Origin of the sequence: Geobacillus sp. BMUD, from assembly GCF_013096845.1 — a bacterium.
Taxonomy (GTDB): Bacteria; Bacillota; Bacilli; order Bacillales; family Anoxybacillaceae; genus Geobacillus; species Geobacillus vulcani.
Genome location: NZ_SDLA01000009.1, coordinates 57672 through 108141 on the forward strand (window position 1 = coordinate 57672; position 50470 = coordinate 108141).

General features: G+C 53.5%; 55 protein-coding genes, 2 pseudogenes and 1 riboswitch (1 of these 58 running past the window's edge). Of the genes and pseudogenes, 12 read left to right on the forward strand and 45 right to left on the reverse strand.

The features are described from left to right. From spoIIIAE to ETC05_RS11475, 9 genes are all read right to left on the reverse strand, one after another. Positions 1 to 1025: the 5' portion of a stage III sporulation protein AE gene (gene spoIIIAE, locus ETC05_RS11435; RefSeq protein WP_031408351.1), read on the reverse strand. It extends 139 nt beyond the left edge of the window; the window shows 1025 of its 1164 coding nt (coding positions 1-1025); the start codon lies at positions 1023 to 1025; its stop codon lies off the left edge, out of view. Positions 1026 to 1038: 13 nt separating this feature from the next. Beyond that, the gene (gene spoIIIAD, locus ETC05_RS11440; protein ID WP_031408349.1) at positions 1039 to 1425 is read right to left on the reverse strand and encodes a stage III sporulation protein AD; all 387 of its coding nucleotides are present in this window, start codon (positions 1423 to 1425) and stop codon (positions 1039 to 1041) included. A 21-nt stretch (positions 1426 to 1446) separates the two neighbouring features. After that, positions 1447 to 1653, reverse strand: coding sequence for a stage III sporulation protein AC (spoIIIAC, locus tag ETC05_RS11445; protein WP_011231888.1), 207 nt, complete (start codon positions 1651 to 1653; stop codon positions 1447 to 1449). Positions 1654 to 1668: 15 nt separating this feature from the next. After that, on the reverse strand, positions 1669 to 2181 hold the full coding sequence (gene spoIIIAB, locus ETC05_RS11450) for a stage III sporulation protein SpoIIIAB (RefSeq protein ID WP_171661037.1): 513 nt from the start codon (positions 2179 to 2181) through the stop codon (positions 1669 to 1671). Next, positions 2178 to 3098, reverse strand: a complete 921-nt coding sequence (spoIIIAA, locus tag ETC05_RS11455; RefSeq protein ID WP_031408345.1) for a stage III sporulation protein AA — start codon at positions 3096 to 3098, stop codon at positions 2178 to 2180. Before spoIIIAA ends, spoIIIAB begins: the two co-directional genes overlap by 4 nt. 61 nt (positions 3099 to 3159) lie before the next feature. Next, entirely contained in the window at positions 3160 to 3441 is a 282-nt protein-coding gene (locus tag ETC05_RS11460; protein ID WP_171661038.1) for a YqhV family protein, read from the reverse strand. Positions 3442 to 3614: 173 nt separating this feature from the next. Then, positions 3615 to 4172, reverse strand: a complete 558-nt coding sequence (efp, locus tag ETC05_RS11465) for an elongation factor P (protein WP_031408341.1) — start codon at positions 4170 to 4172, stop codon at positions 3615 to 3617. Positions 4173 to 4199: 27 nt separating this feature from the next. Next, positions 4200 to 5261, reverse strand: a complete 1062-nt coding sequence (locus ETC05_RS11470; protein WP_171661039.1) for a M24 family metallopeptidase — start codon at positions 5259 to 5261, stop codon at positions 4200 to 4202. Between the two features lie 227 nt (positions 5262 to 5488). After that, positions 5489 to 6019 carry a YqhR family membrane protein gene (locus tag ETC05_RS11475; RefSeq protein WP_031408338.1) on the reverse strand — a complete coding sequence of 177 codons (531 nt, stop codon included), beginning with the start codon at positions 6017 to 6019 and terminating at the stop codon, positions 5489 to 5491. A 195-nt stretch (positions 6020 to 6214) separates the two neighbouring features. Here ETC05_RS11475 and ETC05_RS11480 point away from each other — a divergent pair, with 195 nt between their 5' ends. Both ETC05_RS11480 and ETC05_RS11485 read left to right on the forward strand, forming a co-directional pair. Then, on the forward strand, positions 6215 to 7138 hold the full coding sequence (locus ETC05_RS11480; protein WP_171661046.1) for a DUF1385 domain-containing protein: 924 nt from the start codon (positions 6215 to 6217) through the stop codon (positions 7136 to 7138). Positions 7139 to 7160: 22 nt separating this feature from the next. Continuing rightward, the gene (locus ETC05_RS11485) at positions 7161 to 7517 is read left to right on the forward strand and encodes an SA1362 family protein (protein ID WP_031408334.1); all 357 of its coding nucleotides are present in this window, start codon (positions 7161 to 7163) and stop codon (positions 7515 to 7517) included. Positions 7518 to 7595: 78 nt separating this feature from the next. Here ETC05_RS11485 and ETC05_RS11490 read toward each other — a convergent pair whose 3' ends face one another. From ETC05_RS11490 to ETC05_RS11505, 4 genes are all read right to left on the reverse strand, one after another. Continuing rightward, positions 7596 to 8477, reverse strand: a complete 882-nt coding sequence (locus tag ETC05_RS11490) for a patatin-like phospholipase family protein (protein ID WP_031408332.1) — start codon at positions 8475 to 8477, stop codon at positions 7596 to 7598. 87 nt (positions 8478 to 8564) lie between these two features. Next, positions 8565 to 8990, reverse strand: coding sequence for a transcriptional regulator MntR (gene mntR / locus ETC05_RS11495; RefSeq protein WP_031408330.1), 426 nt, complete (start codon positions 8988 to 8990; stop codon positions 8565 to 8567). A 168-nt stretch (positions 8991 to 9158) separates the two neighbouring features. Then, positions 9159 to 10184, reverse strand: a complete 1026-nt coding sequence (splB, locus tag ETC05_RS11500) for a spore photoproduct lyase (RefSeq protein ID WP_031408328.1) — start codon at positions 10182 to 10184, stop codon at positions 9159 to 9161. Positions 10185 to 10291: 107 nt separating this feature from the next. After that, on the reverse strand, positions 10292 to 11326 hold the full coding sequence (locus ETC05_RS11505) for a DUF2332 domain-containing protein (protein ID WP_031408326.1): 1035 nt from the start codon (positions 11324 to 11326) through the stop codon (positions 10292 to 10294). Between the two features lie 197 nt (positions 11327 to 11523). Between ETC05_RS11505 and ETC05_RS11510 the strand changes: the two genes are divergently transcribed. Then, complete coding sequence (locus ETC05_RS11510) at positions 11524 to 11859, forward strand: hypothetical protein (RefSeq protein ID WP_031408324.1); 336 nt, start codon at positions 11524 to 11526, stop codon at positions 11857 to 11859. A 44-nt stretch (positions 11860 to 11903) separates the two neighbouring features. Here ETC05_RS11510 and ETC05_RS11515 read toward each other — a convergent pair whose 3' ends face one another. From ETC05_RS11515 to ETC05_RS11530, 4 genes and pseudogenes are all read right to left on the reverse strand, one after another. Then, on the reverse strand, positions 11904 to 13316 hold the full coding sequence (locus tag ETC05_RS11515; protein WP_031408322.1) for a LysM peptidoglycan-binding domain-containing protein: 1413 nt from the start codon (positions 13314 to 13316) through the stop codon (positions 11904 to 11906). Between the two features lie 114 nt (positions 13317 to 13430). After that, positions 13431 to 15296: pseudogene (locus ETC05_RS11520) on the reverse strand (vitamin B12-dependent ribonucleotide reductase); the annotation flags it as partial. 430 nt (positions 15297 to 15726) lie between these two features. After that, positions 15727 to 16512: pseudogene (locus ETC05_RS11525) on the reverse strand (ribonucleotide reductase N-terminal alpha domain-containing protein); the annotation flags it as partial. Between the two features lie 254 nt (positions 16513 to 16766). After that, positions 16767 to 17603, reverse strand: coding sequence for a lipoate--protein ligase family protein (locus tag ETC05_RS11530; RefSeq protein ID WP_031408314.1), 837 nt, complete (start codon positions 17601 to 17603; stop codon positions 16767 to 16769). A gap of 192 nt (positions 17604 to 17795) precedes the next feature. Here ETC05_RS11530 and ETC05_RS11535 point away from each other — a divergent pair, with 192 nt between their 5' ends. Further along, complete coding sequence (locus tag ETC05_RS11535; protein ID WP_011231903.1) at positions 17796 to 18170, forward strand: rhodanese-like domain-containing protein; 375 nt, start codon at positions 17796 to 17798, stop codon at positions 18168 to 18170. 54 nt (positions 18171 to 18224) lie between these two features. Here ETC05_RS11535 and ETC05_RS11540 read toward each other — a convergent pair whose 3' ends face one another. The 4 genes from ETC05_RS11540 to gcvT all read right to left on the reverse strand — a co-directional run bounded on the left by ETC05_RS11540 (position 18225) and on the right by gcvT (position 23663). After that, positions 18225 to 19412 (reverse strand): ROK family transcriptional regulator, encoded by a 1188-nt coding sequence (locus ETC05_RS11540; RefSeq protein WP_171661040.1) that lies wholly within the window; start codon positions 19410 to 19412, stop codon positions 18225 to 18227. 309 nt (positions 19413 to 19721) lie between these two features. After that, entirely contained in the window at positions 19722 to 21194 is a 1473-nt protein-coding gene (gcvPB, locus tag ETC05_RS11545) for an aminomethyl-transferring glycine dehydrogenase subunit GcvPB (RefSeq protein WP_031408310.1), read from the reverse strand. Then, positions 21187 to 22533, reverse strand: coding sequence for an aminomethyl-transferring glycine dehydrogenase subunit GcvPA (gcvPA, locus tag ETC05_RS11550; RefSeq protein ID WP_031408308.1), 1347 nt, complete (start codon positions 22531 to 22533; stop codon positions 21187 to 21189). The genes gcvPB and gcvPA overlap by 8 nt, the downstream gene beginning before the upstream one ends. A 35-nt stretch (positions 22534 to 22568) precedes the next feature. Then, entirely contained in the window at positions 22569 to 23663 is a 1095-nt protein-coding gene (gene gcvT / locus ETC05_RS11555; RefSeq protein ID WP_031408305.1) for a glycine cleavage system aminomethyltransferase GcvT, read from the reverse strand. 183 nt (positions 23664 to 23846) lie between these two features. Beyond that, a riboswitch (glycine riboswitch) is annotated at positions 23847 to 23935 on the reverse strand. Positions 23936 to 24153: 218 nt separating this feature from the next. Here gcvT and ETC05_RS11560 point away from each other — a divergent pair. Together ETC05_RS11560 and ETC05_RS11565 are read left to right on the forward strand one after the other, a co-directional pair. After that, entirely contained in the window at positions 24154 to 25818 is a 1665-nt protein-coding gene (locus ETC05_RS11560; RefSeq protein WP_031408303.1) for a DEAD/DEAH box helicase, read from the forward strand. Then, positions 25805 to 26599 (forward strand): YqhG family protein, encoded by a 795-nt coding sequence (locus tag ETC05_RS11565; RefSeq protein ID WP_031408301.1) that lies wholly within the window; start codon positions 25805 to 25807, stop codon positions 26597 to 26599. The genes ETC05_RS11560 and ETC05_RS11565 overlap by 14 nt, the downstream gene beginning before the upstream one ends. Before the next feature lie 95 nt (positions 26600 to 26694). Here the strand turns inward: ETC05_RS11565 and ETC05_RS11570 are convergent, their stop codons facing one another. From ETC05_RS11570 to comGA, 8 genes are all read right to left on the reverse strand, one after another. Further along, positions 26695 to 26874: a YqzE family protein gene (locus ETC05_RS11570; RefSeq protein ID WP_031408299.1), complete on the reverse strand. Its 180-nt coding sequence runs from the start codon at positions 26872 to 26874 to the stop codon at positions 26695 to 26697. Positions 26875 to 26919: 45 nt separating this feature from the next. After that, on the reverse strand, positions 26920 to 27309 hold the full coding sequence (gene comGG, locus ETC05_RS11575) for a competence type IV pilus minor pilin ComGG (protein WP_031408297.1): 390 nt from the start codon (positions 27307 to 27309) through the stop codon (positions 26920 to 26922). Positions 27310 to 27381: 72 nt separating this feature from the next. Next, the gene (gene comGF / locus ETC05_RS11580; RefSeq protein ID WP_171661041.1) at positions 27382 to 27828 is read right to left on the reverse strand and encodes a competence type IV pilus minor pilin ComGF; all 447 of its coding nucleotides are present in this window, start codon (positions 27826 to 27828) and stop codon (positions 27382 to 27384) included. Further along, on the reverse strand, positions 27807 to 28133 hold the full coding sequence (locus tag ETC05_RS11585; RefSeq protein WP_171661042.1) for a competence protein ComG: 327 nt from the start codon (positions 28131 to 28133) through the stop codon (positions 27807 to 27809). The genes comGF and ETC05_RS11585 overlap by 22 nt, the downstream gene beginning before the upstream one ends. Then, positions 28117 to 28554 (reverse strand): competence type IV pilus minor pilin ComGD, encoded by a 438-nt coding sequence (gene comGD, locus ETC05_RS11590; protein ID WP_171661047.1) that lies wholly within the window; start codon positions 28552 to 28554, stop codon positions 28117 to 28119. The genes ETC05_RS11585 and comGD overlap by 17 nt, the downstream gene beginning before the upstream one ends. After that, on the reverse strand, positions 28544 to 28840 hold the full coding sequence (comGC, locus tag ETC05_RS11595; RefSeq protein ID WP_031408288.1) for a competence type IV pilus major pilin ComGC: 297 nt from the start codon (positions 28838 to 28840) through the stop codon (positions 28544 to 28546). The genes comGD and comGC overlap by 11 nt, the downstream gene beginning before the upstream one ends. Before the next feature lie 205 nt (positions 28841 to 29045). Beyond that, the gene (gene comGB / locus ETC05_RS11600) at positions 29046 to 30074 is read right to left on the reverse strand and encodes a competence type IV pilus assembly protein ComGB (protein WP_031408287.1); all 1029 of its coding nucleotides are present in this window, start codon (positions 30072 to 30074) and stop codon (positions 29046 to 29048) included. Continuing rightward, positions 30071 to 31144, reverse strand: a complete 1074-nt coding sequence (gene comGA / locus ETC05_RS11605) for a competence type IV pilus ATPase ComGA (protein WP_368668039.1) — start codon at positions 31142 to 31144, stop codon at positions 30071 to 30073. Before comGA ends, comGB begins: the two co-directional genes overlap by 4 nt. A 193-nt stretch (positions 31145 to 31337) precedes the next feature. On the opposite strand from comGA, the gene ETC05_RS11610 reads away from it, so the two are divergent. Together ETC05_RS11610 and ETC05_RS11615 are read left to right on the forward strand one after the other, a co-directional pair. Beyond that, positions 31338 to 32036, forward strand: coding sequence for a helix-turn-helix transcriptional regulator (locus ETC05_RS11610; protein ID WP_031408282.1), 699 nt, complete (start codon positions 31338 to 31340; stop codon positions 32034 to 32036). A 158-nt stretch (positions 32037 to 32194) separates the two neighbouring features. After that, a complete protein-coding gene (locus ETC05_RS11615) occupies positions 32195 to 32437 on the forward strand; it encodes a DUF2626 family protein (protein WP_008879854.1) in 243 nt (80 codons plus the stop codon). A gap of 83 nt (positions 32438 to 32520) precedes the next feature. Here ETC05_RS11615 and ETC05_RS11620 read toward each other — a convergent pair whose 3' ends face one another. After that, positions 32521 to 33654 (reverse strand): class I SAM-dependent methyltransferase, encoded by a 1134-nt coding sequence (locus ETC05_RS11620; RefSeq protein ID WP_031408280.1) that lies wholly within the window; start codon positions 33652 to 33654, stop codon positions 32521 to 32523. A gap of 406 nt (positions 33655 to 34060) precedes the next feature. After that, complete coding sequence (locus ETC05_RS11625) at positions 34061 to 34693, reverse strand: MBL fold metallo-hydrolase (protein WP_031408278.1); 633 nt, start codon at positions 34691 to 34693, stop codon at positions 34061 to 34063. Between the two features lie 168 nt (positions 34694 to 34861). Between ETC05_RS11625 and ETC05_RS11630 the strand changes: the two genes are divergently transcribed. Beyond that, complete coding sequence (locus ETC05_RS11630; protein ID WP_031408276.1) at positions 34862 to 35038, forward strand: DUF2759 domain-containing protein; 177 nt, start codon at positions 34862 to 34864, stop codon at positions 35036 to 35038. A 33-nt stretch (positions 35039 to 35071) separates the two neighbouring features. On the opposite strand, the gene ETC05_RS11635 is transcribed toward ETC05_RS11630, so the two are convergent. The 4 genes from ETC05_RS11635 to ETC05_RS11650 form a co-directional block, all read right to left on the reverse strand. After that, the gene (locus tag ETC05_RS11635; RefSeq protein ID WP_031408274.1) at positions 35072 to 36235 is read right to left on the reverse strand and encodes a M14 family metallopeptidase; all 1164 of its coding nucleotides are present in this window, start codon (positions 36233 to 36235) and stop codon (positions 35072 to 35074) included. A gap of 199 nt (positions 36236 to 36434) precedes the next feature. After that, complete coding sequence (locus tag ETC05_RS11640; protein WP_031408272.1) at positions 36435 to 37388, reverse strand: ROK family glucokinase; 954 nt, start codon at positions 37386 to 37388, stop codon at positions 36435 to 36437. 9 nt (positions 37389 to 37397) lie between these two features. After that, positions 37398 to 37610, reverse strand: a complete 213-nt coding sequence (locus tag ETC05_RS11645; protein ID WP_031408270.1) for a YqgQ family protein — start codon at positions 37608 to 37610, stop codon at positions 37398 to 37400. Positions 37611 to 37706: 96 nt separating this feature from the next. Then, positions 37707 to 39170 carry a spore germination protein gene (locus tag ETC05_RS11650; protein WP_031408268.1) on the reverse strand — a complete coding sequence of 488 codons (1464 nt, stop codon included), beginning with the start codon at positions 39168 to 39170 and terminating at the stop codon, positions 37707 to 37709. Between the two features lie 125 nt (positions 39171 to 39295). Here ETC05_RS11650 and ETC05_RS11655 point away from each other — a divergent pair, with 125 nt between their 5' ends. After that, entirely contained in the window at positions 39296 to 40159 is an 864-nt protein-coding gene (locus ETC05_RS11655) for a hypothetical protein (RefSeq protein ID WP_031408266.1), read from the forward strand. Between the two features lie 51 nt (positions 40160 to 40210). Here ETC05_RS11655 and ETC05_RS11660 read toward each other — a convergent pair whose 3' ends face one another. From ETC05_RS11660 to rpmG, 5 genes are all read right to left on the reverse strand, one after another. Then, on the reverse strand, positions 40211 to 41371 hold the full coding sequence (locus ETC05_RS11660) for a rhomboid family intramembrane serine protease (RefSeq protein WP_031408264.1): 1161 nt from the start codon (positions 41369 to 41371) through the stop codon (positions 40211 to 40213). 177 nt (positions 41372 to 41548) lie between these two features. After that, positions 41549 to 41728: a hypothetical protein gene (locus tag ETC05_RS11665; RefSeq protein ID WP_031408262.1), complete on the reverse strand. Its 180-nt coding sequence runs from the start codon at positions 41726 to 41728 to the stop codon at positions 41549 to 41551. A 72-nt stretch (positions 41729 to 41800) separates the two neighbouring features. Continuing rightward, positions 41801 to 42574: a DUF92 domain-containing protein gene (locus ETC05_RS11670; protein WP_031408260.1), complete on the reverse strand. Its 774-nt coding sequence runs from the start codon at positions 42572 to 42574 to the stop codon at positions 41801 to 41803. After that, positions 42564 to 43136 (reverse strand): 5-formyltetrahydrofolate cyclo-ligase, encoded by a 573-nt coding sequence (locus tag ETC05_RS11675; RefSeq protein ID WP_033842331.1) that lies wholly within the window; start codon positions 43134 to 43136, stop codon positions 42564 to 42566. Before ETC05_RS11675 ends, ETC05_RS11670 begins: the two co-directional genes overlap by 11 nt. Positions 43137 to 43189: 53 nt before the next feature. Then, positions 43190 to 43339, reverse strand: coding sequence for a 50S ribosomal protein L33 (rpmG, locus tag ETC05_RS11680; protein WP_011231931.1), 150 nt, complete (start codon positions 43337 to 43339; stop codon positions 43190 to 43192). 157 nt (positions 43340 to 43496) lie between these two features. Between rpmG and ETC05_RS11685 the strand changes: the two genes are divergently transcribed. Then, on the forward strand, positions 43497 to 43847 hold the full coding sequence (locus tag ETC05_RS11685) for a sigma factor-like helix-turn-helix DNA-binding protein (RefSeq protein ID WP_171661049.1): 351 nt from the start codon (positions 43497 to 43499) through the stop codon (positions 43845 to 43847). Next, positions 43844 to 44293 carry an aminodeoxychorismate lyase gene (locus tag ETC05_RS11690; RefSeq protein ID WP_171661043.1) on the forward strand — a complete coding sequence of 150 codons (450 nt, stop codon included), beginning with the start codon at positions 43844 to 43846 and terminating at the stop codon, positions 44291 to 44293. Before ETC05_RS11685 ends, ETC05_RS11690 begins: the two co-directional genes overlap by 4 nt. A 154-nt stretch (positions 44294 to 44447) precedes the next feature. On the opposite strand, the gene pstB is transcribed toward ETC05_RS11690, so the two are convergent. The 5 genes from pstB to ETC05_RS17705 all read right to left on the reverse strand — a co-directional run. Continuing rightward, positions 44448 to 45257, reverse strand: a complete 810-nt coding sequence (pstB, locus tag ETC05_RS11695) for a phosphate ABC transporter ATP-binding protein PstB (RefSeq protein WP_171661050.1) — start codon at positions 45255 to 45257, stop codon at positions 44448 to 44450. Between the two features lie 187 nt (positions 45258 to 45444). Further along, positions 45445 to 47559 carry a peptidoglycan D,D-transpeptidase FtsI family protein gene (locus ETC05_RS11700; RefSeq protein WP_171661044.1) on the reverse strand — a complete coding sequence of 705 codons (2115 nt, stop codon included), beginning with the start codon at positions 47557 to 47559 and terminating at the stop codon, positions 45445 to 45447. Positions 47560 to 47631: 72 nt separating this feature from the next. Next, a complete protein-coding gene (locus tag ETC05_RS11705) occupies positions 47632 to 48924 on the reverse strand; it encodes an MFS transporter (RefSeq protein WP_171661045.1) in 1293 nt (430 codons plus the stop codon). A 141-nt stretch (positions 48925 to 49065) separates the two neighbouring features. Further along, the gene (locus ETC05_RS11710; RefSeq protein WP_031408245.1) at positions 49066 to 49680 is read right to left on the reverse strand and encodes a superoxide dismutase; all 615 of its coding nucleotides are present in this window, start codon (positions 49678 to 49680) and stop codon (positions 49066 to 49068) included. A 506-nt stretch (positions 49681 to 50186) separates the two neighbouring features. Continuing rightward, a partial coding sequence (locus tag ETC05_RS17705) for a zinc ribbon domain-containing protein (protein ID WP_216366448.1) occupies positions 50187 to 50470 on the reverse strand: 284 nt, incomplete at its 5' end.

Sequence of the window (50470 nt, forward strand, 5' to 3'; positions counted from 1 at the left end):
CCGCCGCCAAGCGGCTGCAGAACAGCAGCCGATAACTTGTAGACGATGACAATGGTGAAAATTTTCACCGCTGGAAAGATGGCGATCATTAACAAAATCGCCGCCCCGACCAATCCGACGGTATTTTTCAGCAGCATCGAGGCCGCAACGACCGTATCGGCGGCATCGGTGAACAGCTTGCCGACGACCGGGATGAAATTGCCAGTGACAAATTTCGCCGCCCGGAGCGCCACGCCGTCCGCCACAGCCGCTGTTGCCCCGCGCACGGACATGACGCCAAGAAACACAGTCAAAATGAGGCCGAGCAAACCGAGGGCCGCTTTGTTGAGCAAATCGGCGAGCTGAGTCGCCTTGTACCGGTCGCTGAGCGTGCTGACGACAGAAAGCAACGCAGCCAGAAGCAAAAGCGGCAAGGTGACGTATTCGACGACCGTGCCGGTGATGTTCATCACAAACAAAATGATCGGGTGGAAAAACGCCGCCGACGCGACCCCGCCGGAAGTGGCGAGCAGGGCGAGCAACAGTGGAACGAGAGCAATGATGAAATGGCTCATCGTCCGCACCGCCTCAAGCGCATAATCCGCCGCGAGACGAAAGCTGTTTAAGGCAATCAACAAGAGCACCATATAGACGACCGCTTGGGCGATTTTGCTTACCTCCTGCTGGGCGAATGCATTTTGCAGCGATTGCAGCACCGTGCTGAAGACAGCAAGCAAAATGAGTGTGCCGAGCAATTTGCCGTTCACCTGCAGTTCATAAAACAAATAGCGGGCGAGCGCCTTCAGCCATTCGGCCGGCGACCATTGCTTGCTGCCGCTTAAAAAATCGGTGAGCGGTCCTTTCTCGCTTTCCGGCAAAAATCCGCCGTACTCGCTGACGATCGTTTCCCAATAGCGTCGGATATCGCTCACATCGAGCTGAGCGAGCTGCTCGCTGACCGATGGTTCATCGCTTGCGGCTTGTACGACCAACGGACAAAAAAAGAGAGAAAGCAGCCCGACAATAAGGAACGCTGTTCGCTTCAATCCGTTCCCCCCTTCAGCGTGCCGATGGGATAAGACTGATGACCGCTTCGATGATCGCGGTTAAAATCGGAACAGCCAGCGCCAAAATGACGATTTTGCCGCCGAGCTCAATTTTGGCGGCGATCGCCCCTTGGCCGGCGTCTTTGGAAATTTGCGCGGCGAACTCGGCAATGTAGGCAATGCCGATGATTTTCAACATCGTCTCTAAATACACCATCTGAATATGGGCGCCTTCGGCCATTTTTCGCAACATCGCCAAAATGCTGCTGATTTGATCAACCAACAATAGAAAAATGGTGCAGCCGACAAACACGATCAACAAAAAGGCAAGATTCGACTTTTGCTCTTGCAGCAGCACGACCAAAAACGTCGCGATCAACCCGAGGCCGACGATTTGCAAAATGTCAATGGTCGATCCCCCCTACCCGCGGAACAAAAAGACATCTTTGATTTTTTGGAACAAGTCGCTGACGATGGAAGCGACCATAAACAAAATATAAATAAAGCCGAGCAGCGTCACCCATTGGGCATACTCTTTCCGCCCCATCTGATCAAGCACCGTATGCAAAAACGCGATGACGATGCCGACGCCAGCGATTTTCAAAATGAGATCGACATCGATGCCCATTCTCCTGCCTCCTGTCTACATGAGTAAAATAACGAGCAGCAGGCCGGCCAACACGCCTAAACTTTTCGCCATCTTCGCATAGCGCGCCTGGTTGTCGAGCGCTTCGGCTTCCTCCCGCTCCAGATGGGCGAGCGCCAGCGCAATCTGCTTTTGTTGCGTGAACCGGTCATATTGGCCGAGCGTGGCGCCAAATTGTCTCATCACTTCAAATTCCCCTTGCTTTAGGGCAGTTTTTCCCCATACAGCCCGCAAACTTTTTTCCCACGCCTCGGCGGCGCTCGTTTCTTCCGTGCACAACGCAGCGGCAAACCGCTCGAACAATTCGGATAACGGGGCGGCCGTTTGCCGGGCGAGATGCATAGCAGCGTCGGCGAGCGGCGTATGGCCGTACATCACTTCCGCCTCAAACGCCCTTAGCGCCGCTTTCAGCTGGCGGAGCTGGCGGGGCCGCTCGTGCAACACGCGGGCGGCGGCAAACCCCAACCATGTCGAGGCAACGAGAATCAACAGAGCGCCAAACCATTTCATCGCTGGACCACCGCCCGCTCATACAGCACCGTTCCGCCGGCGTCGAGAATGCGCCGGATTGAGCCGGGATGGGGGATGTTCGTCAGCTCAACAAACCGTTCAAACACCTTTTGTTCCATCACCGGCCGCAATGTCGGACGCTGCCAGACGTCTTGAATGTTGCGGCCGTGCACAGTCGTCCATACAGAGACACCGGCGCTGGCCGCTTCAAGCACTGCCTCGCTGTCTTCCTCACGCCCGATTTCATCGACAATCATGACATCAGGGCTCATCGAGCGGATCATCATCATCATCCCTTCCGCTTTCGGGCAGGCGTCCAACACGTCAAGGCGCGGACCGAACGAAAATTGAGGGATTCCTTTCACACAGCCAGCGATTTCCGATCGTTCGTCAACGATCGCCACCTTTTGTGCTGGAATGCATCCTATCCCGCTGCTAATCAATCGCGCCGCATCGCGCAAGAGAGTCGTTTTTCCCGTCTGCGGCGAGCCGATGATCATCGTATGGCGCCAGTGTCCGTCGTACACATACGGAATCAGCGGCTCGGCGATGCCGACCTGCTCTTTGGCGATGCGAATGTTAAACGAGGAAACATCGCGAATTGCTTTCACCTTGCCCCCTTCCGTAACGACTTTGCCAGCCAGCCCAACGCGATGCCCCCCTTCAATCGTCATAAATCCGCGCTTCAGCTCTTCTTCGACGGCATAGATCGAATAATGGCTCAATTTATTGAGCAAATGTACACCGTCTTCTTTCGTCACTTCATACGGCAGCAACCGGGCCGTTCCATCGACGATCACCTCAAGCGGCCGGGAGACGCGGATGCGGATTTCTTCGATTCCGCGTCGGCATGAAGAAAGATGGTGCTGCAACGCGGCGGCGATCGTTTTCGGCAAAATTCCCCACACCGCTTCCATGGCCCTCCCCCTTTTCTTGTGGACTAGTTCATATGTATGGGTGGAATGCGCCGTTTATGCCTTACTTGTAAATCGCGAACAAAATGAGCGCGATCCCGAGCGCCACAAGCCCAAGCCGGGAAAACGAGAGCTCGTCCGCAAGTGAAAGCAGTCCAATGGCCATCGTCACGATCATGACGGTTGGACCGACAACAGCGAGTGCCGCGTTAATGACAAGCGCTTTTTTCACGTCATTGAACACAAGCATCAACAGCGCCGCGCTCAGTTCAATGAACGCCGACATCATCCGCATGCCGGCCATGGCCATAACGGACGGGTCGATCGATCGCAGCCAATGTTTCATGTTCCCCTCCTGTTTTGCCAAATGGGATCGATTAGTACAAACGTATGCGGAAACAAGCCGTTTCAGAAGAAGTTTTTGTTGAGGAAAACGATGGAGGAGCCAACCGGCACCCATTTTGCGCATAAAAAAACCGTCCCGGAAGGTGTCCGGGACGGTGCCTGTCGGACTTGCGCTTACGCCCGCGAAACGTACGTGCCATCGGCGGTATTAATGATGAGCGTGTCGCCTTCGTTGACGAAAAATGGCACTTGAACGACAAGGCCGGTTTCGAGCTTCGCCGGCTTCGAACCGCCGGAAGCGGTGTCGCCTTTAATGCCGGGCTCTGTTTCAACCACTTTCAGCTCCACGGTATTCGGCAGCTCGACACCGATCGTTTCGCCTTGGTACATCATAATAAATACTTCCATATTCTCTTTCAAAAACTTCAGTTCATGCTCGATTTGTTTCGCCGGCAGCTCGATTTGTTCGTACGTTTCCATATCCATAAAAACGTGTTGGTCGCCGTTGGCGTACAAATATTGCATTTTGCGCGTGTCGATTTGCGCTCGGTTTACTTTTTCGCCAGCGCGGAATGTCCGCTCTTGAATGGCGCCGGTGCGCAAATTGCGAAGCTTCGAACGGACGAACGCCGCCCCCTTGCCCGGTTTGACGTGCTGGAACTCAAGGACGCGCCAAATGTCGCCGTCCACCTCAATCGTAAGTCCTGTGCGAAAATCGTTGACTGAAATCATCGGCCGAAATCCTCCTCACGCAATCCATTATAAAATAATCAGTTCTTTTGGCGAATGGGTGAGCGCTTCGTTCCCATCAGCGGTGATGACCACATCGTCCTCAATGCGCACCCCGCCAAGCCCCGGGATGTAAATGCCCGGCTCGACGGTGACGACCATGCCTGGTTCAAGCACGACATCCGAACGGAACGAAAGCGTCGGCCCTTCGTGAATTTCTAGTCCAATCCCATGGCCGGTCGAATGGCCGAAATAGTCGCCATACCCTTTTTCGCGGATATAATCACGCGTGAGCGCATCAGCCTCTTTGCCGGTCATGCCCGCTTTCAACCCGTTCATGCCTCGTTGCTGCGCCTCGAGGACGATATCATAAATCGTTTTCAGTTCGACGCTGATGTCGCCGACGGCGACCGTTCTCGTCATATCGGAACAATACCCTTTATAGTAGGCCCCGAAATCCAATGTGACAAGCTCGCCGCGCTCGATCGTCTTCTCTGACGCCACCCCGTGCGGCAGCGCCGAACGGTAGCCGGAGGCAACGATCGTTTCAAAGGAGGACGAAGACGCCCCTTGCTTGCGCATAAAAAATTCCAGCTCATTCGCCACTTCGATTTCTTTGACGCCCGGACGGATGAACGACAAAATGTGCGAAAACGCCGCATCGGCGATTTCCGCTGCTTCCTTTAATATCTTAATCTCTGCTTCTGACTTAATCAAGCGTAATTTTTCCACCAGCCCGGACGTCGGCACAAGTTCAGCGCGGATGGCTTCTTCATACGACTTGTATGCTGCATAGGTGACATGTTCTTGCTCAAAGCCGAGCCTCTTGATGCCAAGCCGCTGCACCTGATTGACGATTTCTTCGATGATCGGCCCGCTGTGCTGAACGACTTCAAACTCTTCGGCTTGCCTCGATGCTTGTTCGACGTAGCGGAAGTCCGTAATCAACACCGCCCCTTGACGGCTGACAAGAACGACGCCGGCCGTGCCGGTAAACCCGGTCAAATAGCGGCGGTTGTAGCCGTTTGTCACCAACACCCCGTCGATGTGCTGTTCGTCAAGAAGCACCCGGAGTTTTTCCAACTTTTCCATACTCCCGTCTCCTCTTCCCAGAAAATGTACTTCCCCTGCCACCGGCAGCGGGAACAGAAAATCGTTGCAGCCAAGGCGATACAAGCGACCTTTATATAGGCGCGCCGGTTTTACGCAACGTCCGCCATGATGCGAAAAGCATACCAAAACCTTCTCTATTTTACCATAAAGATGACAGTTTCCGCCAGACGTCCGCTTGACGCTTGCTTTCGGGGCCAAATGCGGCGTCAGCTTCCTTCGTTTGCCGCTTCCTTCCCCATGCTTGAAGACAGCCGATTCATTTCTTGCGTTTCGAACGAGATGGAATAGCCGACAAATACGCCATATAAAATGTACAAACAAAGCGTCGTCACGATCGTATTGATTTCCAAGTCGGCCACTGGCTGAACGTTTGGAAACAGCGGATTAAACAAATAAAAAACGATCACCCAAAGCGCAGCGCCGTATAAAATCCCAGCCCACATGCCGCGGATGTTTCGCAACAACGCGTAATACAAAAGCGCCGCTGCAATGGAAATGATACCAATCAACACGATAGCCGCATAATTGCCGGCTTTCCCGTATTTCCAGTCACCGGCCACCCACGGGATGAGAATCATGTTCGGACTGATTTCACTGAAGTGGAAAAAATGGGCCAAATAGCCGATCAAACTCCAAAACACCCCGCCGACAAACCCGATGATGATCGTTTTCTGTACGAGCGTCATCGGCCGCTCCGTCTTCTCCTGCTCAAGCTTCCCTTTTTGTTCCGCCATCATCGTGCACCTCCTTGTCTGTTAGTATGACCGACAGCCGATCATCCCATGAATCAAACGAAAAAATGACCACTCCTGTGTAAATCATGGATTTTTTGGAAATCATAACAATAGCATCAACCTAGAGGTTTCCGGACGTTTCTTGTAGAATAAAATAATAAATATAAAAAATAGGTTGGTGTTGGCCTGATGAAATCAATGGAGAAACCGTTATACGGCGGCCAGGCAGTTGTGGAAGGGGTAATGTTTGCCGGCAAGACGCACTCCGTCACCGCTGTTCGCCGCCATGATGGAACGATTGACTATTTCACGTTGCCTCGCCGCAGCCATCCGACGCTGGCCGTCCTGAAGAAAATTCCGCTTGTCCGCGGCATTGTCGCCATTATGGAAGCGAGTGCGAACGGGGCCAAGCATTTGCAGTTTGCCAGCGAACAATATGAGGCGTCCTCGGACGAAAAACAGGCCACCGAAGAAAGCCGTTCCAAATTCGGGCTGATTCTCGGCGCCGCCGTCATCGGCGTGCTATCGTTTTTATTCGCCAAAACCATTTTTACGCTTGTTCCGGCGCTCGCCGCCGACGCCTTGAAACCGTTCGTACCAGGGAAAATGGGGCAAATTTTGCTTGAAGGAGCCTTTAAGCTTGCTCTTTTGCTCGGCTACATTTACTTTATTTCGTTGACGCCGCTTGTTAGACGCGTGTTTCAATACCATGGGGCGGAACATAAAGTCATCAACGCCTTTGAAGCGGGGTGGCCGCTCACTGTTGAGCACGTCCAGCGTGCCTCGCGCCTTCACTACCGATGCGGCAGCAGCTTCATTTTATTTACTGTCATGATCAGCTTATTCCTTTATTTGTTCGTGCCGACGGATCCGCTTTGGCTGCGAATCGCAAACAGGCTCGCTTTAATTCCTGTCGTGCTTGGCGTTTCGTTTGAAGTGTTGCAGTTTACAAATAAATTGAGGGATATTCCGCTGCTAAGCTGGCTCGGCTATCCCGGGCTATGGCTGCAGCGGTTGACGACAAAAGAACCGGATGATGACCAAGTGGAAGTGGCCATCGCCTCGTTTCAGCGGCTTCTCGATTTGGAGGCGGAAGCCGAAAGAAAACAAGCGGTGCAGTAATCGATCAAAGGGGGTGGACTCATTGCGGCGCCGGGCCATTCATCCGCTTGTCGGGCTTATGATTTTGCTTGGAACACTTGGCATTGTCTATACCCTTTTTGCCCATCCGACGGTGCTGTTCCGCCAGCTGTTGTTTGTTGCGCTGTTTTTGGCCGCCATTTATCTTTTCTACCGGTTCGTCTACCAACGCCGCACCGATCAACATCGGTTATCGTATTTAAAGGCGGTGCGGCAGTCGAAAAAGCTCCATCCCCGCTCCGGGCGCAAACAAGCAAAGCCGGCGAAACTGAAGCGGCCGCTGAAAAAACGGACGGCCATTCCGCACTTGACCGTTATCGAGGGCAAAAAAGGCAAAAAAAAGAATCGAGCTTCATTTTAGCTTGATTCTTTTTTGTTTGCCTCTGCCGTTCAGCTAAAAAATCGGCGGCAGAGGTGTGTCCTATTGCCGCTTTCCCGTCTAGTACGCCCATTGGCGCAAAAATTGCCGCGTCCGCTCGCGTCCGTAATCGATCAGGCGCCGGCGCGCTTCCAGGTCGATGGAAAATTCTGTAGAAATAACGTTGTCCACCGGCAAAAAGACGATGTTTTTTTCATGGCGACGCGAAATGTAGCGCGCATCATGCGCCTCTCTCATGGCCGCAAACAGCGCCTCATACAAATCGAGCGCATTGGTGATCGTTCGTTTCGGCCGCTCCCCTGGTTTTGGGCTCAGCTGAACGCCCAGCACCGGCCGTTTTTTCTTCTTTTCTTCATCAAACAAAAACAGCGGAAAATTGCTCAACACCCCGCCGTCGACGATGAGGAATACACCGTTTCGCCCGCGGAGGCGGACCGGCTCAAAGAAATAAGGAATGCTGATGCTCATCCGCACGGCCTTGGCGATGGAAAACGACCCAGGGTCAATGCCGTATATGGCTAAATCGTCCGGCAGCACGACGATGCGCCCGTTCGTCACATCGGAAGCGACGATATACAAACTGCCGGCCGGCACATCTTGAAACGTCCGCACGCCGCGGGCAGCGAGCGTCGCCTCGAGCCACCGCTCAAACGCCTTTCCTTGATACAGCCCAAGATGCCAATACAGGCGCACCCATTTCCAAAGCGAAAACGGAATCCATAGCGGCCGTTCATCCAAAAACTGCTCCAACTCCAACTCCTCAAGCAGTCGGGCGATGTCGCGGGCGCTGTAGCCTGCCGATAGCAGCGCCGAAAGCAACGCTCCCGCACTCGTGCCGGCAAGCCGCTTCCAGCGCAGACCTTTTTCCTCAATCGCTTCATACGCTCCAAGCAACGCAAACCCTTTCACCCCGCCGCCGGAAAAGACAAGATCAATGTCCACCGCCGCCTCCCCCTTTTTGCCGTTTATACATATGTAAGAAAAAAGGAAGGCATTTAGTACGGCAAACAAAAAAGAGCAAGCCTCGGCTTACTCTCCTTGTTCATTGCGCTTTTGGACATCGCGCAGCTCTTCAAGGCGGCGTTCGTCCTCTTGAAAATACTGCACCAAATCGCCGATCCGGTCAATGGCGTTCCAGCTCAAATGGTGTTCAATCCCTTCCACGTCGCGGTAAATGTTTTCTTCGCTGACACCGATCAAACGGAGAAACTGCTCAAGCAGCTCATGGCGGTAGACGAGCCGCTGGCCGATTTTTCTTCCTTTTGGCGTCAAGACGAGTCCGCGGTATTTCTCATACACTAAATACTCATCTTTATCGAGCTTTTGCACCATTTTCGTCACCGAGGAGGGATGGACGGACAACGCTTCAGCGATGTCAGAGACGCGGGCATAGCCCTTTTCTTCAATTAAAATGTAAATTTGCTCAATATAATCTTCCATGCTTGGTGTCGGCAACGTTTGTCCCCTCCCATTACATTTGTCTGCCGTAGACAAGTGCAGCGGCCGTCAGCATCTCTCATGAACATTGCCGCTTTGCCCGCTTCGGCTAGACGCTGCCGGGCCAGTCGGCCGCCCAGGCAAACAAAAAATAGCAATCAATCCCATTATACCATGAAGGGGACATTACGTAAAATACTGCACTTGGGCTGATGGAAAAAAGCGAGCAATATACGAGCGCATGGTTTCCTCCAGCTCTTGCGCTTCCTCGTCAACGTACACATATTTGCCGATGCCGTGCCGCCCCCATTTATACTTGCGCTTCGATTCGTCCAAATCGAGCTTGGTTTTTGGGTAACGCTGCTCGATGACCCGCTTGGCCGGCTTGGTAAACCGATGCTGGATGAGCTCAAACGTCAAATCCGACAAGTCCACCCCTTCCAATTGCCGAGCGAGCTCCTGAAACAATTCGAAATACCCTTCCTCCCAACCGTCATGCCGGTAAATCGGCGCGACGACAAAGCCGAGCTTATAGCCGGCACCGGCCACTTTGCGCGCCGCCGCAAGCCGCGCATCAAAGGACGACGTTCCCGGCTCAAAATGGCGGATGACATAGCGGGAGTTGACGCTGAAGCGAAACCGCGTCTTGCCGTTATGCTTCGCATCAAGCAAATGGTCGACATGCTCGTACTTCGTCACAAATCGGAGCCGCCCGTAGTCGGTCGCGCCGATAAACTCAATCGCTTTTTTGAGCGAATGGGTCAAATGATCGATCCCGACGATGTCCGACGTGCACGCCGCCTCAAAGCGCGTAATCTCGGGCGCGCGCTCGTCAATATACGTTTGCGCTTGGGCGAAAATGTCGTCCAAGTTGACATACACGCGGATGTATGGCTTGCTTCCTAATGTCGTCTGCAAATAGCAATAATGACAATGGCCCATGCACCCGGTCGCCAGCGGTAGCGCGTACTCCGCCGACGGCTTTGAGGAGTCGAATTTCAGCGTCCGCCGCACGCCGACAACGAGCGTCGCTTTCGCGTTTCGATACCGTGCCAGCTCCGTCTCCCCCGGAATGCCGCGCACTTGGTTATGCGACGTCGTCTCGCGAATCTCGATGCCCATTTGCGTAAATTTCTCATACAGTTCCTTCCCGAGCGGGTACGACAACGCCTCCGGCTCGAAATACACAAGTTTGGGCACAAACGGTTTCATTCGTTTCCCTCCAAGTTTCCATATTCGATGTTAGTATGGTTCAAGGATGGAGGGAAATCGCGTACTTCTTTTGCTTGGCATCATTTTTCATGGAAGGCTCATTGCCCCTAATTTGATCTGTTCATCTCCCACCGAAACCAACGACCATGCCCATCGGTTTCCGCCACGATTTGCTGGTATTCTCGGCTGCCAATCATGCCATCCAGATGCAATTTCCGATCCCACATGTTGTTATACACATGGAACCAATCCCGCTGACGGCCGATTTCGTGAATCTGCTCAAGCAATACATGCTTTTCCTCATCTGACATTTGGTTGGCGACATGCGTGTGGAAGACACAAACAACGGTCTCGGACGGCACTTGTGCCACGATCTCAGCAAGAAGGTTGACCCCGTCTCCCTCGATCAGGCGCACCGGCACTTGTTCCAGTCGACGAGCCGCTTGGACAAACAGCTGGCGCCGATCCTGATGTTCAGGCCAAATGAGCGCCTCCATCCATCTTCGATCATCCTCTTTTTTCAAGTCAATCACATGCAAATCGATACCGATCCGTTCGGCAACCGGCGGACTTTCCGGCAACAAGAATGGCCATCGATTTCCACGAATGCTTGAGGTAATAACGACATCAGAGCTTAAATTTCCGTATGAACCCTGCCGGCCATACTCGTACCGGTACTGATCCCAAGCCAGCTGCAGACCGGCGCTTGTGCCAATTTCAATAAGTGACAGAGGCGTTTTCACTTGTTCATAGATCCAACAAAACACCGGATATAAATACGCACAACGCCGGACTTCATTGGTTTGTACAAGCCGGTGAACCAAAATGTCTTTTATATCCTCCCAGTAGCAAAGGCAAAAATCACGGAAATAAGGAAAAGCAGCTTCTGGTGCCCGTGGCTTCTTAACGATGCTTCCGTAAAACTCGCGCAACTCATGTTGATACCCTTTTAGCAATAAATCATGCACCGCCCCAAACAACAAGTTGGGAATCGGCTGACCGCTGCGGGCATGCGAAGCAAGACTGAGAAGCTTCTCATCCGCAGCAATGTGGAAAGAAAGGTGTTCATACAACGGACTAGATCCACGGCATTCATAAACACCAAAACATCGAAATCGTTCAGCGACCCACGTGAAGTTCAACTCGATCCTCTCCTTAATTTCCCACATTCTCCCTTTCACCGCATCCCAAGAGAACTCGATCGATCCCCTCCTTATACTGTATTCGCTCTACTTTAACGGATCTCCTTTCCAAACCTTCTCGCTACTTTGCCATCCATCATGACGCAAGCGCTCCAGCAATGATATACTAAAAATGAAACGGAAAGGAGGAAGCGGCGATGTCCCATGAGCTTGCCGAACTGCTTCGCTCGGTGCTGAAAGAAGAACTGCAGCGGATTCATGAACGTCTCGGCCGCCTGGAAGCCAGACAGCAACGCCTTGAAGAACAGCAGCAGCGCCTCAAGGAAATGTTGGACCGTTTGCTCAGCGCGACGCGCAGCCATTTCGAACAAACGGAGGACAAGCCGGTCGGCCATCAGCGCATGTCCGGGGGCGTGCCACATGATTGGCGCCGTGTGAACATGGCGATTGACTATTTGAAGCATAAAATCAGTCAGCACGATTTCGAAATCGATCAACTAAAAAAGCAGCTCGAACGCCAACAACCAAAATAAACGCGCATGCCCGATGATCGGCGCATACGCTCCAGCCGTCCAGCTTATCCCTGTTTCCGAATGCGGAAGTGGTCTTCCAACAGCACCCAGTTTTCTGGATACGGATACCCGAGCACCCAGTAGCTGATCCCGCGCAATCCGTATTCTTTCACCAAGTCAAATTTCGCCAACGCGCTGCGGGCGTCTTCAAACCATACTTCGTGCTGACGGCCTTGTTCGTCCGTGTAGCGGTAAAACGGCGAAGCCGCCGCCGCATCGTATTGGATGGACTCTCCGTAGCGAATGGCGCGCTCGAGCGCCTCTTTCGGACTGAACGTTTCCGCCTCTTGCCCTGGCACGTGCGGCAGCACCCAGTCGCGGGCGTAAATTTGAAACCCCATCATGATTTTCTCCCGCGGAATCACGGTCACCGCATAATCGAGCACGCGCCGAATTTGATTCACCGGCGAAATGGCTTGCGGCGGCCCGAACCGGTAGCCCCATTCATAGGTCATGAGCACGACGAAATCGGCAATGCGCCCATGGACCGGATAATCGTGCGCCTCATACAGCAATCCTTTTTGTTCCGCGCTGATTTTGGGAGCGAGCGATGTCGATAACACATATCCTTCCGCGTGAAGCCGAGCCGCTGCCCGCCACAAAAACGCGTTATACCGCTCGCGATCGAACGGATAGACATTTTCAAAATCGACATTCAGCGCCCGGTATCCTTTCGCCCGCATCACTTGAATGACGTTATCAAGCAATCGTGTTTGCAGCGTGGCATCGGCCAAGATCGTCTGCGCCAATCTTGAACCCGGATCCCGATACGTAAAGTTGGTGATCGTCATCATCGGCACGACACGGGCGGCATAAGCCGCCTGAATGAATGCCGCATCATTGATCGGGTTGAGCCCGCCGTCGGAGCGGATCGTATAGGCGAACGGGGCAGCATACGTCAAATGGCGGCCGACTTCGCGCACTTGCTCCGCCCCTTTCTCCCCTTGATCCACCGTAAATGCGTTCACCTCAATGAGCGGCTTCGCCGGCGGGATGATGAGCCGCTGTCCGGGAGCGATGACATTTGGATCGGCGATTGGGTTGAACTCGATGATTTGCTGGACGCTGACTTGATAGGCGGCGGCAATTTGCCCTAACGTTTCTCCAGCGCCCACCGTATGAATGCGATCCGGAATCACCAACGGCGTGCCCGGATAAATGAACGCCGGATTGGCGATCCGGTTCGCCTGCACGATGGCTTCGACCGTCACTCCATAGGCGCGGGCGATCTGCCATAACGTTTCCCCGGCACGGACGGTATGATAGCGATACGGAACCGGAATGACAACCGCCTGCCCGATGGCGAGCCGGTTCGGGTCGCTCAGTTCATTGGCGGCGACAATCCGCTCGAATGGAACGCGGTAACGCTGGGCCAGCTGCCAAAGCGCCTCCCCGCGCTGGACGACATGAACAATCATGACGCTCCCCCTTTCCTTCTCCCTTTTACCACTATATTTTCGTTTTTCCCCTTTATGTAAAAAAACGCCGGTTCCTTTGCAGAACCAGCGTTTCCTTCATCCAATCCTTTCCCATTACAACCCGCACTTCAGCTGGGCGCCGCAGTTCGTGCACGTGTTGCAGCCGCCGATCTCTTCGACCGTCCCTTCGCGGCAAATCGGGCAAATATTGCCGATTTCGGAACCGATGGTTACATCGGTGGCGCGTACGTCTTGAATCGTATCAACGAGCACGACAGGGCGTTTCGTCTCTTTTTCCTCAAGCTCCTCTGGAAGCAATTCAAGCTGCTCTTCGATCTGATTTTCCTCTGCCTTTAACGTCAACACTTGCGCATCACGGCTGCCGTCGACATAGACGGTGCCGCCTTTCGCGCCGCAGCGCCATAACCGTTCGTACACTTTTTGCACTTGCTCGACGGTGTAGCCTTTTGGCGCGTTGACCGTTTTCGACAAGCTCGAGTCAACCCAGCGCTGAATGATGCACTGCACGTCAGCGTGCGCTTCCGGCGGCAAGTCCATCGCCGTCACAAACCAAGGCGGCAAGTGGTTCGGGTCGGCTTCTGGATGTTTGTCTAAATATTCTTGGACGATGTCCGCTTTCACTTCGATAAATTTGCCCAAGCGTCCACTCCGGTAGTACGAGAACGAGAAGTACGGCTCCAGCCCGGTTGAGACGCCGACCATCGTCCCCGTCGATCCTGTCGGCGCCACCGTCAGCAAGTGCGAGTTGCGGATGCCGTATTTCAAAATATCTTGGCGAATGTCTTCCGGCATCCGTTTCATGTAGCCGGTGTTGATGAACGCTTCGCGCAGCTTGCGCGTCTCTTCCTCCGTTTCGCCGACCAAAAACGGGAAGCTGCCTTTTTCTTTCGCCAGCTCGATCGACGCCCGATATGCGGTCGTGGCGATCGTGCGGAACAGCTCATCGACGAGCTGGTTTCCTTCCTCAGAACCGTACGCTTTTTCGCAGTAAATGAGCAAGTCTGCAAGCCCCATGACGCCAAGGCCGATGCGGCGCTCGCCGAGCGCTTGCTTTTTGTTTTCCTCAAGGAAGTACGGCGTCGCGTCAATGACGTTGTCTTGCATCCGCACTCCGATTTCAACCGTGCGTTTCAGTTTTTCATAGTCAACGACCTTTCGTTCTTTGTCCACCATGTTCGCCAAGTTAATGGCGGCCAAGTTGCAGACAGAATATGGTGCGAGAGGTTGTTCCCCGCACGGGTTGGTCGCCACGACTTTTTGCCCGTACGCGCGGGCGTTCGTCATTTCATTGGCGTTGTCGATGAAGAAAATGCCCGGCTCGGCCGAATACGTCGCGCAAATGTTGATCAGCTTCCACAGTTCGCGGGCGCGGATTTTTCGGTAGACGCGAACGCGGTAGCCCATTTTCTCCCATTCGCGCACATCGCCGACTTCATGCCATTTTTCGTTATAAATGCGCATTTCCTCTTCGGAATAGGTTTCCACATCTGGGAAGCGAAGCGCATATTCTTCGTCGTTTTCGACCGCTTCCATGAACTCTTTCGTCAAGCAGACGGAAATGTTCGCACCGGTTAAAAAGTCAGGGTTGTGCACTGTATATGTACCGCCGGTGCGCAGCTTTTCTTCCGCGTCTTTAATGATTTCCTCCGTGAAGCCGCCGTAGTCCGGCGCGTTCTTATAGCGGACGATCGCTTCGTACATCGCCCGCTCCCGTTCGGTGAGCGGCGTGAATTTCAGCTTGTCGCGCGCCGCTTTTTTGATGCCTTCGTCTTCCATATTTTCAAGCAGGTAGCGCAAAATGCGCGGGTTTTGCATTTTTGAGACGATGAATTCAATAATGTCCGGGTGCCAGTCGGCAAGCATGATCATTTGGGCGCCGCGCACATTGTTACTCGCTCGCTTCCACGAGCGGGCTAGGTCATTTCTGCCTAGCTCTCCGCCTTTCGGTCGGAGATCAGACTATATCATCAGGGAAGAGAAGATCTCGTATTTACGGTTCAACTTAAGGTCTCCATATCGATACAAGTGATGGAATATTTTCTTTACATCGTTAATACTGGAAACATATAGATCAAAACAACCTTATCTCTTCCCTGTCTCGCGCCTCGTATCCCCGTTGCCGCGGGATACGATTTACTCCTTCCATAGCCCTCCCCCCACGAAACAGTGTTCGTTACCCTGATTGTACCGAGGGCTGTAGGAAGTTTCAATAGTCGTTGAACCTTCATCTCCGTTTCCAGAGATGCTCGGCTGCTGGTTGCCCATTGTTGCATCCAACTTGTTTTCCAACCGTCACGTCTGCCGTCGCCAGCTCCGTTGTGGTCAAGTTGGCTTTAGGGGGTTCCAGCAATTCGCGAGATTTTACTCCCGCCGTTTTGCGCCCTAGTCAACGGGAGCCACCTTGCTCGACAAGGTGGGTCAGTTTGGCAATGTCATCCAACCACGAGACCGACCCGGACGATTTGCCGTTTACCCCGCGCGCGAGCGTATGGCGCGGCCGCAATGTCGAGCCGTTCGTCCCGACGCCGCCGCCGCGGCTCATGATTTCCATCACCTGCTTCCGATGCTCGGAAATGCCTTCGCGCGAGTCTTTGACAAACGGCATCACATAGCAGTTGAAATACGTCACTTCCTTGCCCGACCCTGCGCCGTACAACACGCGGCCGGCCGGCACAAAATTCAAGCTGGCGAGCTCTTGATAAAACTTTTCAAACCACTCTTTCCGCTTTTCTTCCGTCTTTTCCACCGCCGCCAGCCCGGTCGCATTCCGCTTGGCAATTTGCTCATAGAAAATCTCGAGCGGCTTGTCGATAATGTCGAGCGACCGAACCACAATGCCGGTCTCCGCCTCTTCCCCTTCGAGCACATGCCGGTATTCATCCTCAATCAACACGTGCGCCTTTTTCGCCTCCCAGTCGATGTCGACGATAAATCCAAGCCCTCGAGCCGGGAACTTCGGATCTTCCTTGATCGTCAACACGACGAAATCGCCCGGTGTGAGCGTCAGCTTTTCCGTATCTTTGAACGAATACCGGTCCAACATGACCAAACGGGATACGCCTTTATGGGTGATGTGCATATCCGGCGTAATCGGATGCACTTGCGGAAATAGGCGGATGTCCTCGTTCAGCTTGTCAATATTGATCTTCATTTTTTCGGACGACGCCACCGTCATTCTCCTATCTCTCCTCTTTTATATAATCTCTCATGTTTTTGGCAAAGTTGTCCTGTCTTCTCTACCTTACCATATCGAACAGAAAAAAACAATATATAGTATGATTTTTTACGAAAATCATACTATATATTGTTAAAGAGAACGAATAATTTCATTTTTGTCAAGCAAAAAAAGCAAAACATGGCGAAAAGCAGAGAAAAACAGGGGAGTGCCGCCATTTTTGCCGGAAAACGAACGATTTACCACACCGCTACTCAGCGCTTGAAGTTCCATTCATCGCTTTCGTATTTCGTCCGCGCCAGCTCTTCGACATACGCCCGCTCCTCGTCAGTGAGCGTGTACGGTTCCAACACGATGTCCAATCCTTTTTCAAATCCTTTGTAAAACGCTTCTTTTGCTTCCTCAATCGTCACCGTCCGGCCCGCCACCTCATTGATGGCGACCGCTTTGTTTTTAAATTCCCGCTGCAGCCGCTCTTTCACCCGCTCGTTCGGGTATTTAAACAAGCTGAACAGCAGTTCTTCGTCGAGATCAAGCAAGATCGATCCGTGCTGCAAAATGACGCCTTTTTGCCGCGTTTGCGCGCTGCCGGCGATTTTCCGTCCCTCAACGACCAACTCGTACCATGACGGCGCGTCAAAACAAACAGCCGAGCGCGGGCTGCGCAAATCGGCTTTCTCTTCTTCTGTCTTTGGCACGGCAAAATACGCATCCAATCCAAGATAGCGAAATCCCTCTAAAATTCCTTGCGAAATGACGCGGTATGCTTCCGTCACCGTCTTTGGCATCGCCGGATGGGATTCAGAGACGATCACGCTGTATGTCAATTCTTGATCATGCAGGACGCCGCGCCCGCCGGTCGGACGGCGGACAAAGCCAAGGCCGTGCCGTTTCACCGCCTCTAAGTCAATTTCTTTCTCCACTTTTTGAAAATAGCCGATCGACAAGGTTGGCGGATTCCAGCCGTAAAAGCGAACCGTCGGCGGAATTTTTCCTTCGCTGTGCCAATCGAGAAGCGCCTCATCGAGTGCCATATTGAACGCCGGCGGGCAATGGCCGGAATCGATAAAGCGCCATACTTCTTTTGCCATCGTTCCACCTTCTCCATTGTTCCTCACTTCAACATGGCGGCGCTTCAGGGCAGAACCCTTCGGCCGCCTTTACTAGTTTAGCAAACAACGCCGGTGAAGGAAAGAAAAATGGCATGGCGAAAATCTCTTTGCTTCCCGGCGGCGACTTTATATAATAGGAAATAGCAGATGAAGCGAAAGGAGGCATGACGGGTGGAAGCTTTGCTCATTATTCTCGGCGCGATCATCGTGTATTCCGTCATTACGTACTTCTGGCAGAAGAGAATTGTCAAAGCGTTGACAGAGGAAGAGTTCCGCGCCGGTTATCGAAAAGCGCAACTCGTCGACGTCCGCGAACCAGATGAGTTTGCGGCTGGACATATTTTAGGGGCGCGCAACATCCCGCTCACGCAGCTTCGCATGCGCATGAAAGAATTGCGCAAAGACCAGCCGATCTATTTGTACTGCCAAAACGGGCTGCGCAGCGGGCGTGCCGCACAAATGCTCTATCGAAAAGGGTACCGCGACTTGTATCATTTAAAAGGCGGATTTAAAACATGGACCGGGAAAGTGAAGAAAAAAGCGTAACCCGTTAACGAAAGAGGCGCTCTGCCAAAACAGGCAGGCGCCTCTTTGCATGCGCTAGACCGCCGCAAATTCCGGCGGCAAAACGACCGCCTCTAATACGGAAGCAGCAGCGCCAATCGCGCAGCTTTTTTCCCTCAACTCCGACGGAATGATATACGGCTCGCTTTCTTTTTTCACAAGAATACGCCGCTTCACTTCTTGGCGCGCCGGGTCAAGCACGTGCTCCCCGGCTTGGGCGAGCGAGCCGCCGATGATGATCGCTTCTGGGTTGTAGGCATACACCGTCTGCAGCAACCCGATGCCGAGATAGCGTCCTGTTTCCTCCAAAATGCGCGCCAGCTGCTCGTCGCTCTCGGCGGCCAGCGCCATCGCCGCGACAGAAAAACGGTCGCCGAGCCATTCGGAACGCCCTTCCTCGGCTAACCGCCGCTCAATATATTTTTCAGAAGCGTACATCTCCCAGCAGCCGATGTTGCCGCAGCTACAGCGGATTCCGTTTAAATCGATCGTATGATGGCCAATTTCGCCAGCCAGCCCGTTTACACCGCGATACAGCTGGTGCTGCAAAACGACGCCGGCGCCAATGCCGATTCCGGCGCTAATATAGACGAAATGGGCAAACTCATGGCCGGCGCCAAACCACTTTTCTCCAAGCGCCGCCAGTTTCGCCTCATTCTCGACAATGACAGGACGCTCAGGCCACCGTTGCCGCAAAACAGCCGCCAAGGCGACATCGTCCCAGCGCAAGTTCGGGGCAAACACAACTGTCCCGCTCTCGGCATGGACAACGCCCGGCACCCCAATGCCGATTCCCATCACGCCATACGGCGTCGCTGGCGCCCGGCGGATGGCCGCCTCGATGAGCTCCATCATTTCGCCGATGATCGCCTCTTGCCCTTCGGATGGGCGGAACGAACGCCGTTGCTCCCAAAGAATGTCCGCATTTAAATTGGTCAACACGGCATACAAATAGTTCACCCCCAACTCCACGCCGACAAGCGAGCCGGCTTCGGCGTTGAAGCGAAGCATGAGCGGCCGGCGTCCTCCAGTTGACTCGCCAATTCCGCTTTCATGAACGAAATGCTCGGCGATCAGTTCATCAACAAGCGCGGAAACGGTCGCTTTATTCAATCCGGTCGTTTTCGCAATATCGGCGCGCGAAATCGGATGCTGGTCGCGAATCAATTTCAAGACGAGCTGTTTATTCATTTTTTTGACAAGGGAAATGTTTCCTGTCCTCACGTCTCTGTCATCCTTTTCATTTGATTGATCGAATGTGTCTTGCGAAAGGGCAGGGGCGCCTCACTATGGCCGTTCTGCATCCGTCGATTCCTGCCGTGTGGGCTTCTTGGCCATCCGCTTTTTCATTCAAGCCGTCGAGCGCCCGTGCGCCGACTGTTAAGGCTAACTTCTCCATATGAACGCATGCTGTTTCTTCCCTGGCCATTAGTTTATATAATAAACTAATTTGGCATTTCTGTCAATGGCTCATCCACCGTACAAAAAACGGCCCGCTCCGTTGGGGAGCGAGCGCTCATCAATGATCAAACGTCAGTTGTCGCTATGTTTTGGTTTTTGATAGCGCAAAATCGGCTTGCGCGCCGCGGTCGTTTCATCCAATCGCTTGACAACGGTCGTATGCGGCGCTTCTTGAACGATTTCCGGATTTTCCTCCGCCTCTTTGGCAATTTGGATCATGGCGTCAATAAACGCGTCGAGCGTCTCTTTCGACTCTGTCTCCGTCGGCTCAATCATCATGCACTCTTCGACGATGAGCGGGAAGTAAATCGTCGGCGGGTGGAAGCCGAAATCAAGCAGCCGCTTGGCAATATCGAGCGTCCTGACGCCGAGTTTCTTTTGCCGGCGTCCCGACAGGACGAACTCGTGCTTGCAATGGCGGTCATACGGCAAATCGTAATATTCGGCGAGGCGGCGCATCATATAGTTGGCGTTTAACACAGCGTACTCGCTCACCGCTTTTAAGCCGTCCGGCCCCATCGAGCGGATGTACGTGTACGCCCGGACGTTGATGCCGAAATTGCCGTAAAACGGCTTGACGCGGCCGATCGACTGCGGGCGGTCGTCATCGAGATAATAGCCGTTTTCTCCTTTTTCGATGACCGGCTTCGGCAAAAACGGAATGAGGTCCGCTTTCACCCCGACCGGGCCGGAGCCTGGGCCTCCGCCGCCATGCGGGCCGGTGAACGTTTTATGCAAGTTCAAATGAACGACGTCAAAGCCCATGTCCCCCGGGCGCGCCTTGCCAAGAATCGCGTTTAAATTCGCGCCGTCATAATACAGCTTGCCGCCGGCTGCGTGGACGATTTCGGCCATTTCGACGATCTGCTCTTCAAACAGCCCGAGCGTATTCGGATTCGTGAGCATAAGCGCCGCTGTATCCGGACCGACGACGCGCTTTAAGTCCTCTAAATCGACAAGTCCGTCGGCCGTCGATTTGACCGTCACCGTCTCAAAACCGGCCACCGTCGCTGACGCCGGGTTCGTGCCGTGCGCTGAATCCGGGACAATGACTTTCGTCCGGTTGAAGTCGCCGTTTGCTTCATGGTAAGCACGGATCATCATCAGCCCAGTCCATTCACCGTGGGCGCCGGCCGCCGGCTGCAAGGTGACGGCATCCATGCCCGTGATTTCTTTTAAATGCTCTTGTAAATCATACATCAACTCAAGCGCCCCTTGCACCGTCTTTTCCGGCTGAAGCGGATGAATGTGGGCAAACCCAGCGAGGCGGGCGACGTTTTCATTGATTTTCGGATTGTATTTCATCGTGCACGACCCGAGCGGGTAAAAGCCGGAATCAACGCCGTGGTTTCGTCTCGACAGCGCCGTATAATGGCGCATTAAGTCAAGCTCCGACACTTCCGGCAGCTCTGGCTCTTCGGTGCGCAAGTAGTCGGCCGGCACGAGCTCGCTGACATCGACAGCAGGCACGTCAAGCGCCGGCAGGCTGTAGGCGATGCGCCCCGGCTTGCTTCGTTCGAAAATGAGCGGTTGATCATTACGCATGGCCATCCCCCAATTCATTGACAAACCGATCGATTTCTTCTTTTGTCCGCACTTCCGTCACAGCAATCAGCATATGGCCGGAAAGTTCTGGATAGTCGCGGCCGAGGTCATAGCCGCCGATGATCCCTTTTTCGAGCAGGCGATCGTTCACATCAGAAACCGGCTGGCCGAGCCGGACGACGAACTCGTTGAAAAACGGGCCGGCAAACGGCGACGACAACCCGCGTTTTTCAAGCTCGCTTTTCGCATAATGCGCCTTTTGCATATTCATCGCCGCCATTTCTTTCACGCCCCGCTTGCCGAGCGCCGAGAGCGCTACGGAAGCGGCCAAGGCGTTTAACGCTTGGTTGGAGCAAATGTTCGATGTCGCCTTATCGCGGCGGATGTGCTGCTCGCGCGCTTGAAGCGTCAAGACAAACCCACGGCGCCCGTCCTCATCGGTCGTCTGCCCGACGAGCCGCCCTGGAATTTTTCGCATGAGCGGCGCTTTGACGGCGAAATAGCCGCAATGCGGACCGCCAAACTGCGTCGGAATGCCAAACGGCTGCATGTCCCCGACGACAATGTCGGCGCCAAACGCCCCTGGCGGAGTCAGCACGCCAAGCGCCAATGGGTTGCTGGCGACAACGAATAAACTTTTCTTTTCATGAACGAGCGGCGCGATCGCTTTCAGCGGCTCGATTTGACCAAAAAAGTTCGGATACTGGACGACAACACACGCCACATCATCGCCCATTTCCGCTTCAAGCGCCTTAAGGTCGGTGACGCCGCCATCATACGGAATTTCTTTCACGTCAAGCTTCTGACCTTTCGCATACGTGCGCACAACTTCCCGATATTGTGGATGAACGACGTTCGAGATGAGCACTTTCTTTCGCTTCGTATGCGCGGCGCTAAGAAGCACCGCTTCGGCAAGCGCTGTGCCGCCGTCGTACATCGACGAGTTGGCGACATCCATGCCCGTCAGTTCGCACACCATCGTCTGAAACTCAAAAATCGCCTGCAGCTCGCCTTGGGAAATTTCCGGTTGATACGGCGTATATGCCGTATAAAATTCAGAGCGCGACAGGACATGGTCGACGACAGCCGGAATATAATGGTCGTACACCCCGGCTCCTAAAAAGGAAACATATTGTTTGATGTTGGCGTTTTTTTCCGCTAAGTCCGCAAGCTCTTTCCACAGCTCCGGCTCCGATTTGGCCGGTTTCACCTTCAGCTTGCCGCGGAAGCGGACTTGTTCGGGAATATCGGCAAACAAGTCGTCAATCGAGGCAACGCCGATCGTCTTCAGCATCTCCTGTTTGTCTTCTTCCGTCATCGGCAAATAACGATGGAGCACTGCGTTTTTCCCCTTTCCTTGTCGCTTTGGAATCGTCACTTGGCCCGCCTGTAAAACGGAATCGGCACGATGTTCGCTTTCAGCCGCTTGCCGCGGATGTCCACCTCCACCTCCCGGCCGATGGCGGCCACATCCGCTTTCACCAAGGCCAAGCCGATGTTTTTCTTCAAGGTTGGTGACTGCGTGCCGGTCGTGACGAACCCGACCTCTTCGCCGTCGGCAAAGACAACGTATCCGTGGCGCGGAATGCCTCTGTCGATCATTTCAATGCCGACGAGCCGGCGCGGCGGCCCTTCCTCTTTTTGCCGTTTCAATACCGCTTGGCCGATAAACGGTGGCTCTTTTTCCGTTTTGACGGCAAAACCGAGCCCGGCTTCAATTGGTGAAATCGAGTCGGACAGCTCTTGACCGTAAAGCGGCAGGCAGGCTTCAAAGCGGAGCGTATCGCGCGCCCCCAGTCCGCATGGGAGAACGCCGTCACGAGCTCCGGCGGCTAGGATCGCCTCCCATAGCGCGGCGGCGTCTTCCGCTTTACAATATAGCTCAAACCCGTCTTCCCCCGTATAGCCGGTGCGCGAAACGAGCGCCTTCACGCCCGAGACTTCGACGCCGTCAGCGAATGAAAACGGGCGCAGCGCCGCCAAATCAAAATCCGTCAATCGCTGCAAGACGCCCTCCGCTGCCGGCCCTTGCAAGGCAAGCTGAGCCGTTTCGGACGATACATCTTGAAGCTCGACGCCGCCCTCAACATGTCCGCTTAGCCAAGCGAAGTCTTTTTCCGTATTCGCCGCATTGACGACCAGCAAGTAGTCATTCTCTCCTTTTTGATAAATGAGCAAATCATCAACCGTGCCGCCGTTCTCATTGCACATAAGCGTATATTGCGCGCGGCCGGGGCGCAGTTTGGCGACGTCATTGGTCATGAGCTTTTGCAAAAACGCGAGGCTCCCACGGCCGCGGACGACAATTTCGCCCATGTGGGAGACGTCAAACAGCCCGGCGCGCGTTCTTACAGCCTCATGTTCTTCCTTGATGCTGGAAAACTGCACCGGCATTTCCCAGCCGCCGAATTCAATCGTTTTGGCGCCGTAACGGGCGTACATCGAGAATAGGGGCGTGCGCTTTAGCATCTCATTCCCTCCTTGTCGTCGATCGCAGAAAAAAAGACAGACTCCACCCTTTCGATCAAAGGGGGCTCTGTCCTGGCACCTGAAAGTTTCCCGCCGGCCGTTTGGCGCGTCCGTTTGCGGTCCGTGGGGCCGATCGGTTTCCTCTTGGGTGGCCTGCGTGAATGCAGGCGCTCTCCAGAGCTGCGTCAAGCAAGGGTCTTTTTGCCTGAGAGATTCGCGTTTCCGCTTGCTCCTTCGGCGCTACATTCCGTAGTCTCTCCCCTTGCCGTCATCCGCCCATCAATAAATTGTTTCCATATCGGGCATACTAACAAACGCCCTGATCAACGAGTCCTGCGAATGTTCTAAATTTATACTACCATCAATCACAGTCAAAGGGCAATAGGAAATGATCGAACTTTATTAGGAATTTCATATAAAAATGTTCCCATTTTGTTTAACATATCATAAAAAAAACGTATAAACATTCGCGATACAGGAAGGGATGCCGATGAACATCGACCTGAAAATGGATGAGACATGGAAGGAAGAGTTTTTAGCGCGCGTCGAAAAAGACGGGCCGTGGGCAAGTTGGGAAATGTACGAGCTGGCGCTGGAGGCCGCCCATCATATAAGCGTGCCGGAATTTGACGGTTTGCAGGCGCTAAAACATTTGCCACATGTAACGATTCTTCCGCATCAGCTTGAAGTGGCGCGCCGCGTCGTCGAGGAAATGAACGGCAAAGCCATTTTAGCGGATGAAGTCGGCCTTGGAAAAACGATCGAAGCCGGTCTCATCTTGAAAGAATATATGATTCGCGGGCTTGTCAAAAAAGCGCTGATTCTCGTTCCCGCCTCCCTTGTTTCGCAATGGGTGAGAGAGTTGAACGAAAAGTTTTTCATCCCAGCCGTCCAGCAGAAAAAGAGTTACGTCTGGGAGCAGTGCGACATCGTCGTGTCCTCGATCGATACGGCGAAAAAGCCGCCGCACCGCGACATCATCTATGAGCAGCCGTACGATATGATCATCATTGACGAGGCGCACAAACTGAAAAACAACAAAACGAAAAACTACGAGTTTGTGCAAAATTTAAAAAAGAAGTTTTGTTTGCTGCTGACGGCGACGCCGATCCAAAACCGGGTCGAAGAAATTTTCAACCTTGTCTCGCTGCTGAAGCCCGGCCATTTAGGCAGCTCGGAACAGTTTGCGAAAACATACGGCAAAACACGGGCGGTGCAGGCGAACGACCATTTAAAAGCGCTCGTCAACAAAGTGATGATCCGCAACCGCCGCGCCGACACGCCGATCGAATGGTCAAAGCGCCACGTCGAGCCGGTGCTGATCGAGTTTACGGATGAAGAGCGCGAGCTGTATGAGGCGGTAAAGGCGCTCCGTCATGAATCATTCGCCGGTTCGTTTTCGCTCATCACGCTTCTTCGCGAGGCGTGCAGCAGCCGCGAGGCGCTGTTTCTCACGATCAAAAACATGATCGACAAATGCGGCGAAGCAGTTCCAGAGCCGCTTGAGCGCGTTTTGGAAAAAATCAACGCCGTCACGACGAACTCCAAGGCGGAAAAAGCGCTTGAGCTCATCCGCTCCATCAATGACAAAGTCATTATTTTCACGGAATATCGGGCGACGCAGCTTTACTTGCAATGGTTTTTAAAGCAGCACGGCATCTCGTCTGTTCCGTTTCGCGGCGGCTTCCGGCGCGGCAAAAAAGACTGGATGCAGGAACTGTTTAAACACCACGCCCAAGTGTTCATCGCCACCGAGGCGGGCGGCGAGGGCATCAACTTGCAGTTTTGCCGCTATGTCATCAACTACGACTTGCCGTGGAATCCGATGCGCCTTGAGCAGCGAATCGGCCGCGTCCACCGCCTCGGCCAGACGGATGACGTTTACATTTACAATTTTGCCGTCAAACAGACGGTCGAAGAGCATATTTTAACGCTTCTGTATGAAAAAATCCGCTTATTTGAGCGGGTCGTCGGCGAGCTGGACGACATTTTGGCGAACATGAATCTCGCCAATCTGGAACGTTATTTCGAAGACGCCTTTGTTCATGCACGGAGCGAAGGGGAGATGAAAATCAAAATGGAAAATATCGTTGCGATGATCGAGCTGGCGGAGCAACTTGGAACGAAGGGAGGCGAGCGGCATGCAGCAACATGAAATCCGCCGCTTTGTCGAGCGTTATTTTGCTGCTAACGGCTGCACGTTTGTCGAGGCGAACGACGATTACCTCACCGTGCAGCTGACGGCGGAAATGGACAAAGAACTGATGAATCGGCCGTTTTACTGGCATTACATTGAGCGGACAGGCGGCGTCCCGCAGCCGATGCAACTGACGCTCATCACCTGCGCCAATGAACGAACAGACAAACTTAAAGGAGAACGCCTCCATTTCGGTGCGCCCCGATTGCATCAGCTGTTTCGCTCGGCGCAAAAACGCGGCAGCTTCATCCGCCTGTATGAGGAGCCAAGCGCGCCTTTGGACGGAAACGCCGCCCTCCATCCATGGCTCGGCATGAACGTCATGATTTCGTACGAATGCGACCGAAAAAAAGACGAAATCGTCTCCCTTGGCCTTCACCTCATTAGCGGAACGATCATAGAGTCCTTTCACGAGCGGCTCGGCGAGCGGCGGCTGACGCCGAAAATCCCGGACTATTGTTTCACGATCTCCCCGCTCATTAAACCGCGGAGCGGCATCGGCCGTCTCGAGCAATACATACGCAGCCGCATCGCCGCCGACAACCACGCGTGGGCGGATGAGGCACGCCGACGCTGGGCCGACGATTTGGCGTTGCTTGATGAATTTTACAAAGACTGCGAAGAAAAGCCGGAGTGCTATTATATTGAGAAGGAAGCGTTGGAAAAGCAGTACAAGCCGCGCATCACCGTTTCCGTCATCAACGGCGGACTGTTTTATTTGCTGCCCCGCTCATCGTGAATGAACTCCGGGATTGGTCCATCCGGCTCGGAGCGCTCACCCCCCCCTTCTGTCGGCACGAAAACCGCCCGCCGGCCTAGGCCAGCGGGCGGCTGCTACGGGCGGCGCCGAAACAGCAAGCGAAGCGAAAGCGGCACCATGCCAAACAAGCGGTATGAAAGGGGAAGCTTCTCTTGTTTCCGCACCTGACGCCGCTGCCTCCGCTCCTCTTTCGGCAAGTCCATGTAGGCGACAAACTGTTGGGTGACAAACTTGACATAATCGTTGACCGCCATCAAACCCCCCCTTTTTTCTTTTAGTTTTTCCGCTTCTTTCCTCTTTTAATCGTTTTGCTCGCTCCATTCGACAATATGAAGCGCCGGAAGCGTGACAGTAAACATGACAACGCGCCTCAGCCCAGAAGCCGAACGGATGGACAAAGAAACCCGGACGTGTGCTGCATCTTCCCGCCCCCACCGATAGGCGGCCATTCCACGCGGATAGGTCCATTCCCCAGCCTCTCCCGCGGTCGACGGATCAGCAGATGCGATGCGTTCTTTTACGTCAAACACGGCCATCTGCACAAGCTCATCCGCTTCAGCTGCCTGCTGGGCCTCATAAGCCGCCTGTCGCTCCGCTTCATAGAGGAGCAAGACATGCGTGACAGAAAAGGCAAGCAACAAAGCAACAACAGCCACAATCGGAAAAATGACGCCATTTTGTCGACCCATTTCCCCTTCCCCTCGTTTTTCCAGTCTAAAAGAGAGAAGCGGCGGTCACGGGCTCACCGTACAAGCCGCCCGCTAAAACGCCCGCGCCACAAACGCCTCGCAAACGGTGCCGTCATCAGCGGTCACTTGCAAAAATATCCCGCGGGCGCCGGCGCGGTACGAAACAGCGCGCACATGGCGGAGCGCCGTTTCATTGCCAGCGCCGTTCACCTGACGGATCAGTTCGGCTCTTGACGCAACAACAGAAAAACTGACCGTTTTGCCGCTCCATTTTTGCAAATAGAGGACACGGCCGCTAGTCGACCATTGCTTCGTTTCATTCAGCTCGATTTGCAGCTGTTGCAAAAACAGCCGCCATTCCAATCGGGAAAACGCGTCCGTCGGCTCTGGAGCCAGCAAGCGGACGGACAACAACGCCGGAACGACCGCCGCCACCGCCATCGCAGCCGCCAGCGCCAACAACGCTTCGATCATCGTAAACCCGTTTTCTTTTGCCGCTACCGCTTGCCATACCCGCACCGCTCCATCTCGCGGCCGGCGTAATCGTTCCAACGCACGCATACTTTCCACATTCGCCCCCCTTCATCGCTCGCTTGCAGCTGAAATACCGTGCGTCCATCAGCAATGATGGTTTCTCCGGCAAGCGGCTCCTCATACAACGCGATGGCCAACAGCCGGCGCGCTTTCTCATCGAGAATGAGGCTGTTGCGCTCATGCGCCATTTGCGTCAACAGTGGAAGAAGAACAGCTGCTGTCGTCCATAACAGCGCCAAAGCGAACAATGCTTCAACAAGCAAAAATCCGCCGCTACATTTTTTGCACATAAAATCGCCCTTTCCCCAGCAAAAAGGTGACTTTATAAGTCATTGGGCCACCTCCTATCCAAATAGTTCCAGCTTGTTCAATGTTGCCGTTGTCGGTAAAAATGAGCGGATTGCGCAACGTGCCGAGCCGAAACCGCCACGGAGAAGGGAGCGAACGAGCGACAACCTGCCGGCCGCTCGCTGCATCAATCGCCTTGTACCCAGCGCCACCGTCGGTAAAAAAAACCGCTACATTCACCCGCCGAGCGATGGCATGCTGCTGCGCGCCATACAAATCCGCGCGCAGCACAGCCAGCATATACATCTCCTCTTGATGGCGCACAGCGCTGCCAAGCGTAGGAACAGCCAGGGCGGCAAGCACCAGCACCACCGAGAAAACGATCAGCATCTCAAGTAGCGTAAACCCGCCGTTACGAGCCACTTTCACTCACATCACCGTTCGCGCTGATTTGGATCGCGTGACCGTTTGGACATTTGTCCGACTTGATATAGCGGCCAGCGAGCAATTCCTGCACGGTCGGAATTTTGTTATGTTCCATTTCATACGCTTTCACCTGCGCTTGCACGGTGTTCAAAAACGCCTCGCATCCTTTCGAATTGATCATGCTGTTGTGCTTTGTAATATTCGGAATGGCAATCAGTAGCAGAACAGAAATCACCATCATAACGATCAACATCTCGATCAATGTGAATCCCTTTTGATTCATTGTCACTCCTCCTCGCATACGAAATTTCAGAAAGAGGGCTTAGCGAATAACCGGTTCCGTTCGATCCGTTCCTTTCCTTGACAATCGAATCTGTTCATGGATTGGATCTCGGGAGAAGGAGCGCCCCCTCTCTCAAGGAACCAACACATCAAGATGGAGCATCTTGTTCCTGCAGAGTCGCCCCATCTTTTTGAATAGAAATGATTTACATTCCATTCAACATAGAAAACATCGGCAACAAAATCGCCAAATACATGCCGACGACAAACGAACCAACGAGAGCCAATAAAAGCGGCTGCATGCGTTTTAAGACCGACTCGATTCGTTGTTCCATCACCTGCAGCAAAAACTCGCTGTAATGTTCAAGTTCTTTGCCAAGCTCGCCATTCGACTGGCCGTGGCGGATGACAAGCGCCAGCTCAGGTTCATAATAACGGGCCGTCCCAATGAGATCGTCGAGCGTCGTCCCCCGCAAGAGCCCCTCACGAAGGCGCCGGCCTTCCATTTGCAAAAATGGCCAGGACGACGGCTCGCTGAACACGCCAAGCGCATCATAAACCGACAACCCGGCCTGCAGCAAGCGCCCGAGCTGTCGGGCGGTCAGGCAGGTGAGGAACAGTCTCAGAAACGAAGCAAGTCCTGGAATTCGCAAAGCGAATTGAAGTTTTCGGGAGACCGGCCAGCGGCGGAAACAAGCGGCGTAAAACAGCCCGGAGAACACCGCCAAGACGGCGATGGCCGCCATCGCCATAGGGGCATGGGCGATCACCGCAAGCAGCCAAGCGGTGTGCCCGCGTTGTGGGGAAAACGCCGCCGCTGCCCGTTCAAACTGCGGCAGCAGCCACCATTCCATCAAGACGAGCATGATGATGAGCAAAGAAAGAAGGAACAGCGGATAGCGGCTGAAGCGACGCAGCTGCTCGTGGAAGCGCGCTTTTTGCGCCAGCGCTTCCCCTGTCTCTGCCATGCCGCGCGGTAAATCGCCATGCCGTTCGGCAAAAAAGAGAAGGTTAACCGCCATGCGATCGACCGACAGCGTTTCGACAGCCGCAAACAGCGGCAACCCGGCGCGCAGCTGCTGCAGACAGCGTTCCACTTCCAGCCGGCGGTGTGTTGGAGCCTGGATGGCCAAAAACTCAAGCGCTTGTCCAAGGGGGTAACCGCGCTCGAGCAACCGGCCGAGCCGGGTGAAAAACAATGCCTGTTCAGCGAGCGGCCACATTTTGCGCTTCATCTTTCTCCCCCTCCGACGTGCTCCAGCGTGCGGACGGGCAGGTAGCCGAGCGCAATCCCCTTGCGGATCAAGCGAGCCAGCGTCATATAAGAGCGCTTGGGCTTCCCTCTCTCATTGGAGAGGGAACAAATCACGTCCTCCAGCGCTGAACTACAAAGCAACTCATAAACAGCCGTGCGCCGGCGTCGCCCAAGACGGCCGCACGATGGATGGCAATCGTCGCCGCACAGCGGGCAGCAAAGCTCGACAAGTCGCTGGGCAGAGACCGCAAGCAGCGTCTCGGCCAAATCGCCGAGTGGAATGCCGAATTCATGCAGCCGGTAGACGGCGCCGACTGCATCGGCGGCATGCATCGTCGAGACGACCAAATGGCCGCTCAACGCTGAACGGATGGCAATGGCCGCCGTGTCATGATCGCGGATCTCGCCGACCATCAACACATCCGGGTCATGGCGCAGCGCCGCTTTTAACCCAGCGGCGTACGTGATGCCTGCTTTTTCATTGATTTGCACTTGCAACAATCGTTCGTTCTGTTTTTCGATCGGATCTTCAAGCGTGATGATGTTGCGTTGCTTTTCAGCTTGGCAAAGATCAAGAAGGGTGTACAGGGTCGTCGTTTTTCCCGCCCCCGTCGGGCCGGTCAACAGCACGAGTCCTTGCGGATGCTGCATGAAGGAAAATAATCGTGCGGTGGAGCGGAAGAATAAGGACAGTTCGCGAAGTGGCAGCGAGAGGCGCTGCGGCAGAAGCCGAATGACGAGGCTTTCATCGTAGAGCGTCGGCAATGTCGATAAACGCAGATGCACCGTTTCCCCAAACTCAGCCACTTCCATGGCGCCGCTTTGCGGACGGCGTCGTTCCCCGATGTCCATGCCGGCTAAAAATTTAAAGTGGGCGATGAGACGTTCCGCCGTTTCTTTCGGAAGCACGCCGACATCGACCAGTGTGCCATCAAGCCGAAGACGAACAGCGGCATCGCGGCGGCGCGGAACGAGGTGAAGATCCGAGGCGCGGCGCTGCACCGCTTCGGCGAGAAGGCGGTTTGCCGTTTGTTCGATCTCGTTCAGCACATGTTCCCTCCTTTCACAGATTACTTTGTATTTCGACGAGCATGAGTCGTTATCCTGCTTTTTGGCACAACTTTTTTTGTGAAATTTTTTTGAATGTCAGTCCACTTACTGCCAATAGTGACAAAAATCATCCCTCGCTTTGGACGATTTCATTATAATAACCATATCAATGATTCATTTAGGAGGGAAACCAATGGAACAAGCGCTGAAAATCACAAGCGTATTGTCTGACCCGACAAGATTTCATATTTATGAATATATAGCAAAAGTTCATCGCGAAGTTTCTGTTCAAGAAATCGCAGAAAAATTCCATATCCATCCAAACGTTGCCCGCTTGCACTTAACGAAGCTTGAAGACGTTCGCATGGTTGTATCGGATACGCAAAAAACGGGAAAAGGCGGACGGCCGAGCCGGCTGTACCGCCTATCCGACGAAGTGATCGGGCTGTATTTTCCGTTCCGCGATTATCAACTCCTCGCCCGCATTGCCATTCAAACGATGGCCAAACTCGGTTCCATTGGAAGCGAGGCGTTGCGTGAAACAGGAAAGCAGTTCGGCCGTGAGCTCATCGCCAGCCGTTTGCCGCATAACGGCACAGCGAGCACGCTCACCATGGCGGACAAAATCGCCATAATAGAAGAAGCGGCCGAAACGGCTGGATTTTTGCCGCAATTGCACTATGATGAAGAAAAAGAAGTGCTATACCTCGATATTTTCAACTGCCCGTTCAAAGAAATCGCCGCGCAAGCACCTGATACCGTCTGCAGCATGCACCACGCCTTTTTGGAGGGAATGGTCGAGACGCTGTTTGCCCGTGCTGAAGTAACGGAAACGGAAAATATGATGAAAGGCGGCCACCGCTGTGCCTACCGCATCGTCATCTGTCCGTGACAGCGTCCCTCCTTCCTTCTTTTTTGTTTGGAGCAATCAACAGCCGGCATTGGCATCATTTCTTACCACTTGTCCGAAAGCGTTATTTACATTCCCAATCATTGTACATTATAATAAGTAAGGACCAATGGTTTGCACAAGCAAAGGAGGGATACATAATGGACCGCATGTTCCGCGTGCTCGCCTTTTGGACCGGCATTTTTGCTGTCATGTTTTACCTTGGCCATATGCATACGACGTCGCTCATCTTCTTTGGCCAAACGGTGTTTTTCCTGTTCCTCGGCTTTTTAAAGCTGACCGAGAGAATGTACATTTACATTTTCGGGGCGTATTTGACGATTTTCTTCGCGGCGTTTACGTATTGGACGACTTTTATGATGGTGCCCGGCATGGGGGAATAAAAAACAGGCAGAACCTCCTGCCTGTTTTTTTGCCGCTTTGACCAGAACCCCTTTTCTCCATTGCAGATAGGCGAGGGAAGCCGTTAATCGGCCGGCAAAAACTCGGGCGCTGGCCAAAAGTCGCGCGCGGAGAGACTCATCTCTTTCTGCAAGATAAGCACGTCAAAAAAGCGGCTGACGCCATCGTCGGCGATCAGCGCGCGGATCATTCGATTTTGGCGGCTTGCCGGCGAAAAGAAATCACCTCCTTCTGAAACGTTCCATTCATGCAAAAGGCCGGCCGCGAGCAAAAACCGGTCTTGGCGAACGAACGCCACTTCCTCCCACCCAGCCTGACGGGCGTACAAGCGAAACGCATCCCATTGTACGTGGCTCGTCAAGTCCATCTCCCCCGGATGGCGAAGCGGGTCGGCAACAAGTTGATGACGGAAATATCCGCGCAAGCTTCCATGCCGCCGCGCCGGGGCGCGCAACTGTTCGTCCGTATAGCCATAGTCGATCGTCACCATCACTGCCTGATGAAACAGCGTCCCAACCTCGAGCCAAAACGCCTTCATCGCGAGAGGCACCTCAAGCCTTTGCCCTTCAGCAAGATCCAATCCACGCTCATTTAAATAGCGGACAATAGCGGGACGGCAAAGCGGCGCCTTTTCTTCAACGAGCCGGCCATCTCGGGCGGCGACAAAACATTCGTACAAAACCCCGCCTTCCTTTACAATGACGTGAACGGGAAACGCATCAAAAAATTCGTTGCTAAACACGATGCCGGAAAACGGCCCACGCTCGGCCAGCCAGCGAGAGACATCGTCATATTGCTCCACCTTCTCGGCGACGGGTTGAAGCGTTTCGCGCTGGCGCCGGCGGTGGAACGGGCTTTGGTCGACGATCGTATACGACAAGCGGTCGTATGTGTGTGGACTTTTTTTCTTCCATTCTTCCAATACCGAAAGCGCCAATCTTCCATCTCCGCCCCCCCACTCGCAAACAGCCGGCGGCAGGCCGCTGTGTTCCACCATCCGAACCCAAAGCGAAGCAAGCGCTTTGCCAAACACCGGCGCGAATGAGCTGTTCGTAAAAAAATCGCCTTCCTTGCCGATTTTCGCCCGCTCTCGCATATAGTAGCCGAATCGTTCGTCGTAAAGAGCCATCTGCATGTAATCGGCGTACGACACCCGCCCGCCCGGCGCCGCGGCAATCTGTTCGTACAATCGATCCATCATCATTTTTCTACCTCGTTTTGATGATTTCAAACGTTTGTTAGAAATTAAGGTGGAGGATTTCAATATTGACATAGTGAAAATAATCATATATTGTTATAGTAGCAGCTTAACTATATCCCCTCCCATTTGTGGATAGAACATCCCCCAAAAACCCTTCTTGGCGCGGCTAAGAAGGGTTTTTTGTGTTTCCCCCACAAACCGCTGCACCGCCCAGCTAGCCTTTTGGTCTGCATAAATACAACTTGGCAGGCTTCGCCTCTCGTTGGCCCAAAATCGTGTCGGCTATGTTTTTCCGACTGTTGGAGGCCAGCCGCTGGCTTGCCTTCGTCACCTTGCTGATCCAAACGGCGCTTGGCCCGAACCTCGCGGATACGCTTTTTTACGACGGTCTTTTACTTTCTTCTTACGAAAACCCATGCAAAAACGGATTTGTATCCATCTCCGCAGCGATCGTCGTCTCTGGCCCATGGCCTGAAAGAACGATCGTTTCCTCCGGCAGCGTAAGCAGTTCGTCATGAATGCTTTTCAACAGCTGCTGATGGTTGCCGCCTGGCAAGTCCGTACGTCCGATGCTGCCGGCAAACAGCGCATCGCCGGAAAACACAATATTGGCTTGTTTGCAGTAATACGAGACGCTGCCCGGGGAGTGACCCGGCGTTTCGCGGACATCCAACGCAAACGGACCAATGTTCAGCACCGTCGGCCCTTTAAGGCATGTCGGTTCGCAACGGACAGCGACCGGACCGCCGAAATAAAGCGAGCCATTCAATGCCGGATCTTGCAACCATTGTTTTTCATTTTCGTGCAAATACACGGGAATGTCCCAGCGGGCAAGCACGTCCGGGATGCCGCCAATATGGTCAAAATGCGCATGCGTCAGCAAAATCGCCAACGGAGTCAGCCCTTTTTCCTCAATCCGGCGGACGAGCGCCGCGCCTTCCGCGCCGGGGTCAACGATTAGACATTGTCGGTCTGCAGACGACAACAAGTAAGCGTTGGCCTGAATCGGGCCGACGGGAATACGCGTCCATTTCATGGCCATCTCCTCCCTTCCTTGACATGTCCAATAGTTAACTTTATTTTACTGTTTTTTTTCAAGCGATGGAAGAGAAAAAAGAAAGGGACCTCGACAAATAGAGGAAAAAAGATTACAATGAAAAAGAATGGACACGTTTGTACATACTGTTTCATGAGGGGGTAAAACATGGGTACGGTCATTATTTTTGCACTTGTGACGCTGCTTGCCCTTTATGGAATGCTCCGTACATTGCGCGAGAAAAACGTGCTCGGATTTTTGTTTGGACTTGCCACTGCCGCTGTATTCGGCTGGTTTACCATCATGACCATTTTGGATCACGGCATTCCAACCGGCATGCACTGAAAACGCAAGAGGCGAATCATGCCTCTTGCGTTTTTATGCCATTTTGAGCGCTGCTAAAAACAGGCCGAGGCTGTCGCGATATATTTGCGCAAACTGCGAGAGGGGCAACGGATTGACGCCCTCGCCGAGCTCTACGGTGTAGCCGCGCCGCTTCCACGTTTGAATGAACCAATCGCGGTAGCCGGCATGACTGTCAATGTAGCGAACCGCCTGGTAGCCGCTTGCTTCAGCCATCGCCTGAACCGTTGCCTCCGCCTCCGGCGGCTCGAACCCTTCATACCCCCAATAAATTTCCTTGCCTTGTGTATGAAACGCGACAACCATCGCAAAATCGCCCGACTCGGCGAGCGCCGCCATCGCTTTCGCCTCCGGCTCGGTAAGTGGGGAAAAACCGGGAAAATCGCGGGGTGCCGGCGCTTTCGGCGGTTTGCGGGCCTGTTCAATTTCCCAATTAGCTGGGAATTGATTGTTTAAATCAACGCCGCGGATGTTCGCTTTCCATTGCGAAAAATCGAGCGACCCACCGTTGATGCAGACAACTTCGCTCCGATGCGGTTCTTCTTTCGGCGGGCCGTTCAGCACAAGATTGACGCCGTCAGGGTTCACCATCGGCACAATGGAAAGAGTCACTTTATGGTAATAATCAAGCACCCGATGGCCAGCAAGCTCGTCATCGTTAACCAGCGCCCTGACGTACTCGTCGATGAACGCCATGATCACAGCCGTTGTGATCCACTCATTCGCATGGAACGATCCGTTCATATGCACGCGTACCGGCCCGCGGCCGATTTGCAGTTCAACGAGCGGCAAGCCGAGAACACTATGGCCGATCGTCCGCTGGCGCACAAACGGGTAGTGACAGATGAGGGCGGTGATATCCTCCATCAAAGCGGCAAAATCATACGGACGGACGCTGCGGACGACCGGAGACGAAATCCGCTTCGGCAGCGGCGCTGTTCCGTTGATGACCGCCATCGCTCCCGGCAGCCGCCGCAGCACCTCCGTCGGCAGCGACAGGCAGTCAGCGAGCACTTCCCACTTATCGATCGTCGTATATCCTGGAATCACAACGGTCTGCCCCGAACTCAATCCTCCCTTTTCCACGTGCGGGTTCGCGTCGATGATCAACTCAGTCGGCACGGAAAACCATCGTCCATATTTCTCAAACGTATCGCCGGGCCATGCTTGAACATGCATGCGCCGTCTCCCCTTCCCCATTTCTTTATCTTCAAAATATGTCAGCAGACGGCAAAAAATGAGCGCTTAGCAGGCGGCTGGCATGCATCAGCGGAAAAGCAAAACGCCTCTGTATCAATTTACATATGATGAAACTATCCAATCCCATATCATCAAGCAATAAAAAAAGGCATCCCCCCTTTGGGACACCTCCCGTTGTTTACGCGCCGGCAAGCTCTTTTGCCAGCCAAGCGGCGCCGATGACGCCGGCATCATTGCCCAGTGTCGCTAAAACCAGCTCCGCCCCAGCGGCAACGCGCGGGAACGCGAAGCGGCGGAAATGGGCGGCCACGCGCTCGACAAGCATGTCACCCGCCTTGGACACGCCGCCGCCGATCACAATTTTCTCCGGATTCGTCACATTGGCGGCATTCGCCAACGCCCAACCAAGATAGTACGTTGCTTCATCGACCACTTCCAATGCCAACGCATCACCCGTTTTGGCGGCGTCAAACACCGCTTTGGCCGTCACATCCCCGTTGCGAAGCTCACTCGGACGCTCATCTGCGGTCAATTTCTCCTTGGCGATCCGCACGATGCCGGTGGCGGACGCAATCGTTTCCAAACATCCGGTTTTGCCGCAGTTGCAGCGGGCGCCGCCATCAGGAATCATCGTCATGTGTCCGATCTCTCCGCCGGCGCCGTTTATGCCGCGCACGATGGCGCCGTTGGCAATCACACCGCCGCCAACGCCGGTGCCAAGCGTCACAAACAACAAATGGCGCGCTCCTCCCCCTGCTCCTTTCCACATCTCGCCAAGCGCTGCGAGATTGGCGTCATTATCAACCGCCACAGGCAGCCCTATTGCTTCTTCCAGCCGTTGTTTCAGCGGGTAATTCGTCCATCCAATATTGACCGTCTCATACAACATGCCGGTTTCCTCTTCGACCGGCCCGGGGGCGCCGATGCCGGCGGCAAACAGCCTCTCTTTCGTTCCGCCGAGCTGAACAAGCGTCCTTTCAAGCGACCGGGCAATGTCAGCGACGATATACTCACCGTGATTGGCGGTGTTCGTCGGAATTTCCCATTTGTGCACGATGTCACCCTCGGTGGTGACAAACGCCATTTTGATTGTCGTGCCCCCGAGGTCAATGCCTACCAACCATGGTTCCATTTTGCATCCTCATCCTTTTTTCATCCTTTTTTCCCGCTCGATTTGCGCTTCGTGCCGCAAAATAAACAAAGCGGCTTGCAGCTGTTTCGCATCGATCAGCTGAGACTGGTACAGCTCTTTCACTTCCTCTTCCATCAGCTCCAAATCAGCAAGCCGATCGCCTACGTAAATGATCGTGCCAAACTGCTTCAACAGCTGCTGAACGTCATATACGGTCTTCATTGCCACTCATTCTCCTTTTTTCCTCTTTTAATGTAGCGGCAAACAGCCACGGCCGTCAAGACAAAAAACGCAGGCGCTAAAGCAACAGCGCCTGCGTCAGCGGTCAGGGTCGCGTGGGTGAAGAATCGCCGGCCGCCGGTTTTTAAGCGGCATCGGCGACCGGATGAGCACATCGCGCATCGCTCGGTAGGAAAACGGGATGAACGGCCATAAGTACGGAACGCCAAACGACGTCATCCGCGCCAAGGCAAGTATCCAAACAGTGATGCCGATGACATAACCGTACAGGCCGAACAGGCCCGACAAAATCAGCAAGGCGATGCGGACGAGCCGATTCGCCAAGCTCATTTCATAGCTGGGCGTCGCAAACGTACCGATGGCCGTAACAGAAAAATACAAAATCACTTCATTGGAAAAGAGTCCAACTTCCACCGCAATGCCGCCGATCATCAGCGCGGCGACAAGGCCGAGCGCGGTCGCCAGAGAAGACGGTGTATGAATAGCAGCCATTCGCAGCATATCCATTCCGATTTCAATCATCAAAATTTGCACAAACAGTGGAATATCTCCTAATTTGGCTTTTCCTAAAAACTGGAGCGGTCCCGGCAACAGCTCCGGCTCGATCATAAGCAAATACCAAAGCGGCAGCAAAAACACCGACGCCCAAACAGCCAAAAAGCGGACGAGCCGCAAATACGCCCCGACGATCGGCTTATTTCGGTACTCTTCAGCATGTTGCAAATGATGCCAAAACGTTGCCGGCGTGATCAAGACACTTGGCGACCCGTCAACAATGACGAGCACGTGCCCTTCATACAAATGAGCCGCCGCCGTATCGGGGCGCTCTGTGTAGCGAACGACCGGATACGGGTTCCAATGCCGCCCAGAAATAAACTCCTCAACCGTTTTCTCCGCCATCACAAGCCCATCCGTATCAATTGCCGCGATCGCTTGTTTGACGCGGTGAACGAGCTCCGGGTCAGCGATTTCCTCAATATAACAAATGCAAATATCCGTCTTTGAGCGCCGCGCCACTTGCACATATTCCATACGCAACGATGGATCACGAACACGGCGGCGAATCAGCGCGGTGTTAAAAACGATCGTCTCAACAAAACCGTCGCGCGCCCCGCGCACGACTCGTTCCGTATCGGGCTCTTGCGGACCGCGCACCGGATACGTGCGGGCGTCAATCAAAATAATCTGATCCACTCCGTCGACAACGAGCGCGGTCGGTCCGGCAAGCACCATCGCGACTGCTTCTTCCAAGTCGTCTGTCTGCCCGATCTCGACATACGGAAGATGTTTTTTCAGCAGCTTCTCAAGTGGGTGAACGTCCAGTTCGTGTTCCTCGAGCCGGGACAAATATCTCATCAAATAATGCAAAATATCGTCTTTGACAAATCCGTCAATCATAAACAATGCCATCGCCCGGCCGCCATATTCGACATCAAGGCGAATGACATCGAAACTCTTGCCGACTCCAAGCCGTTCAGCCAAATAGGATGCGTTGTCATGAAGACGGCGGGACGCCGGGCGTTTGGGCATCTGTTTCTCCATCGTCATCCCCCTGCATCGTTTGCACTGTATACTCCCCATCATAGACAAACATGAGGACATTCATACATAAATGTTCCTTGTGATGCATATATTGGTGAAAACCTTGTCCAATCCGGGAGGATGTCATGAAACGATGGATGATTCCCTTCACGGCGCTTGCTTTTTTCCTTGCCGCCGCGCTCGCCTCGCGGTGGGGGCACGATCAGACTGCTGAAGTGATCAAGTTTTTCCCGCTTGATCGCGAAGCGGCGTTCATCGAAGCGAAAACATCGCTTGCGCTTAAGGGCGACAGCGAACGCGGGCGCTACGCGCTCCGCTGGTCAGTCTCCTCCGTTTTAAACCGCCGCGCCTATTTGCGTCAAGACGTCTCGTTGTTGTTTGCTGATGGCCGCTTGGCCGATGTGTTGTCAAAATGGAAAACAAACACGGATGTGATCGACACGGAAAAGACGGTCCGGATGCAGGACAGCCACTTTTTTCAAGCCGTCTCGTTCCATCACGGCGAACTGCATAAAGGAGAGAACATCACAAGCAGCCAAACCATGTCAAGCAACTATTTGTACGTCATTGACTCGCCGTACCATCCGCTCACATCGTTCCGACGGCCAAGAACAGATGACGAGCGTGAATGGCAGCATGTCTTGAACAAAACCACGAATGAATTTCTTCGTCATAAAGCGGACGAGCTGCTCACCCACTTTTCTTTGTCAAAGAAAGATTATTACGCCCTTTATTTGCCGGAGCTCGTCACCTATTCGGAACAACCGTTGCCAGGGTTGTCAACGGCAAAAACGCAAACCGTCATCGGCCGTCTTTGGGAAGGATTGTACAAGTCGTACATCCTTGGCATAAAAAAAGAGGATGGATCCATCCTCTCGCCCATCGGCAGCACGATGCCGCTCATTCTCATTCGCAAAGATTACAGTAGGCTCTTCGTTCTCATTGAAGCGAAAACCGGGGAAAAAGTGATGCTCGTGCAGCTTCTTTAGCACATTTCGAAAAGAGGCCTTCCACTTCAAACAAAGCAAAGCAGGGATCATTTACCGAAATCCGATCCATAAGCCAGCAGCGACAAGCAGCGCCGCCACCGCCAATGCTCCCGCCTGCCGCCCGAAAGCAGTGCGTTTGGGCAAATGAACGACGCCGGATGCCAAAAAACCGCCAACCAGTCCGCCGATATGGCCGGCGTTGTCAATGCCAGGGACAAGCAAGCCAAACAACAGGTTGACGATGATTAAACTGATGACGTTCATCCCCATCGTCCGGAAAAATAAATGCCGGTAGACAGTGCCGAAGTAAAGAAGAGCCCCAAACAGCCCGAAAATGGCTCCCGACGCCCCGGCGGATAGTGATGGTGTAAACAAAAAACTCGCCAGCGCTCCGAAAAAGCCGGCCGTTACGTAAATGAATAAAAAGCGAAGCGAGCCGTACAGCCGCTCAACCGTGACCCCTAAATAATGCAAAGCGAGCGTGTTGGTCAACAGGTGCAAAAACCCGATATGCAAAAACATTGGCGTCAACAGCCGCCACCATTCTCCTGCCTCAATGAGCGGATTGAATTTGGCGCCGTAGTGAATCAACACATCTGGATTCGTGCTCCCGCCGCTCCATTCGAGAACCAAAAACATCGCAACCTGCACGACGATGAACAGGCGGGTGAACATCGGTTTGCCATACTCAAAAATGCGCCGTTCCTCCTCACGGCGGCGCCGCCATTCGCGGATCACCTCTCGCTTTAAGCGCTCGGCGGCAGCAAACGGATCGGACGTTTCCACAAGCGGCTCAAAATGGAACGCGACGCCCGTCATCTCCGCAAGCCGCGGCAGCATTTCGCCTATATTGCCGCTGTGAAGGAGGACCGTATGAAACGCGCCAGCGGGCACCCCAGAGAGCATCAACGGCTCGGCGACAAGAAATTCCCAATCGTCAACCGGGGGATACCCCATCACATAAACATTGATGACCTGGCCCGCTCTGCTAAAATTCCATCCTTTCATTTGCTGAACGAATTGCCAAGTATATTCCATATCAAGGCGCAACAATCGACTCCAATCAAAGTCGGCGCGCACGAGGCGGATGAATGTTGGACGCCGCCAATGGTTTGATTCCAGCCATACTTCATCAGCCTGCTCAGACATCCGCACGATGCGGTAGCCGCCGCAGGACAAACGCTGAACAAGCTGCCAAAACAGTACATCCATCGTTCCAATCACGTTCTCCTCTCCCTTTCCCTGGCGAGGCCAAGTCCGACAAACAGCAGCAAAGCCAAGCCAACTCATCGACCGTCCGGCAAACCGGAGTGAATGGGCCTGCGGGCGCCGGCCGCTGCGGCCGATTTTTTCATAACCGACTTCTTCAAAAAAACCACCGCTGCCGCATCATGGACGCAACATTTGCGAAACAAGGGCGTTACGCACGGCCGGAATGTGGAGTGCAAATCGGACCAGTTGCTTTCGCAACGACGGAACGCGCAACGCAAAGGCGGCCATTCGGTAGCGATAACGGTAAGCAAGCCAGCCGGCGGCAACGACAAGCAGCGAGTACGACCATTTATTCATCCGTTGTTCCCCCTCATCATATGACGTGCTCGTTATTCTTTTTCCCTTTTTCTCTCCAAATATGAAGCGCGTCTAATGCGCCAGCGCGAAGGCGGCCAGCACCGCGCCGATGACCGCCAGAACGTTCACCGCATCGTTGTCAAGCCATTGCCAGCCTTTCATATGAATGGTTGCCTGCCCGCAATGCTGTTTCCGCTCAGTCGTCGCCCCGCATGCCGGACAACGGTAAGCCGCCTGCCAAGCCGCACCAAGCCACGTATCGAACCAGCTGCCGAGCCAACCGAAAAATGCAGCAGTCAAAACGGACTGGACGTCGAGAAAAAACACGCCAGCAGCCGCAATCAACCATGCGCCGGCAAACGAAGCAGCCGTGCCAAGGAGCGTCACTGCGCCTGAGGTGCCGGCTTCCACCGGCCGAAAGCTCGGCCAAACTCGAGGCGGCCAAGGGCTTAAAGGACCGATTTCGGACGCCCACGTATCGGCGTTCGCTGCAGCGACGGCGACAACAAACAGATCGTCCCAAATCGGGTCGGGACAGACAGCGGCCAATAACGCCAATACGGCCGGCACTCCGCCGTTGGCCAGCACTTGGATGGCATCGCGCTGTCCACCTTTCGCCAATTTTTTAGACAGTTTTTCCTTGTGTTGCTTTCCGATATGGCTAAAGAAGCTGGAGCTGACAAAAAAGCAGCCTAACACCCCTATTCCGCCCCATGAAAAGCCGCATCCAACCGTTGCGCCAATGACAACGGCCGCCGCCGCCCCTGATGTGGACAACGACCGCAACAACCACCCACCGGCAGCGGCGAGGGCAGAGACGGCGATATACCACCATTCATCGCTCACAATGAAGAACTCCTTGATCCGTAATAATGAATTTCACCGGCACATCATGCTCCTCGGCTGGAATGTCGTCCAGCACTTGAAAGGAGTAAGCCAGCGCCGCCGTCACCGCCGAAGCTCCCGGCAAATATCGGTCGTAATACCCGCCGCCATAGCCGATCCGGTAGCCGGTTTTGGCAAAACAGACCCCCGGGACAATGATGAGATCAAACTCATCGCGGCCGATCGGCGTTGTTTGCTTTTCAATCGGCTCAAACAATCCGGCATACGCTTTTTCGAGCTGGGCAAACGACTCGAGCCGCCGAAAGGACATCGTTTTCGCCTTTGGATCGCATTTCGGGACACCGACCGTTTTTCCTTCCCGCCACGCCTGTTCAATGATCGGCAAGGTGTTGACTTCCATCTCTCTCGACACCGTCATGGCGATCGTCCGCGCTGTTTGCCATAATGGCCATCGATATAAATGAGCGGCGATTTGTCGATCGTACCTCTCTTTTTCTGCTGTTGGAAGCTGGCGAAGCCGATTCAGCATACGCTGGCGCCATTCCTTTTTGTCGTCCATCATCTTCCCTTTCCTCCCATAAAGATAAAAAGCAGCAGGAATCATCTTCCCACTGCTTACTTTGTTTCGCGGTGCAACGTAACTTTGCGATCGCGCGGGCAATATTTTTTCAATTCCAAACGCTCTGGGTTGTTGCGTTTATTTTTCGATGTAATATAGTTGCGTTCACCGCATTCTGTGCATGCCAATGTAATGTTCACACGCATCATTTTTCCCTCCAAACGAGCTTTATACTTTATATAATCGGACTTTTCTATGATACCATTTTTCTTCGGCGATTTCCACCTCTAAATTTCATCTTTGTTCAATAAGAGCACCACAAGCAGAGAATGATATGGTATAGTGAAAAGGGGAGGGATGCACGTGGTAGAATATGCGATCATCGCCTTGGCAGTTCTAGCCATTATTTTTCTTGTCATTTCCTTTTTTGCTAAAGATGAACTGAAACCGCTCGAAGAACAAATCGATCATTTGACCGTTTCACTGGCGCAGGAAACGTACCAAATCAAAAAGCGGCTGCAAGTCATCGAGGAGGAGCTCCTCATCCCTGAGCGACAACGATTCGCTTCGCTGCAGCGCAACGGACCGTTGTCGCCGACCGATCGGCGCATCTTGTTTTTGCATAAACAAGGATTCCCGCTCGAAGACATCGCCCGTGAGACAGGGCTGACCGTTGCGGAAGTCGAGCGGGCGGTAAGGAGATTGCGCCGATGAACAAGCGATTGATGCGTTCGTTTGCCCTAGGGTTGCTTGTATCGGCAGCGCTGATCGGTGCCTCGTATTACGTTTCGCCTCCGGCTGCACCGACGGAAACGGAAGTCAAGACGTTCCTCAAACAGCATGGACTTGTCGCTGTAGCGAAAGAGGAATACGACAGACTCCGCAGCGCTCAGTCGAACACCGCCCCGAAAGCGTCGGCCAAGCAGATGTCCCAACCATCAGTGCAAACCGTTTACGTCTATCGACTCGTTATTAAGAAAGGAGATGCGCCAGAGACATTTGCCCGTGAACTTGAAGAGGCTGGCATCATTCAAAGCGCCCACACCTTCAACGACTACTTGGAGCAACATGGGCTGACGCGCTCCATCCGCCCCGGTGTCTACAACGTGCGGAGCGATATGGACTATGCCGCCATCGGCCGTTTGATTGCCAAGCCATAACACAAGAAAGGGCTGATCCCAAAACGAATTCGTTTTGGGATCAGCCCCTTTTCTTAAGGCGGTGTCTGCGCATCAAACAGCCGTTCTTTCGAAAGAAACTCCCTTTTTGAAACGAACTTTTTTGTCCGTCATTGCCGACGCACACGGACCGCTTTTATCCGAACCGCCCAGCGATATAATCCGCCGTCCGTTGATCAGCTGGACGAGAAAACAACATTTTTGTCTCCCCGTATTCAATGACTTCTCCGTTTAAGAAAAACGCCGTCCGATCAGAGATGCGGGCTGCCTGTTGCATATTATGCGTGACAATGATGATGCTGTATTTTGTTTTCAGCTCCTCCATCAACTCCTCAACCTTTGCTGTCGAAATCGGATCGAGCGCCGATGTCGGTTCATCCATTAAAATGACATCCGGCTCGACGGCCAAACAGCGGGCAATGCACAGCCGCTGCTGTTGCCCACCCGATAAACCGAGGGCGTTTTCATGGAGCCGATCTTTGACTTCCTCCCAAAGCGCCGCTTGGCGCAAACTTTTTTCGACGATCTCATCGAGCCGCCGCCGGTCGCGGATCCCATGAATGCGCGGCCCATAGGCGACGTTGTCATAAATCGACTTTGGAAACGGGTTGGGCTTTTGAAACACCATGCCTACTTGCGTTCGCAACTGTTCAACTGGGTATGACGTGTCAAAAATGCGGCGGCCGCGATATAAAATCTCTCCTTCGAGCCGGACGTTTGGAATGAGCTCGATCATTCGATTGAGCGTTTTGATATAGGTTGACTTGCCGCATCCTGACGGGCCGATAATCGCTGTAATCTCGCGTTCATAAAAAGACAGATGAATATTTTTTAACGCATGATGCTCGCCATACCATACGTTCAGTCCGTTCGTTTCGTAAACGACCTCTTTTTTCACCAACTGCGCCGAAGGAATATCCTCTTTTCGGCGCTCCACCACCGCCATCATACTCATCGGCGTGACTCCTTTCATTTCCTTCCGCCCTCACTGGCAACGGAAGATCGAGTTTTTCCTATCATGAGCATACAAAACGATCGTTAACGCTGTGTGGACGGTATGTAAAGTTTTTGTAAACGAACATCATTTTTTGCAAGCCCAAAAAAAAGAGGCGCCCGTTCAGGCGCCTTTCATGTCAGCGCGCATCGGCAGCCTCTGCGCCGCCTTGAGCATCGAAGCCGCTCCCGCCTTGAGCCGCACGCTTCGCTTTCAATTCAAAATAGGCATCCAAAATGCGGCGGCCGATCCGGTCATTAATCCCGTCGCTCTCCCCTTGCGTCGCCCACGGGACGACAACGGCAAACGACACTTCTGGATCGTTGTACGGCGCATAGCCGACGAGCGTCAAATTGTATGTTGGATCATTCCGCCGGCTTTGGATCGGGCCGTCATAAAACGCTTCGGCCGTCCCTGTTTTGCCGGCCGGTTTATACGGAGCGTTGGCGAAATACGAATACGCCGTTCCGCCCGGCTCTTGCATCACACGGCGGAATCCTTCTTGCACCCGCTTGATGTATTCTGTCTTCATATCAATCCGGTTTAGCACAACCGGTTCGAACCATTTGATGACTCGGCCGGGTTCTTTTCCGTCGGCCGACGGCTCACGAATTTCTTTGACAAGCTGCGGTTTCATCCGATAGCCGCCGTTGGCAATCGTCGAGATGTATTGCGCCAGTTGCATCGGCGTATACATATCGTACTGGCCGATCACTAAGTCAAGCAAAAATCCGCCGCGCGTGCTTTGTCCCTGGAAGCCGCTAAGTTCGTTCGGCAAATCGATGCCCGTTTTCACGCCAAGGCCGAATTGGCTGAAATAGTGGCGAATCGTCGTAAACGCCGCTGGATTGATGCGAAGCGGCGCGTGCGGACGATACGCACCGCCCCCAATGGCGATCGCTGTTTTGAACATATAGACGTTCGATGACTGCTTGAGCGCCGTCAGCTCGTTGATCGTCCCCATCGTCTTCCATGATTTTTTCACCGGGGTTCCTTTAATATACAAAGGCTCGTCCTTTATATACGTATTCGGATGAAGCACCCCAGTTTGAAAGCCAGTGAGAACGGTCGCTCCTTTCACCGCCGATCCCATCGCATAGGCGGACGTGATGTTGCCGATGGCAAAGTCGACAAATTTGCCGTCTTGAAGAAGTTTGCCGGCCATCGCCAACACTTCGCCCGTCTTCGGGTTCATCATGACGACAAACGCCCGGTCCAAGAGCGGCGACCGACCTTTGCGCTTCGTGGCCAAAATCTCTTGTTCAATAATTTGCTCCACTTTTTGCTGAAGTTCGGCATCAATGGTCAACACGAGGTCGTTGCCGCGCTCGCCTGGATACACTTGCTCGACCGAGATGACATTGCCCGATTTATCGACAACGTTTTTCACTTTCGCCTTTTTGCCGTGCAGCACTTCTTCATACTGCATCTCCAAATAGCTTTTGCCGACACGGTCGTTGCGGCTGTAGTCGCGGGCTAAAAAATAATCGAGCCGTTCGCGCGGGACGCCTTCGTCTTCTTCCGTCACACTGCCGAGCACAGAGCGAAATGTGTTGTCATAGACGTATTTCCGGTCCCAATCCACCGTCGTATTGACGCCGGGCAGCTCGCTCAAATGCTCACTGACGACCGCATATTCGCGGTCGGTCACTCCTTTGCTTTTGATCGTCTGCGGCGTCAAGGCGTACCCGCTTTCCATCTCATGTTTGATGGCGATCACTTCAAGCTCTGCTTTCGAAATTTGCGCCAAATCTTGCTTGGTGATGCGGTCGAGCGTCCACTCGTACACCTTTTTGTCGATCTCTTTTTGCGTCAATCCTTGGTCAGCGAGTTTTTTCCGTTCTTGTTCGCTCACCTTCTTTTTCGCTTCTTTCGGATGCGTTAAAATCCAATAATCTTTCATATCGCGCTCGGTCACTTTTTTCTCAGCATCGGGAATGTCAATGTATTGGGCAAGCTTCCTTGCTATGTCCAATATTTCTTCCGGCTGTGTCGTTTTGGAGCGCGTGTACGTAATCGCCTTTTGTGGTGTGTTGTCAACGATCACGCGGCCAAACCGATCGTAAATTTTGCCGCGCGGCACCGGCGTGCTGACGATTTCATCCTGCGTCCGCTCCACTTCGCGCCGATAATCTTCACCGTAGACGATTTGTACGACGCCAAGGCGCAAAATCAGCGCTGAAAACAACAAAAAAACAAAGAAAAACAAAATGTTTAACCGAATCGGCACTTGCGCTCGCTTTTTCCGTTTCATCCCCCGATCCTCCTTCTCCTCCCCCTATTGTAAAAGAAAAAGTCGGTCATGGCTAGGGAAAAACTTGTCCCCTCACACCGACGGACCGCCCCGTTCGCCGGCCAGCTTCGCCCGAAGCAAAAGCCTCTCGCGCTGATCGCGCTCCGGACGGCCATCGGTGAAGCGAATGCGGCGGACAAACCAATAAATCACCAAATGCCCAGCCCCGCACCCAAACATAAGCACCCGAATGCCAGCCTCTTCGCCAAAGAGCGCCATAGCCGTTAAAAAGGCCAGAATCGATGTCACCCGTCCGGCGTTTAAAAACAATTCCCGGACAACAATGTATTCGACGCGCGCCTCGGCCGATTTCCAGCTCTTCCCGATGACGTCAAACGTCAAGGAGGAATACGGCACAAGCAGCAATGGATACGCAATGGCGATCGTGATGGCATAAAGAATGAGGCGCGGATAGGTTGGATGGAAGACGATCAAAAAAATCGCTCCGTATAGCAACGCTCCTCCCAGCAAAATCGCTTTCATCCGATATTCACGCTTGATCAGCCGGGAGACGGCATAATAGGCGACAAACGATGTGAACGAGTTGACAAGCCCGAATTTGCCGAGCGCCCATTCACTCCCAGAAGTGATATACACAAGCACGGAAATGATAAACACAAACGTGCCTTCGCGTAATCCTTGAAAAAAGTGGGCATTCGTAATGAGCCGCCAGTTCCGGTTTTCATTCCTTTCCTTTAAAATGCGGACGAACAAATAGTTCCCTGCGGCCGCGCGGCGCTTCAAGAAAAAGCTGAGCAGCACAGCGACAAGAAACAAGCCGAGCGACAGCGAGAAAACGAACGTATACCCTTTTGCTCCATGAAACGATGAGATGATATAACCGGCAACCATCGGCCCGATCATGCCCGCGGATGAGGTCAGCACCCCGAAAAAACCGTTAAAAAAGTCGCGCGTCTCCGGTTCGGTAATTTCAAATGTCAACACGTTAAACGCCAACCAATAAAAACCGTAGCCGACGCCAAGCAGCGCACCAAGAAAAAGCAAATATTGATGGGCGCGAGAGCCGACCAATAAAACGGTGACAAAAAAAACGGCTAAACACGACACGCCAAGCCGCAAAACGAGAATGCGGTCAATTTGTTTTGCCAGCCGGCCGGCGAAAATAAACGTCAGCGGCTGCATCGTGACGACCGCCAAATTGTATAGCGCCAAATCGCGAAAATCGCCGGTCTGTTTCCATAAATAAATGTTGACAAACGTGTTCGACAGGGAAACACCGAGCGCGTAAAATCCGCCGATGCAAAGCAAAAGCAACAGGTCGCGGTTCACTTGTTCTTGGCCGGTTAGTTTTTGGAAAAATGCCATTGCCAACTCCCCTTTTCATCTATCCGGTAGTGTAGCCATTTCCACTATGGCTATGCAACCGGCGCAAAGAAAACCACTTCCTTTGCCTGACCCCTCCGTCGCTAAAAAAGCGGGGCGTTTTGTTTCGCCCCGCTTTGTTGATTACTTCGCTTTCGCTTCGCTGTACCGTTTCGCCACTTCGTCCCAGTTGACAATATTCCAGAATGCGGCAATGTATTCCGGACGGCGGTTTTGGTATTTCAAGTAGTACGCATGCTCCCAAACGTCCAAGCCGAGAATCGGCGTTTTGCCTTCCATGATCGGCGAGTCTTGGTTCGGCGTGCTCGTAATTTCCAGCTCGCCGTTGTTCACGACAAGCCATGCCCAGCCTGAACCGAAACGGCCGGCCGCTGCTTTCGAAAACTCGTCTTTAAACGCGGCGAAGCTGCCGAATTTTTTATTGATCGCCTCAGCCAGCTCACCCGTCGGCTCACCGCCGCCGTTTGGCGACAAAATCGTCCAGAAAAGCGAGTGGTTCGCATGGCCGCCGCCGTTGTTGCGCACCGCCGTGCGAATGCCTTCCGGAAGGGCTTCCAAATTGCTGAGCAATTCTTCGAGCGATTTGTTTTGCAAATCCGGATGCCCTTCCAACGCCGCATTCAAATTCGTGACGTATGTGTTATGGTGCTTCGTGTGGTGAATGTTCATCGTTTCTTTGTCAATGTACGGCTCAAGCGCATCGTACGGATACGGCAATGCTGGCAATTCAAATGGCATACAATCTCCTCCTTTTTGGTTTATGTAACACGGACAAGAGGGCGTCCGTTTGAGATTAGCTTACCAAAGTTGGCACAATGTTTCAATCGATTTGCTTGTCTTCGCTTTTTGTTTACATATTTTCAACACATCGTTGACCGTTTCTTCATAAATGGACGGCTTGGATCCGGCGATTGGCGGTCGCGCATCGAATTGCATGCAGCGACAAAAGATATTCTCGCCCTTGCCGACGGGTTCCATCAGATGTCCAGCAATTTGGCGGTTCTGATCGAACATATGCGTTTCAGCTCTGAACAAATCGCAGCGGCTACGAACCTTATGAACCTCTCCCACCTACACTTCGCTTAGAGGTGGGAGTTTCTTACTACTCGATCGAAGAAGCTTCAACGCAGAAGAAGGCGGTCTTCTTCGGCTCGATAGGAGGATCGGAAGCCTTCCCGACCGATTCGGTAAGCAACATCGGTAGGTCACCGATGGGGCAGTCCCACCCGTCTACTACTTCTTGCTTACGCAATCCGTAGATACGTGAGCGTCGTTGGCACATCCCAAGGAGCGATCTCTTGGTAGAGCGCCTTGCTCAAAATGTTGCGGGCGCCATGAATGTCCCGATGTTCTTGATACCCGCAAGAACAGGCAAAGATTCGCCGGGAACCTTTTCGTCTTTTTTGGCAGACAGGACATGTCTGACTCGTGTACGATTCGTCGACTTCTTTCAAACGAATACCTTGTTGGGCTAATTTATAGGCAAGATATCGCTTGACTTTCCCAAAAGACCAGTTGGAGAGCTTTT

Excerpts from the sequence above, each read along its gene's own strand:
- ETC05_RS11565 (WP_031408301.1), top strand. The coding sequence starts at position 25,805 with ATGCAGCAACATGAAATCCGCCGCTTTGTCGAGCGTTATTTTGCTGCT.
- pstB (WP_171661050.1), bottom strand. The coding sequence starts at position 45,257 with ATGGCGGTGGTGGAGCGCCGAAAAGAGGATATTCCTTCGGCGCAGTTG.
- gcvPB (WP_031408310.1), bottom strand. The coding sequence starts at position 21,194 with ATGCGTAATGATCAACCGCTCATTTTCGAACGAAGCAAGCCGGGGCGC.
- ETC05_RS11665 (WP_031408262.1), bottom strand. The coding sequence starts at position 41,728 with ATGAATAAATGGTCGTACTCGCTGCTTGTCGTTGCCGCCGGCTGGCTT.
- ETC05_RS11705 (WP_171661045.1), bottom strand. The coding sequence starts at position 48,924 with ATGGCATTTTTCCAAAAACTAACCGGCCAAGAACAAGTGAACCGCGAC.
- comGB (WP_031408287.1), bottom strand. The coding sequence starts at position 30,074 with ATGAAGCGCAAAATGTGGCCGCTCGCTGAACAGGCATTGTTTTTCACC.
- ETC05_RS11645 (WP_031408270.1), bottom strand. The coding sequence starts at position 37,610 with ATGAAGACCGTATATGACGTTCAGCAGCTGTTGAAGCAGTTTGGCACG.
- ETC05_RS11620 (WP_031408280.1), bottom strand. The coding sequence starts at position 33,654 with ATGGATCGATTGTACGAACAGATTGCCGCGGCGCCGGGCGGGCGGGTG.
- ETC05_RS11610 (WP_031408282.1), top strand. The coding sequence starts at position 31,338 with ATGGAACAAGCGCTGAAAATCACAAGCGTATTGTCTGACCCGACAAGA.
- ETC05_RS11570 (WP_031408299.1), bottom strand. The coding sequence starts at position 26,874 with ATGGCGGTCAACGATTATGTCAAGTTTGTCACCCAACAGTTTGTCGCC.
- rpmG (WP_011231931.1), bottom strand. The coding sequence starts at position 43,339 with ATGCGTGTGAACATTACATTGGCATGCACAGAATGCGGTGAACGCAAC.
- ETC05_RS11515 (WP_031408322.1), bottom strand. The coding sequence starts at position 13,316 with ATGATTGTTCATGTCGTCCAGCGCGGGGAGGCGCTTTGGCAGCTGGCC.
- ETC05_RS11475 (WP_031408338.1), bottom strand. The coding sequence starts at position 6,019 with ATGATGGCGGAACAAAAAGGGAAGCTTGAGCAGGAGAAGACGGAGCGG.
- ETC05_RS11650 (WP_031408268.1), bottom strand. The coding sequence starts at position 39,170 with ATGGAGAAACAGATGCCCAAACGCCCGGCGTCCCGCCGTCTTCATGAC.
- ETC05_RS11530 (WP_031408314.1), bottom strand. The coding sequence starts at position 17,603 with ATGGCAAAAGAAGTATGGCGCTTTATCGATTCCGGCCATTGCCCGCCG.
- ETC05_RS11585 (WP_171661042.1), bottom strand. The coding sequence starts at position 28,133 with ATGTGCAAAAAATGTAGCGGCGGATTTTTGCTTGTTGAAGCATTGTTC.
- splB (WP_031408328.1), bottom strand. The coding sequence starts at position 10,184 with ATGAAACCGTTTGTGCCCAAACTTGTGTATTTCGAGCCGGAGGCGTTG.
- ETC05_RS11710 (WP_031408245.1), bottom strand. The coding sequence starts at position 49,680 with ATGCCATTTGAATTGCCAGCATTGCCGTATCCGTACGATGCGCTTGAG.
- ETC05_RS11660 (WP_031408264.1), bottom strand. The coding sequence starts at position 41,371 with ATGGATGTACTGTTTTGGCAGCTTGTTCAGCGTTTGTCCTGCGGCGGC.
- spoIIIAB (WP_171661037.1), bottom strand. The coding sequence starts at position 2,181 with ATGAAATGGTTTGGCGCTCTGTTGATTCTCGTTGCCTCGACATGGTTG.
- efp (WP_031408341.1), bottom strand. The coding sequence starts at position 4,172 with ATGATTTCAGTCAACGATTTTCGCACAGGACTTACGATTGAGGTGGAC.
- ETC05_RS11470 (WP_171661039.1), bottom strand. The coding sequence starts at position 5,261 with ATGGAAAAGTTGGAAAAACTCCGGGTGCTTCTTGACGAACAGCACATC.
- gcvT (WP_031408305.1), bottom strand. The coding sequence starts at position 23,663 with ATGCTAAAGCGCACGCCCCTATTCTCGATGTACGCCCGTTACGGCGCC.
- ETC05_RS11480 (WP_171661046.1), top strand. The coding sequence starts at position 6,215 with ATGGAGAAACCGTTATACGGCGGCCAGGCAGTTGTGGAAGGGGTAATG.
- ETC05_RS11655 (WP_031408266.1), top strand. The coding sequence starts at position 39,296 with ATGAAACGATGGATGATTCCCTTCACGGCGCTTGCTTTTTTCCTTGCC.
- ETC05_RS11560 (WP_031408303.1), top strand. The coding sequence starts at position 24,154 with ATGAACATCGACCTGAAAATGGATGAGACATGGAAGGAAGAGTTTTTA.
- ETC05_RS11640 (WP_031408272.1), bottom strand. The coding sequence starts at position 37,388 with ATGGAACCATGGTTGGTAGGCATTGACCTCGGGGGCACGACAATCAAA.
- ETC05_RS11510 (WP_031408324.1), top strand. The coding sequence starts at position 11,524 with ATGTCCCATGAGCTTGCCGAACTGCTTCGCTCGGTGCTGAAAGAAGAA.
- ETC05_RS11615 (WP_008879854.1), top strand. The coding sequence starts at position 32,195 with ATGGACCGCATGTTCCGCGTGCTCGCCTTTTGGACCGGCATTTTTGCT.
- spoIIIAC (WP_011231888.1), bottom strand. The coding sequence starts at position 1,653 with ATGGGCATCGATGTCGATCTCATTTTGAAAATCGCTGGCGTCGGCATC.
- ETC05_RS11630 (WP_031408276.1), top strand. The coding sequence starts at position 34,862 with ATGGGTACGGTCATTATTTTTGCACTTGTGACGCTGCTTGCCCTTTAT.
- ETC05_RS11690 (WP_171661043.1), top strand. The coding sequence starts at position 43,844 with ATGAACAAGCGATTGATGCGTTCGTTTGCCCTAGGGTTGCTTGTATCG.
- ETC05_RS11460 (WP_171661038.1), bottom strand. The coding sequence starts at position 3,441 with ATGAAACATTGGCTGCGATCGATCGACCCGTCCGTTATGGCCATGGCC.
- ETC05_RS11675 (WP_033842331.1), bottom strand. The coding sequence starts at position 43,136 with ATGATGGACGACAAAAAGGAATGGCGCCAGCGTATGCTGAATCGGCTT.
- spoIIIAA (WP_031408345.1), bottom strand. The coding sequence starts at position 3,098 with ATGGAAGCGGTGTGGGGAATTTTGCCGAAAACGATCGCCGCCGCGTTG.
- comGC (WP_031408288.1), bottom strand. The coding sequence starts at position 28,840 with ATGAATCAAAAGGGATTCACATTGATCGAGATGTTGATCGTTATGATG.
- comGG (WP_031408297.1), bottom strand. The coding sequence starts at position 27,309 with ATGGGTCGACAAAATGGCGTCATTTTTCCGATTGTGGCTGTTGTTGCT.
- ETC05_RS11635 (WP_031408274.1), bottom strand. The coding sequence starts at position 36,235 with ATGCATGTTCAAGCATGGCCCGGCGATACGTTTGAGAAATATGGACGA.
- ETC05_RS11625 (WP_031408278.1), bottom strand. The coding sequence starts at position 34,693 with ATGAAATGGACGCGTATTCCCGTCGGCCCGATTCAGGCCAACGCTTAC.
- ETC05_RS11700 (WP_171661044.1), bottom strand. The coding sequence starts at position 47,559 with ATGAAACGGAAAAAGCGAGCGCAAGTGCCGATTCGGTTAAACATTTTG.